This window comes from Clostridium sp. USBA 49, assembly GCF_900167505.1.
Lineage (GTDB): Bacteria > Bacillota > Clostridia > Clostridiales > Clostridiaceae > Clostridium_AT > Clostridium_AT prolinivorans.
In genome coordinates this window covers 1-57,671 of record NZ_FUYD01000008.1, presented here as the reverse complement: position 1 = coordinate 57,671, position 57,671 = coordinate 1, and the positions used below count along the sequence as shown (strand labels likewise).

At 27.2% G+C, this 57,671-nt stretch carries 53 protein-coding genes, 3 tRNA genes and 1 rRNA gene; 45 read left to right on the top strand and 12 right to left on the bottom strand.

Translation table 11 applies throughout. The features are described 5' to 3' along the window. Positions 1-10: 10 nt before the first annotated feature. From aroC to B5D11_RS08730, 3 genes are all read left to right on the top strand, one after another. Positions 11-1,090, top strand: coding sequence for a chorismate synthase (aroC, locus tag B5D11_RS08740; protein ID WP_078682658.1), 1,080 nt, complete (start codon positions 11-13; stop codon positions 1,088-1,090). A gap of 21 nt (positions 1,091-1,111) precedes the next feature. After that, on the top strand, positions 1,112-2,221 hold the full coding sequence (gene pheA, locus B5D11_RS08735) for a prephenate dehydratase (protein WP_078682657.1): 1,110 nt from the start codon (positions 1,112-1,114) through the stop codon (positions 2,219-2,221). Positions 2,222-2,359: 138 nt separating this feature from the next. Further along, complete coding sequence (locus B5D11_RS08730; RefSeq protein WP_078682656.1) at positions 2,360-3,001, top strand: hypothetical protein; 642 nt, start codon at positions 2,360-2,362, stop codon at positions 2,999-3,001. 162 nt (positions 3,002-3,163) lie between these two features. Here B5D11_RS08730 and B5D11_RS08725 read toward each other — a convergent pair whose 3' ends face one another. Continuing rightward, on the bottom strand, positions 3,164-3,550 hold the full coding sequence (locus B5D11_RS08725) for a hypothetical protein (protein WP_078682655.1): 387 nt from the start codon (positions 3,548-3,550) through the stop codon (positions 3,164-3,166). A 450-nt stretch (positions 3,551-4,000) separates the two neighbouring features. Between B5D11_RS08725 and B5D11_RS08720 the strand changes: the two genes are divergently transcribed. From B5D11_RS08720 to B5D11_RS08710, 3 genes are all read left to right on the top strand, one after another. Beyond that, positions 4,001-4,915: a phosphodiester glycosidase family protein gene (locus tag B5D11_RS08720; RefSeq protein ID WP_078682654.1), complete on the top strand. Its 915-nt coding sequence runs from the start codon at positions 4,001-4,003 to the stop codon at positions 4,913-4,915. A gap of 1 nt (position 4,916) precedes the next feature. Next, a complete protein-coding gene (locus tag B5D11_RS08715) occupies positions 4,917-5,330 on the top strand; it encodes a hypothetical protein (RefSeq protein ID WP_143327692.1) in 414 nt (137 codons plus the stop codon). Positions 5,331-5,549: 219 nt separating this feature from the next. Beyond that, on the top strand, positions 5,550-7,565 hold the full coding sequence (locus B5D11_RS08710; protein ID WP_078682652.1) for a carbohydrate-binding domain-containing protein: 2,016 nt from the start codon (positions 5,550-5,552) through the stop codon (positions 7,563-7,565). A gap of 146 nt (positions 7,566-7,711) precedes the next feature. Here B5D11_RS08710 and B5D11_RS08705 read toward each other — a convergent pair whose 3' ends face one another. Both B5D11_RS08705 and B5D11_RS08700 read right to left on the bottom strand, forming a co-directional pair. Further along, positions 7,712-8,980, bottom strand: coding sequence for a sensor histidine kinase (locus B5D11_RS08705; protein WP_078682651.1), 1,269 nt, complete (start codon positions 8,978-8,980; stop codon positions 7,712-7,714). Between the two features lie 27 nt (positions 8,981-9,007). After that, entirely contained in the window at positions 9,008-9,682 is a 675-nt protein-coding gene (locus B5D11_RS08700) for a response regulator transcription factor (RefSeq protein ID WP_078682650.1), read from the bottom strand. A 260-nt stretch (positions 9,683-9,942) separates the two neighbouring features. Here B5D11_RS08700 and B5D11_RS08695 point away from each other — a divergent pair, with 260 nt between their 5' ends. Genes B5D11_RS08695 through B5D11_RS08685 form a run of 3 tightly spaced genes read left to right on the top strand, consistent with a single transcriptional unit; the run spans position 9,943 to position 12,420 of the window. After that, complete coding sequence (locus tag B5D11_RS08695) at positions 9,943-10,740, top strand: polyphosphate polymerase domain-containing protein (RefSeq protein ID WP_078682649.1); 798 nt, start codon at positions 9,943-9,945, stop codon at positions 10,738-10,740. Then, positions 10,680-11,375: a DUF4956 domain-containing protein gene (locus B5D11_RS08690; RefSeq protein WP_078682648.1), complete on the top strand. Its 696-nt coding sequence runs from the start codon at positions 10,680-10,682 to the stop codon at positions 11,373-11,375. Before B5D11_RS08695 ends, B5D11_RS08690 begins: the two co-directional genes overlap by 61 nt. A gap of 28 nt (positions 11,376-11,403) precedes the next feature. Beyond that, the gene (locus tag B5D11_RS08685) at positions 11,404-12,420 is read left to right on the top strand and encodes a bifunctional glycosyltransferase family 2/GtrA family protein (RefSeq protein ID WP_078682647.1); all 1,017 of its coding nucleotides are present in this window, start codon (positions 11,404-11,406) and stop codon (positions 12,418-12,420) included. A 118-nt stretch (positions 12,421-12,538) separates the two neighbouring features. Here B5D11_RS08685 and B5D11_RS12970 read toward each other — a convergent pair whose 3' ends face one another. Further along, positions 12,539-13,468, bottom strand: coding sequence for a ubiquitin-like domain-containing protein (locus B5D11_RS12970; RefSeq protein WP_078682646.1), 930 nt, complete (start codon positions 13,466-13,468; stop codon positions 12,539-12,541). 282 nt (positions 13,469-13,750) lie between these two features. Here B5D11_RS12970 and menA point away from each other — a divergent pair, with 282 nt between their 5' ends. The 10 genes from menA to rpsA all read left to right on the top strand — a co-directional run bounded on the left by menA (position 13,751) and on the right by rpsA (position 26,783). After that, on the top strand, positions 13,751-14,698 hold the full coding sequence (menA, locus tag B5D11_RS08675; protein ID WP_078682645.1) for a 1,4-dihydroxy-2-naphthoate polyprenyltransferase: 948 nt from the start codon (positions 13,751-13,753) through the stop codon (positions 14,696-14,698). 74 nt (positions 14,699-14,772) lie between these two features. Next, positions 14,773-16,353: a DEAD/DEAH box helicase gene (locus B5D11_RS08670; RefSeq protein ID WP_078682644.1), complete on the top strand. Its 1,581-nt coding sequence runs from the start codon at positions 14,773-14,775 to the stop codon at positions 16,351-16,353. A 91-nt stretch (positions 16,354-16,444) separates the two neighbouring features. After that, a complete protein-coding gene (locus B5D11_RS08665) occupies positions 16,445-17,503 on the top strand; it encodes a CdaR family transcriptional regulator (protein WP_078682643.1) in 1,059 nt (352 codons plus the stop codon). Positions 17,504-17,644: 141 nt separating this feature from the next. Next, positions 17,645-18,901: a GntP family permease gene (locus B5D11_RS08660; protein ID WP_078682642.1), complete on the top strand. Its 1,257-nt coding sequence runs from the start codon at positions 17,645-17,647 to the stop codon at positions 18,899-18,901. Positions 18,902-18,947: 46 nt separating this feature from the next. Further along, positions 18,948-20,096, top strand: coding sequence for a glycerate kinase (locus B5D11_RS08655; protein WP_078682641.1), 1,149 nt, complete (start codon positions 18,948-18,950; stop codon positions 20,094-20,096). A gap of 341 nt (positions 20,097-20,437) precedes the next feature. Continuing rightward, entirely contained in the window at positions 20,438-21,451 is a 1,014-nt protein-coding gene (gene asnA / locus B5D11_RS08650; protein ID WP_078682640.1) for an aspartate--ammonia ligase, read from the top strand. Positions 21,452-22,458: 1,007 nt separating this feature from the next. Then, positions 22,459-24,732, top strand: a complete 2,274-nt coding sequence (locus tag B5D11_RS08645) for an ATP-dependent Clp protease ATP-binding subunit (protein ID WP_078682639.1) — start codon at positions 22,459-22,461, stop codon at positions 24,730-24,732. A 110-nt stretch (positions 24,733-24,842) separates the two neighbouring features. Next, a complete protein-coding gene (locus B5D11_RS12690) occupies positions 24,843-25,154 on the top strand; it encodes a nucleotidyltransferase domain-containing protein (protein WP_164850178.1) in 312 nt (103 codons plus the stop codon). Further along, a complete protein-coding gene (locus B5D11_RS12685) occupies positions 25,144-25,527 on the top strand; it encodes a HEPN domain-containing protein (RefSeq protein WP_164850179.1) in 384 nt (127 codons plus the stop codon). Before B5D11_RS12690 ends, B5D11_RS12685 begins: the two co-directional genes overlap by 11 nt. Positions 25,528-25,610: 83 nt before the next feature. Continuing rightward, a complete protein-coding gene (rpsA, locus tag B5D11_RS08635; RefSeq protein WP_180376991.1) occupies positions 25,611-26,783 on the top strand; it encodes a 30S ribosomal protein S1 in 1,173 nt (390 codons plus the stop codon). Between the two features lie 66 nt (positions 26,784-26,849). Here rpsA and B5D11_RS08630 read toward each other — a convergent pair whose 3' ends face one another. The 3 genes from B5D11_RS08630 to B5D11_RS08620 all read right to left on the bottom strand — a co-directional run bounded on the left by B5D11_RS08630 (position 26,850) and on the right by B5D11_RS08620 (position 28,480). Beyond that, entirely contained in the window at positions 26,850-27,530 is a 681-nt protein-coding gene (locus B5D11_RS08630) for a Crp/Fnr family transcriptional regulator (RefSeq protein WP_078682638.1), read from the bottom strand. Between the two features lie 5 nt (positions 27,531-27,535). Continuing rightward, positions 27,536-27,673, bottom strand: coding sequence for a hypothetical protein (locus tag B5D11_RS12680; RefSeq protein WP_180376990.1), 138 nt, complete (start codon positions 27,671-27,673; stop codon positions 27,536-27,538). Between the two features lie 153 nt (positions 27,674-27,826). After that, complete coding sequence (locus tag B5D11_RS08620; protein WP_078682636.1) at positions 27,827-28,480, bottom strand: HAD family hydrolase; 654 nt, start codon at positions 28,478-28,480, stop codon at positions 27,827-27,829. Positions 28,481-28,811: 331 nt separating this feature from the next. Here B5D11_RS08620 and B5D11_RS12560 point away from each other — a divergent pair, with 331 nt between their 5' ends. Beyond that, positions 28,812-28,934: a DUF3789 domain-containing protein gene (locus B5D11_RS12560; RefSeq protein ID WP_127836985.1), complete on the top strand. Its 123-nt coding sequence runs from the start codon at positions 28,812-28,814 to the stop codon at positions 28,932-28,934. A gap of 559 nt (positions 28,935-29,493) precedes the next feature. Next, positions 29,494-29,958 carry a hypothetical protein gene (locus B5D11_RS08615; RefSeq protein WP_078682635.1) on the top strand — a complete coding sequence of 155 codons (465 nt, stop codon included), beginning with the start codon at positions 29,494-29,496 and terminating at the stop codon, positions 29,956-29,958. Here the strand turns inward: B5D11_RS08615 and B5D11_RS08610 are convergent. The 3 genes from B5D11_RS08610 to B5D11_RS08600 all read right to left on the bottom strand — a co-directional run bounded on the left by B5D11_RS08610 (position 29,959) and on the right by B5D11_RS08600 (position 30,791). Continuing rightward, positions 29,959-30,034 (bottom strand) — tRNA-Pro (locus B5D11_RS08610). 234 nt (positions 30,035-30,268) lie between these two features. Then, a tRNA-Pro gene (locus B5D11_RS08605) sits at positions 30,269-30,344 on the bottom strand. Between the two features lie 123 nt (positions 30,345-30,467). Further along, positions 30,468-30,791: a hypothetical protein gene (locus tag B5D11_RS08600; RefSeq protein WP_078682634.1), complete on the bottom strand. Its 324-nt coding sequence runs from the start codon at positions 30,789-30,791 to the stop codon at positions 30,468-30,470. A 469-nt stretch (positions 30,792-31,260) separates the two neighbouring features. Here B5D11_RS08600 and B5D11_RS08595 point away from each other — a divergent pair, with 469 nt between their 5' ends. The 18 genes from B5D11_RS08595 (at position 31,261) to B5D11_RS08510 (ending at position 49,737) form a co-directional block, all read left to right on the top strand. Then, the gene (locus B5D11_RS08595; RefSeq protein ID WP_078682633.1) at positions 31,261-32,109 is read left to right on the top strand and encodes a transporter substrate-binding domain-containing protein; all 849 of its coding nucleotides are present in this window, start codon (positions 31,261-31,263) and stop codon (positions 32,107-32,109) included. Positions 32,110-32,331: 222 nt separating this feature from the next. Continuing rightward, on the top strand, positions 32,332-32,985 hold the full coding sequence (locus tag B5D11_RS08590; RefSeq protein ID WP_078682632.1) for an amino acid ABC transporter permease: 654 nt from the start codon (positions 32,332-32,334) through the stop codon (positions 32,983-32,985). Then, the gene (locus tag B5D11_RS08585; protein WP_078682631.1) at positions 32,978-33,700 is read left to right on the top strand and encodes an amino acid ABC transporter ATP-binding protein; all 723 of its coding nucleotides are present in this window, start codon (positions 32,978-32,980) and stop codon (positions 33,698-33,700) included. The genes B5D11_RS08590 and B5D11_RS08585 overlap by 8 nt, the downstream gene beginning before the upstream one ends. 282 nt (positions 33,701-33,982) lie before the next feature. Beyond that, positions 33,983-35,383: a PTS mannitol transporter subunit IICB gene (locus tag B5D11_RS08580; protein ID WP_078682630.1), complete on the top strand. Its 1,401-nt coding sequence runs from the start codon at positions 33,983-33,985 to the stop codon at positions 35,381-35,383. A gap of 72 nt (positions 35,384-35,455) precedes the next feature. After that, the gene (locus tag B5D11_RS08575; protein ID WP_078682629.1) at positions 35,456-37,528 is read left to right on the top strand and encodes a BglG family transcription antiterminator; all 2,073 of its coding nucleotides are present in this window, start codon (positions 35,456-35,458) and stop codon (positions 37,526-37,528) included. 34 nt (positions 37,529-37,562) lie between these two features. Beyond that, positions 37,563-38,084 (top strand): PTS sugar transporter subunit IIA, encoded by a 522-nt coding sequence (locus tag B5D11_RS08570; RefSeq protein WP_078682628.1) that lies wholly within the window; start codon positions 37,563-37,565, stop codon positions 38,082-38,084. Beyond that, on the top strand, positions 38,062-39,042 hold the full coding sequence (pfkB, locus tag B5D11_RS08565) for a 1-phosphofructokinase (protein WP_078682627.1): 981 nt from the start codon (positions 38,062-38,064) through the stop codon (positions 39,040-39,042). Before B5D11_RS08570 ends, pfkB begins: the two co-directional genes overlap by 23 nt. Then, positions 39,032-40,288: a zinc-binding dehydrogenase gene (locus B5D11_RS08560; RefSeq protein ID WP_078682626.1), complete on the top strand. Its 1,257-nt coding sequence runs from the start codon at positions 39,032-39,034 to the stop codon at positions 40,286-40,288. The genes pfkB and B5D11_RS08560 overlap by 11 nt, the downstream gene beginning before the upstream one ends. 286 nt (positions 40,289-40,574) lie before the next feature. Further along, complete coding sequence (locus tag B5D11_RS08555) at positions 40,575-42,065, top strand: acyl-CoA carboxylase subunit beta (RefSeq protein WP_078682625.1); 1,491 nt, start codon at positions 40,575-40,577, stop codon at positions 42,063-42,065. Positions 42,066-42,175: 110 nt separating this feature from the next. Continuing rightward, a complete protein-coding gene (locus B5D11_RS08550; protein WP_078682624.1) occupies positions 42,176-42,508 on the top strand; it encodes a hypothetical protein in 333 nt (110 codons plus the stop codon). Between the two features lie 22 nt (positions 42,509-42,530). Beyond that, on the top strand, positions 42,531-42,938 hold the full coding sequence (locus tag B5D11_RS12965) for a biotin/lipoyl-containing protein (protein ID WP_078682623.1): 408 nt from the start codon (positions 42,531-42,533) through the stop codon (positions 42,936-42,938). A 77-nt stretch (positions 42,939-43,015) separates the two neighbouring features. Further along, on the top strand, positions 43,016-43,804 hold the full coding sequence (locus tag B5D11_RS08540; protein ID WP_078682622.1) for a type III pantothenate kinase: 789 nt from the start codon (positions 43,016-43,018) through the stop codon (positions 43,802-43,804). After that, a complete protein-coding gene (gene dusB, locus B5D11_RS08535) occupies positions 43,804-44,769 on the top strand; it encodes a tRNA dihydrouridine synthase DusB (protein ID WP_078682621.1) in 966 nt (321 codons plus the stop codon). Before B5D11_RS08540 ends, dusB begins: the two co-directional genes overlap by 1 nt. A 75-nt stretch (positions 44,770-44,844) precedes the next feature. After that, complete coding sequence (locus tag B5D11_RS08530) at positions 44,845-45,663, top strand: hypothetical protein (protein WP_078682620.1); 819 nt, start codon at positions 44,845-44,847, stop codon at positions 45,661-45,663. A gap of 159 nt (positions 45,664-45,822) precedes the next feature. Beyond that, positions 45,823-46,305, top strand: a complete 483-nt coding sequence (greA, locus tag B5D11_RS08525; RefSeq protein WP_078682619.1) for a transcription elongation factor GreA — start codon at positions 45,823-45,825, stop codon at positions 46,303-46,305. Positions 46,306-46,376: 71 nt separating this feature from the next. Further along, entirely contained in the window at positions 46,377-47,885 is a 1,509-nt protein-coding gene (lysS, locus tag B5D11_RS08520) for a lysine--tRNA ligase (RefSeq protein ID WP_078682618.1), read from the top strand. An 85-nt stretch (positions 47,886-47,970) separates the two neighbouring features. After that, positions 47,971-49,200, top strand: coding sequence for an NAD(P)-dependent malic enzyme (locus B5D11_RS08515; RefSeq protein WP_078682617.1), 1,230 nt, complete (start codon positions 47,971-47,973; stop codon positions 49,198-49,200). Between the two features lie 78 nt (positions 49,201-49,278). Further along, positions 49,279-49,737, top strand: coding sequence for an S-ribosylhomocysteine lyase (locus tag B5D11_RS08510; RefSeq protein WP_078682616.1), 459 nt, complete (start codon positions 49,279-49,281; stop codon positions 49,735-49,737). A gap of 92 nt (positions 49,738-49,829) precedes the next feature. Here the strand turns inward: B5D11_RS08510 and B5D11_RS08505 are convergent, their stop codons facing one another. After that, the gene (locus B5D11_RS08505; protein ID WP_078682615.1) at positions 49,830-50,513 is read right to left on the bottom strand and encodes a YkgJ family cysteine cluster protein; all 684 of its coding nucleotides are present in this window, start codon (positions 50,511-50,513) and stop codon (positions 49,830-49,832) included. A gap of 372 nt (positions 50,514-50,885) precedes the next feature. Here B5D11_RS08505 and B5D11_RS08500 point away from each other — a divergent pair. The 4 genes from B5D11_RS08500 to B5D11_RS08485 all read left to right on the top strand — a co-directional run bounded on the left by B5D11_RS08500 (position 50,886) and on the right by B5D11_RS08485 (position 54,528). Then, positions 50,886-50,960, top strand: a tRNA-Asn gene (locus B5D11_RS08500). Between the two features lie 302 nt (positions 50,961-51,262). Next, positions 51,263-51,685, top strand: a complete 423-nt coding sequence (locus tag B5D11_RS08495; protein WP_078682614.1) for a PPC domain-containing DNA-binding protein — start codon at positions 51,263-51,265, stop codon at positions 51,683-51,685. A gap of 290 nt (positions 51,686-51,975) precedes the next feature. Continuing rightward, a complete protein-coding gene (locus B5D11_RS08490; RefSeq protein WP_078682613.1) occupies positions 51,976-53,367 on the top strand; it encodes a glycine--tRNA ligase in 1,392 nt (463 codons plus the stop codon). 201 nt (positions 53,368-53,568) lie between these two features. Beyond that, the gene (locus B5D11_RS08485; RefSeq protein ID WP_078682612.1) at positions 53,569-54,528 is read left to right on the top strand and encodes an aminoimidazole riboside kinase; all 960 of its coding nucleotides are present in this window, start codon (positions 53,569-53,571) and stop codon (positions 54,526-54,528) included. A gap of 202 nt (positions 54,529-54,730) precedes the next feature. On the opposite strand, the gene B5D11_RS08480 is transcribed toward B5D11_RS08485, so the two are convergent. Further along, the gene (locus tag B5D11_RS08480; RefSeq protein WP_078682611.1) at positions 54,731-55,015 is read right to left on the bottom strand and encodes a hypothetical protein; all 285 of its coding nucleotides are present in this window, start codon (positions 55,013-55,015) and stop codon (positions 54,731-54,733) included. A 408-nt stretch (positions 55,016-55,423) separates the two neighbouring features. Between B5D11_RS08480 and murD the strand changes: the two genes are divergently transcribed. Continuing rightward, positions 55,424-56,800: a UDP-N-acetylmuramoyl-L-alanine--D-glutamate ligase gene (murD, locus tag B5D11_RS08475; protein ID WP_078682610.1), complete on the top strand. Its 1,377-nt coding sequence runs from the start codon at positions 55,424-55,426 to the stop codon at positions 56,798-56,800. Positions 56,801-57,448: 648 nt separating this feature from the next. Continuing rightward, positions 57,449-57,671, top strand: a 16S ribosomal RNA gene (locus B5D11_RS08470); the annotation flags it as partial.

Here is a 57,671-nt window from a genome sequence, read left to right as displayed (position 1 = left end):
GGAATAGTAGATGAGTGGAGTATGGGGACGGAAAGTTAAATTTTCAATTTTTGGTGAATCCCACGGAAAAGGAATAGGAATTACAATCGATGGACTTCCTTCAGGATTTAAGCTTGATTTATCACAAATTGAGTTTGAAATGAAAAGGAGAGCTCCTGGAAGGAACACTTTTTCAACTCAAAGAAATGAAAAAGATAGTTTTGAAATAATAAGCGGATATTTTAATGAATTTACTACAGGTACTCCTCTTTGTGCTGTGATATGGAATAATGATCAACACTCTAAAGATTATGATAAATTGAAAAATGTTTTCCGTCCAGGGCATGCAGATTATACTGGCTATGTTAAATATAAAGGTTTTAACGACTATAGAGGAGGAGGACATTTTTCTGGAAGATTAACTGCAGCTTTAGTGTTTGCTGGAGCCGTTGCAAAACAAATTTTAGAAAAAGATAATATAATTATTGGAAGTCATTTATATCAAATAGGTAACATATATGATGACCCTTTTGATAAGGTAAATATATCACCTGAAGTTTTAAAAGAACTTAGAAATAATGATTTCCCTGTTCTTAATATACAAAAAGGTGAAGATATGAAAAATTTAATAATAGAAGCAAAAAAAGATTTAGATTCAGTAGGAGGAGTTATAGAGGCTGCAGCAATAAACTTACCTGCAGGGCTAGGTTCGCCTTTCTTTGATTCTGTAGAAAGCACTTTAGCTCATCTTTTATTTTCTATTCCTGCAGTTAAAGGAGTAGAATTTGGTGAAGGTTTTAATATTTCAAAGTTAAAAGGGTCTAAAGCAAATGATGAACCTTATATAGAAGAAGGGAAAGTAAAAACACGTACAAATAATAATGGTGGTATATTAGGTGGAATTACTAATGGAATGCCTTTAATTTTTAGAGCTGCCTTTAAACCTACTTCTTCTATATCAAAAAAACAAAAAACAATAGATATATCTAAGATGGAAAATACAGAATTAGAGGTTAAAGGACGACATGATCCTTGCATTGTACAAAGAGCGGTACCTGTTGTAGAAGCAGTAACAGCCATGGCTGTTTTAGATTTATTATATTGTCAATAAAATTTTAGGTGGTGATGGGAAATGGATGATTTATTAAAAATTAGAGAAGAAATTGATAAGATAGATAGTGAACTTGTAAAATTATTTGAACAGCGTATGAAATATGTATTAGAAGTTGCTGAATATAAGAAGAAAAATAATTTAGAAGTATTTCATAAATCCAGAGAAGAAGAAGTTATTAAAAATGGTATTAAACATTTAAATGATAAAAGATTTTCAGATTCAGTTGAAAAATTTTTAAATTCCATTATGAAAATAAGTAGAGAGATGCAAAACGAAATTATATTATCTTATGAAAAAAATAATATAATAGTTGGATTTCAAGGTGTTTCGGGATCTTTTAGCGAGCAGGCTCTTTTAGAGTATTTTGGATATGATGTTTCAACAAAACCCGTAGAACAATTTGAGGATATATTTATAGAGCTTAAAAATAATAAAATTGATTATGGAGTTCTTCCTATAGAAAATTCTTCAACAGGAGCTATAGCTGAAGTATATGATTTATTAAACAAATATGATTGTTATATTACAGGAGAAATTTGTTTAAAAGTAGATCAAAATTTATTAGGAATAAAAGGAGCTTCTATAGAAGATATTGAGGAAGTATATTCCCATCCCCAAGCTTTTAGTCAATCTACTGAATTTCTAAAAAATTACCCTAGATGGAAACTTATCCCATATAAAAACACTGCTAAAAGTGCTGAATATGTAAAAAATCAAAATAATAAAAAATTAGCAGCAATAGGAAGTAAAAAAGCAGCAGAACTTTATGGGTTAGATGTACTCAAAAGTAATATAAATTTTAATAGTACTAATAGCACTAGATTTGTAATAATATCTAGAGAATTAAAAGAAGATATTCATAATAATAAAGTAAGTGTTGTATTTTCCACTTCTCATAAAGTAGGATGTCTTTATAATGTTTTAAAATGTTTCTCTGAAAATTACTTAAATTTACTTAAAATTGAATCAAGACCATTACCCAATAAACCATGGGAATATCTTTTTTATGTAGATTTTGAAGGAAACCTTAAGGATGAAACTGTACAATTAGCTATTGAAGCTGTAAAAAACAATAGCAGATATTTTAAAATTTTAGGGAATTATAAAAAACATGATGATAATTTTTAAAAATTAAAATATTAATATATTCATTTTTGCAACATTAATCAATGTAAAAATTTTTGAAGATTTAATATAATTTATTTCTAAAAGAGAAGATATACTATGGCAAAATTTAAAAAATAATTGATTAAGGGGGCAGTTACCGTGAGTAAAACATTTAATGGTATAGTAATTTTTGGAGGAATGGGTTCGGGAAAAGATGAACTTGCAAGGCAGATATGTACTTTAAGAAAAAATGCAAAAATTTACAAAATGAGTGTATTATGCAGAGAAATGATGAAAGTATCTAAGGTAAACCCTAAATGGGCAGGAAAAGAAAGATACATAGGTCAAGCTATTGCAGATAAAATAAGAGAGCTTGATATTAACATAATGTGCGACTATATATTAGCCCTTATATATGAAAGATGGCAGGAGAAATATGGGTGGGATAATACTAAGCTAAACGATGAAGAATATAAAAAAGAACTTCTTAATCAGTTAGCTATTATAAGAAATGAGGAACTTTCAATAATTGTTGGAGGACGTACTATTACGGATTTTAATTATTGGAAAGAAAAAGGATATTTGATTGTAGGTATTAAAGTAAATGAAGAAGTTAAAAAGCAAAGACTTATAGATAGAGATGGAGAAATTACAGTAAAAAACAGTAATAGTGAACATAATACAGAATCAGATATCCCTTATATAATAAATAATTTATGTGATGAAGTTATAATAAATGATGGAACTATAGAAGATTTAAGAAATGCTGCTAAAAATATGTTAATTAAATATAATTTTTAAATAAATATTTAGGGAGCGTAATTAGCTTTGTGTAAAATCAAATCTAACTACGCTACTTATTTTTAAACTATATTTTATTTCAATATTAAATATTTATATTTTAAGACTAAGCACTAATTTTGCTTAGTCATTTTTGATTAAATTAATATGTAAATTATGTTTTTATGATTTCCCCTTAAACTCGATGCCACATTTTTTACAAGTAATTATAATTTTACCTTTTTTTCTAGGAACTCTAAGTTTTTGAGAGCAGTTAGGACATTTAAATATTTTGTATTTACGAGAATCTTTAATATAAGACTTAAACCTATAATATCGTTGCTTTAATATTAATAGGTAATTTTCAAATACTGAAAGTTCTTGATGTCTTTTATATTTGTTTTTTGAAAATGTTCTAAAAAGTCCATAAAATATTAAAACAACTCCTGCTATTGAAGTATATTTTGAAAAAGAAAGCAGCAGCCCTAAAATAAAAAGATATTTTGTAAGTTTATCCAATCCATATGAATCTTTAAAATAATAAGAAAGTTTATCTAATATATTTTTCATTTTAAAATTCCTCCTATTAATGTAAAAAAACTAATTAATCTTTTAATGTAATATTAAAATTTATAATTTTAAGTTAACACATATAGTAAATATCTACAATAAATATTATATGAACTTTTTATAAATTGATTAATAAAAAACTGTAGTAAAAAGCTTTTAAACTTCACTCAATATTTATCACAAATAGTTTATTTATTTTTAATAATGATATTTATAATTTTATTTTATACTAATTTTAAATTGTTTTGGAAAAATTATCCACATTTTGTGGATAATTCCAAAGAAAATGTGGATAATTTTTTAAAATAAAATTTGTTTTTGCTAGATTTTTTTTAAATTTCTAATAAATTAATATTTTTTAAGCTTTATTTAAGGTTTTAAGTATACCATAAATTTATAAGATTGTTCTTTAACAACATATAAATTTTTAAAGAAAGGATGCAGTAATAAATGAAAAACTTTTTAGCAAAACCTTATAGATGGGCAGCTATTTTTTCTATTTTATTGTTAGCAGCATTTACTTTTACTTTGTTAGATACTTTTGTGTTAGAAAAATCAGTATCTAAGGTTTCAACATCGCTTTCATCAGCAGACCAAAAAATAATACAAATTAAACAATCAGAGGATAAATCAAAGGCTTTAATTACAGATAATTCATATCAGGATGAAAATATTAAAATTACCATTGAAAAAGTTCGTAAATATGACACAAATATGTATGTGGCAGATATTCAGCTTTCTGATGCTTCTTATTTAAAAACAGCTTTTGCAAATAACACTTATGGACGCAATATTAAGTCTGAAACTTCAACTATGGCAAAAGAAAAAAATGCTATTTTTGCTATAAATGGAGATTATTATGGATTTAGGAATACAGGTTATGTATTGCGTAACGGAATTGTATACAGAAGCACTGGAGGAAACAATGAAGCACTTGTTATAGATAAAGAAGGAAATTTATCTATAGTTTCGGAAAGTGAAGTAAGTATGCAATCTTTAAGTGATAAAGGTACATGGCAGGTATTGTCATTTGGGCCTGGACTAGTTGAAGATGGAGAAATTACTGTAGATACCTCAAGTGAAGTAGGAAAATCTATGAATAGTAATCCAAGGACTGCCATTGGTCAGATTTCAAAGTTACATTATATTGTAATTGTTTCTGATGGGCGTACTAGCGATAATGAAGGACTTTCTTTATTAAAGCTTGCTCAGGAATTTAAGGATAGAGGCTGCACTACAGCATATAACTTAGATGGAGGAGGATCCTCTACAATGTATTTTAATGGTAAAATCATAAATAATCCTACAGATGGTAGAAAAAATGGAGAAAGGCAGGTTAGCGATATTGTCTATTTTGGATATTAATATGAAAAAACAAAGCAAACATATTAGAAAAACAGTATTAATCTATTTAATATTATCAATAATTGCCATAGTTATAAATAAAATTTACGCTATTTTTGCTCACGGAGTATCTTCAGAAGCTATGACTTGGATGTTTTTATATCCATTGATTGGAGGTTCTCTCTTTTATTCTTTGATTTTAGTGTTTGCAAATTGTATAGTTAGATTTAATGCTTATAGAATGTTTTTTAATATTTATAATTCTGGAATTGCAATATTAACTTTTGGAAGTTTTTTAAAGGGCATTATAGATATTGCAGGTGCTGATTCAAAGCATTTAATATTTTACTATGTGATTGGAATTTTATTTGTTGTTATAGGGTTGATTTTAATATTTATAATGCTCATTAACAAAGATAAAGCTAAACAGTTTTAATTTATTTAAGGTTTGTTTAAGCCTTAGTACATACAATTAATATGTAAAAAACATATTATAGATATCCAAAATCTAAATATAGCCTATTAAAATTATAATACGAGTAATAATATGTTCTATATTATTAGTAGAGAGTATTAGTTATTTTGTTAGATGGCTCTATTAAACTTTAAATATTTACAATTAAATAGAAACAAACATGAAAAGGAGACTAAAAATATGAATAAAAAATCTATAAATCTTATTATAGCTACAGTTCTTACATGTACTACATTGTTATATGGCTGCTCATCAAAGAGTAAAACAGAAAGTAATTCTGATACAAAAGGATCTGCAGCTTCACAAGTTAAAGCAAGTATTATCGGGAATAAAACTGTAAAAAGTGTTATAAGCGGATTGATTACTTATGATAAAGAAGACACATATGTTGAATGGAAAAATGAGAACCCAAATTATATTGAGTTAAATGGATCAACTGCCGATTTAAAGGGCTCAGGAGCAGAAATTAATAAGGGTAAAGTTACTATAAATAAAGCAGGGATTTATGTAATAAGCGGGAAATTAGATAATGGTCAAATTATTGTAGATGTTCAGGATAAAGGGACTGTTAGACTTGTCTTAAATGGGGTAGAAATAAATAGTCCTGATAATGCAGCTATTTATATAAAAAATTCAGAAAAGACAGTTATTTCCTTAGAGGAAGGAACAACAAATTCAATATATGATGGAACAAAATATGTTTTAGAAGATTCCTCTACAGATGAACCTAGTGCAGCAATATTTAGTAAAGATAATCTTGTTATAAATGGGACAGGTAAGTTAATTGTTAAAGGAAACTATAAAGATGGAATTACAAGTAAAGATGATCTGAAAATTACAGGAGGGAATATTCAAATTACATCAGTTGATGATGGCTTAGTTGGTCGCGATATAATAGGAGTAAAAGAAGGTAATATAACTATTGAAGCTGGTGGAGATGCAGTAAAGTCTAATAATGATACAGAAAATACTAAAGGGATTGTAGCTATCGAAAATGGAACGTTTAATTTAAAAGCTAAAAATGATGGAATACAAGCAGAAACAGCAGTACTTATTTCAGATGGTAATTTTAGTATTACTTCAGGTGGAGGCAGTGTAAATGGTACTAAAAAAGCTGAAGATAGTATGGATGGACCAGGTGGAAAGGATAATAAAAATTTTAATACAACAACTGAAGCTGAGTTAGAAACTGAAAGTGCAAAGGCAATAAAAGCTGTTGCAGATATAGGAATTTCAGGAGGTACATTTAATATAGATTCTTCTGATGATGCTTTGCATAGTAATAATAATGCAATTATAGAAGGAGGTAACTTTACAATAACTTCTGGTGATGATGGATTGCATGCAGATACAATTTTAGGGATAAAGGGTGGAAAAATAAATATTAAAAAGAGTTATGAAGGTATAGAAAGTTCTTTAATAACAATTTCAGATGGTGAAATACATGTTACTTCAGATGATGACGGTATAAATGTTGCTGGAGGTGTTGATGGATCTTCAACAATTGGGAATTCAGCACCAAATAATTTAGAATCGTCAGGAAACAATATGCTTAATATAAATGGTGGATATGTTGTTGTTAATGCTGTTGGTGATGGTTTAGATTCAAATGGATCAATAAAAATAACTAAAGGGACAGTGGTTGTATATGGTCCAACGGCTAATATGAATGGAGCTTTAGATTACAATGGTACATTTGAAATGACAGGAGGATTTTTGATAGCTGCTGGAAGCTTAGGGATGATGCAAGCACCTTCAGATACATCAACTCAGTATTCAATAGCAATGACTTATCCACAGACTCAGAAGGCAGGAACTATTGTAAACTTACAAGATAGTAAAGGAAATTCTATAGCAACCTTTGCACCTTTAAAAGAGTATCAATCTGTACTTATTAGTTCACCTGAACTTAAAAAAGGAGAGAGCTATACACTTTATTCTGGAGGAAGTTCAACAGGTACATTAACAGACGGATTTTATAAAGATGGCAAATATGAAAATGGTACTAAAATAGTAAGTTTTACAATTTCAGATTCAGTAACTTGGCTTAATGAATCAGGGATAACAACTCCAAGAAGCTCTATGCCAGGTGGTGGTCATGGAGGGGAAAAAGGACAACGTCCACCAAGAACACAAGATCAAAATTTACCTGAAACTGAAAATCAATCAACTTCTGGGGACATAAATAACAAATAAAGGTGTTAAAAATATAAAAAAGATATTATAAAATAGAAATCTTTATAGTAAAGAAATTAAAAACAATCCAGTAGAAAGCATTTTGATATGCTTACTACTGGATTGTTTTTTATCTATCTTGCTAACATAGGAAGATAGATTTTTTTTTACTTGCTTTTTATACGGGGAAGCTCAACTGTAAATGTAGTTATATCATTTATAATGCTTTTAACAGATATTTTACCTTTGTGCTGTTCAACTATAGACTTTGCTATAGAAAGTCCTAATCCATAACCTCCGCTTTTTTTAGAACGAGATTTATCCAGGCGATAAAATCGATCGAATATATTGTTTAGATATTCTTCAGGAATTCCTTTTCCAGTATTGGATATAGTAAGTATAGCTTTATTATTATACTTTTTTAGTGAAAGTGAAATTTTACCATTAGGATTTGTATATTTTAAAGCATTATCTAATAAAATCATTACAACTTGCTTAATCTGTTCACTATTTCCATAACATATGATGTTAGGTTCAATATTATAATCTAAGAACATATTGTTTTCAAAAATAATAGCTTCCATTGTTAAAATAACATTTTCTATAGTTTCGCTTAAATTAAAATCAGTGGAAATTAGCTTTATATCTGAGTGATCTGTTTGAGCAAGATAGAGTAAATCATTAGTTAATTTAATCATCCTCTCAACCTCAGATTTTATATAGTAAACCCATTTAGACTGATTTTTTATAGTGTCTTCACTGTTTGCTAAAAGTAATTCTGCATTAGTATTTATAACAGTGAGGGGTGTCTTTAACTCATGAGAAGCATCTGCAATAAATTGTTTTTGTTTATCAAAGGTTTCTTTAATAGGTTTTATAGCTTTATTTGCAAAGAATTTGCTTATAAAGAAAATTGCAATAAGCATTAGCAATGCAACAGCTGAAAAAGTATAAATAAGATTTGTTAAATAATTGTATTTATCAGTTACATCTAAAAAAACTATTTTATAACCCGAATTATCTAAAGAAGGTCTAAACATAAATTCCCAATAAGTATCGTCAAGCTTAAATCTGCTTTTGTCAGTATTTGATGATAAAGCCTTTTCTTTTGCTTCTTCATAAAAACTATCATCCATATCAAATACAGATTGACTACTTATAATATTATTTTTATTATCAATTATCAATGTAAAGGATAATGAACGTTTAGGATGAGGATCTTCCATATTATTAGGACCTTTGTAATTTAATTTAGGTTCTTTTTGTATATTATTTACCTTTCCATTAATATCTGATAATCTATTTAACTCCATATTTATATCATTACGAACATTTTTATATGTAATTAAATATATACTTGAAAAAGATATTATCATCATAATAGAAATAATAATTAAATTTAATATTAAAAATTTATTTCTAAGCTCTTTGAACATAATTAGCTCCTTTTAATTTTATTAAAATCAGTTTAATTCTAATATATATCCAACACCTCTTACAGTATTTATAGTAACTTTAGAATTTAGATAAGCTAATTTTTTTCTTAAAAAAGAGATATAAACTTCTACATGGTTATGTTCAACTTCCGAGTCAAACCCCCATAGTTTTTCAATTATAAGTTCTTTTGAAGTAGCTAAGTTCTTTCTTGTAATAAGAAGTTCTAAAAGTTCTGCTTCTTTAAGTATTAGCTTAATCTCTTTATCATCTTTAGCTAGTTTTAATGTAGAAGGATTTAACTGCAAATCTCCAAATTTTAAAGAATTATCTTGAAGTACCTCACCTTTTCGTCTAGATATAGCTCTTATTCTAGCAAGTAATTCTTCGCTTGCAAATGGTTTTGCTAAATAATCATCAGCTCCACTGTCAAGTCCTGTCACTTTATCTGAAATTTCTCCTCTTGCAGTTAAAAGTATTACAGGAGTAGATATTCCTTCCTTTCTTAAAGTCTTAAGAATGCTTATACCATCCATTTTAGGAAGCATAATGTCTAAAATTATTAAATCATATATATCGCTTAAAGCATTATCAAGACCACTTTCCCCATCATTAACAGCATCAACAGTATAATTATTTTTTTTTAATATTTGTGTTAAAGCTTCAGCTAAAGGAAGCTCATCTTCTACTATTAAAATTCTCATAGTATCTTCTCCTAATGTTTAAGATAGATTTTTGTAAATTTATTATAGCATAGAAACCTTTAATGAAACTTAAATGAAGTTTTATATTTAAATTAAATTTAATCAATTAAAAATATTTAAGGTTTGTTTAAGCTTATTTTTGTAAGATAAATTCATAAGGAAATTTTACAGAAAAGTAAAATTGTTTAAGCTTTATTTAAGGTTAAGGTTTTAAAATAAGCTTAAATAAAAAAATTAAAGCAAGGAGGGGGATAAATTAAATGGCTATAGAGGTTTTTAATAGAAATGAATGTAAGTTTTTACTTAATGATGATGTATATAAATCATTGAGCGTAAAACTTCAAGAGTATATGGATAAGGATGATTATAGCAAAGATGACAATTTTTATACAATAAGCAATATTTACTATGATAGTGAAGATAATTATTTAATAAGAAACTCTTTAATGAAGCCTACATATAAAGAAAAGCTTCGACTTAGAGCTTATGGTGTTCCAAGTGAAAATGACAAAGTATATTTGGAAATTAAGAAAAAATTCAATGGAGTAGTTAATAAAAGAAGGACTTCTATAAAATTAAAAGAAGCTTATACTTTTTTAAGCACAAGTAAAAAGCCAGAAATTCAAACTTACATGAATAAACAGGTTATAAATGAAATTGAATATATTCTAAAACTTTATAATGTAAGGCCAAAGCTTTACCTAGCTTATGATAGAAGGGCTATGTTTGGAAAGGATAATAAAGAATTAAGAATAACTTTTGATACAAATATACGAACTAGAAGATATGATTTAAAACTTGAAGCAGGAGATTATGGAGAGCAGCTTTTAGAAAAGGGCAAATGGCTTATGGAAATTAAAGCTGAAAAAAATATCCCTATTTGGCTTGCACAACTTCTATCAAAATATAAGGTTTATAAAACTAATTTTTCAAAGTATGGCAAGGAATATGAAAAAATGCTTATAAATAATAAAAAATTGAAAGGAGAAACAAATAAATGTTTGGATCAATATTTAGCTCAGTATCTAACTCATCAATTAGCGCATCAATTCCTTTAATGGATTCAGTTTTAACTATACTTATATCATTTATATTAGGTATTGCAATAAGCATAACTTACATGAAAACTTCAAATAAAGGAGCATATTCACAAAATTTTTCTTTAACACTTGTGATAATACCAACAGTTATAGCTATTATAGTCCTTTTAATAGGAAGTAATATTGCAAGAGCATTTAGTTTAGCAGGAGCCTTTTCTATAATTAGATTTAGAAGTGCTCCTGGAGATCCTAAAGATATAGCATTTGTTTTATTTACTATGGCAGCAGGCTTTGCCTGTGGAGCAGGGGCTTATGGGTATGCAGTATTATTTACAGTTTTTCTTTGTACATTAATGTATATACTTAACTTAACAAACTTTGGAGCAAGAAAGTTTTCGCATAAGCTTTTAAAGATTACTATACCAGAAGATTTGGATTATGAAGGAGCTTTTGATGATATATTTGCAGAATATACAACAGGGCATGAACTTATAAAAGTAAAAACAACAGATTTGGGAAGTTTATTTCAGCTTGTATTTACTGTAACAATGGACAGTAGTAAGAGCCAAAAAGAATTTTTAGATGCATTAAGATGCAGAAATGGGAATTTAAATATTACTTTATCTATGAATGAAGATACAGCACAGTACTAAAAGATAGAAATCTAAGGAGGTGTAATTTATGACAATTTTAATTCCAGCTTATGAACCTAGCAAAAAATTTATTGATTTGATATATAATTTAAGAGATATTTGTGATTATGATATTGTAGTTGTAGATGACGGAAGTGGAGAAAAATATAAATATATTTTTGATACTGTTTCAAATCTTGGTTGTATTGTACTAACTCATGAGCAAAATAAAGGTAAAGGAGCAGCATTAAAAACTGGTTTTAAATATATAAAAGAAACAAATGAATGTACTGGAATTGTTACTGCTGACTGCGATGGACAGCATTTACCAAAAGATATTGTAAAAATTGCAGAATCTATAAAAGATTATAATAACTCTATAATACTTGGAAGCAGAAAATTTGCAGGTAAAGTTCCAATTAAAAGCCGCTTTGGAAATAGCTTGACTAGAATTATATTTTCCTTTGCAAGCGGCTCAAAGGTTTATGATACTCAGACTGGTCTTAGAGGATTTTCTGTAAGCATGCTAAATTGGCTTTGTGAGATTTCAGGAGACAGGTTTGAATATGAAATGAATATGCTTTTGGAGGCTGTACCAGAGGGTTATAGCTTTCATGAAATTGATATAGATACAGTATATTTGGAACAAAATAAATCTTCACATTTTCATCCTTTAAAAGATTCTCTTAGAGTATATCTTCCTATTATTAAATTTAGTACATCTTCTCTTATGGCTGGAGTTATTGATTTCTTTCTTTTAGGTATAATACAACTTTTCACTTCAAATTTATTTTTGGCAGTAGCAGGAGCAAGAATATGTAGTGCAATATTTAATTATACAGTAAACAAATTTTTTGTATTTTCAAAGTTTAAGGGAGTTTCAGTAAAAACCTCTTTACCAAGATATTTTATACTTGCAGCATTTATAATGTTTGCAAATTATGGAGTGATTAATATATATTACAGTATAATAGGCTTATCTTTATTTTTAGCTAAGATTTTTACTGAAATAACAATATTTCTATTTAGCTACTGGTCTCAGAGAAAATTTGTTTTTGTTAAATAATGAAAGTGCTGCTGAAGCTAGCTATTTAACTAGATTTAGCAGCACTTTTTCTCATAATATAAAACAAGTTTTTGATTAATAATATTTAATATTTTTATCTTTAGACAATTATAAAATTTTATTTAAGAACATAAACTTTAACATATTTTACAGCCCATTTTAAAGCTTCAGATTTAGTATTAAAAAATACATCTATTTTATTTCCTTTAATGGCAGAACCACAATCTGCAGCAATAGCAAAGCCATAATTTTCAACATAAAGTTTTGTTCCATATGGTATAATATTTGGATCCACTGCAATAGTACTATATCCATTAGGATTTCTTACAGCCTTTCTGCCAGATGCTGTGTAGGCAGAAATAGCACCGCCTGTAGGAGAATAAGCAGTAGCTTTTGCGGTGAAAACATTTGTATAAGGGATGGCATTTCCACCTCTTGATATAGTAAGTGCTGGAAGAGCTCCTGCAACTATAATTTTATCTTGTGGTTTTTTTACTATAATTTCTTCTAAAATTTTTCTTGAAACTTCTTTGCCATTTTCATATGTAACTTCAATATTCACCTTTTTTTCTCCAGGTTTACCTTCCTGAACAGTTTTTCTTACAGTATTAACTAAATTATTATCGGTTTTGATTACAGTATTGAAATCTATATTTTTAGATTCAGATAAAGTTTTTACATCTACTCTTATTATTTCAATTTTCATATTTTTTTCAATTTTTGTATCTATTGGTGGAGTTATTTTATCTTTTTCTCTTAAAGCAATTCCTTCAGCTTTAAGCATAGAAGCTACATTTTCTTCAGCAGTTAAAATATTTAAATTTTTACCATCTGCCAAAAGATTAACATTAAAGGCGCGTTTTATATTGATTGTACTATTTTTAGATATTTTTGAATTTAAACTTGGCTTAACTTTATCTTTAGGGCCTAATACTATGTTTTCTTCTTGTAAAACTTTATTAACAGTATTTTTAAAAGTTTTATATTGAGTCGATTTACCATCTATAACAATTGTAACTGTTTTAAAATTGCTATATATTACTGCCAAAAGTATAGCTATTACTAAGAGTGAAGCAGTAAACTTTTTTATATTAGCTTTAGTAAAATTAAAATTAAAACTAATAATGTTCTCCTCCTTCCATTTTATAGGTTCAAAATTAAATTCAAACTTATATTATGAGATAATTATAGTTATGCCTTCAGTAGTAAATATATGTAAATAATATAGTTTTTTTTTAAGTTTGTCAAATTTGAGGCTTAAATATGCTGCTTTTACAAAAAATATTATATAATATATAATAAGTATTAATTAAAACAAAGGGGGATAAAAATGTCAATAAAAAGTTTTTTAAAATACGTAGAAATTCAAACAAAAGTAGCTAGTGTTATACCTTTTATATTAGGAAGTGTATTTGCTTTTTATAGATATGAAAGTTTTAACATTTTAAATTGTATTATAATGTTTATATCTCTTATAACTTTTGATATGACTACAACAGCTATAAATAATTATATAGATTTTAAAAAAGCATATAAAAAAGAAGGATATGGATATGAATTCCATAATGCTATTGTTAGAGATGGAATAAAAGAAAAAACAGCATCAGCAATAATATATATACTTTTATCCATTGCTGTTATTTTTGGAATTTTACTTACAATAAAAACAAATGTTATTGTACTTTTAATAGGAATTATATCTTTTGCAGTAGGAATTTTTTATACATTTGGACCGCTTCCAATATCAAGAATGCCGCTAGGAGAAGCATTTTCAGGCTTTTTTATGGGATTTATAATAATGTTTTTATCAATATTTATTCACATAGCAGATAAAAATTTAGTGTCATTAACTTATATAAATAATATATTAAGTCTTAATATAAATATAAAAGAAGTATTTTTTTTATTTTTACTTGCAATACCTGAAATGGGTGGAATTGCTAACATAATGCTTGCTAATAATATTTGTGATATAGAAGATGATGTATTAAATAAAAGATTTACACTACCTTACTACATAGGCAAAAAGAGTGCACTTAAATTGTTTGAAATATTTTACTATATAGGTTTTATAGATATAATAATTTTAGTTTTATTAGAAATTGATCCTATTTGGTCTTTAATTACTTTATTTGCTTTTATTCCAGTTTTTAAAAATATAAAAATATTTAAAGCAAATCCTTCTAAAAAAGATACTTTTGCCTTGGCAGTTAAAAATTTTGTTATTATGAACACATTACATATTTTAACAATAGTATTGGGTTTAATCTTTAAATAAATAATATTCTCTTGTATATATTGAAATACTATATTATAATAAAATAATTGATATTGAAAGAGGGATTATAATTCATGGAAAATAAACAAAATGTTAAATTTAGTGATTTAGGTTTAAATGAAAAAGTTATAAAAGCAATAGATGATATGGGGTTTGAAGAACCTTCAAGAATACAAGCTGAAATTATACCAGTTTTGCTTCAGGGCTTTGATGCTATAGGTCAAGCGCAAACTGGTACAGGGAAAACTCTTGCTTTTGGAGCTCCTATACTAAGTAAGTTCGAAAAAAAAGAAAATAATATTTATGCTATTATACTTGCTCCAACAAGAGAATTAGCAATACAAGTTAATGATGAACTTGTGCGTTTAGCTAAATATATAAAAGTAAAGACACTTCCTGTATATGGAGGTCAACCAATAGAAAGACAGATAAGAGCTTTAAAAAATGGCATAGATATCATAGTAGGTACTCCAGGAAGAGTTTTAGACTTAATAAGAAGGAATATAATAGATTTAAGCTCAATAAAATTTCTGGTACTTGATGAAGCTGATGAAATGCTTGATATGGGCTTTATAGATGATATAGAAGAAATAATAAAAAATGCAAATAAAGATAGACAGACTATGCTTTTTTCAGCCACTATGCCTGATGAAATAAAAAAACTTTCAAAAAGATATATGAAAGACGATAGAAAACATATATCTATAGTTAAAAATACTATGACAGTGTCTACTGTAAGTCAATATTACTATGAAGTTAAGCAAAATAATAGATTTGAATCTTTTTGCAGAATACTTGATGTAGAAGAACCATCTTCAGCTATAATATTTTGTAAAACTAAAAAAGGCGTAGATGAATTAGTTGAAGCTATGCAAACTAGAGGTTATAGTGTAGAAGGAATGCATGGAGATATGAGTCAAAATCAAAGGCTTAATACGTTGAAAAAATTTAAAGAAGGAAACCTTGAATTTTTAGTTGCCACAGATGTTGCGGCAAGAGGTATAGATGTTGAAAATGTAACTCATGTAATAAATTATGATTTACCTCAAGATATTGAATCTTACGTTCATAGAATAGGAAGAACAGGGAGAGCCAAAAAGGAAGGAATAGCATATTCATTAGTTACCCCAAGAGAATATATGACTTTAAAGCAAATAGAAAAAGTTACAAAGAGTAAGATAAAGAGGAAAGAAATACCAACAATTGATGATATATTTCAAGCTAAATTTAGAAATATTTTAGATAGAATTAAAGAAACTTTAGAAGAAGATGAATATAAAAGATTTGTACCTTTAGCAACAGAACTTGATGATGACTATAATCTTGTAGATGTAGCAGCAGCACTTATGAATATACTTTATAATAAAGAAATTTCTTATGAATATACAGAAAATAACATAAGTGTTGAAACAGGTTTTATAAGGCTGTTTTTAACAGTAGGAAGAATTGATAAAATTAATCCTAAATCAATTTTACAGTTTTTTAATGAAAATGCTGGAATTAACAAAGAAGATATAGGAAATATAGATATTTTTGAAAAATTTACTTTTGTTGATGTTAACGAGAGGGCTGTAGATATTATAATTAAAAAATGTAATGGTAAAAAAATTTCAGGAAGAAAAGTTAATGTTGAAATTTCAAGACCTAAAAAGTAAAATAAATATAATATATAAAGAGGGAATTCTAAAAAATAGATATCCCTCTTTTGCATTATATTAAAAAATATCATATATTTTGGAGGCAGATATGATAAAACTTACAGAACAAATAGCTCAAGATATAGTGGATAAAATGATGGATGTTATACCATATAATGTAAATATAATGAACAGTGAGGGAAGAATAATAGGAAGTGGGGATAAAAGCAGAATAGGAGAAATTCATGAAGGAGCAATAGAAGCTATTGATAAAGATAAACTTATAGCTGTATATGAAGCTAAAGGAGGAGCTAAACCAGGAGTAAATATGCCTATACATTTTAATAATAAAGTAATGGGGGTTATAGGTATAAGTGGAGATCCTGCCTTGGTTGAAGCTTTTGCATCTATAGTTAAAGTTACTGCTGAACTTTTAATAAACCAAGCTTATGTATTAAACGAGCAAAAAGCAAGAGAGCAGGTTAAGGAAGGATTCTTATATCAGTGGGCATATTTAAGAGAAGACTATGATGATGATTTTTTACATAAAGCTCTTACATTAAATATTGATTTAAAAATAGAACGTATAGCTGTGGTTATAAAAGACAGCAGTGAAAAAAATATTTTAGATAAAATATCTAGATACCTTCAAGAAGGAGAATATACAATAAAGTTAAATCGTGAAAATATATTAATTTTTATGAAAGTTGATTACAAAATAAATAAAAGAATTAATACTATATTTGATGAACTAAAAAAGCCTGTAAAAATTGGAGTAGGATATGATAGAAAAATAATGGCAAAATCTATGCAAGAAGCTATAACTGCTATGGAAATTATGGAAAAACTTAGAATAAATAAAGATATATGCTATTACAAAGAAATTTCTTTTATAGATATATTGTCTAAAAGTATAGAGAAAAATAAATTAGAATACATAGTAGAAAAATTAGAAAAAGAATCTAAAGGATTAGATTTAATAGAAACACTTACTACATATGTTATTCTTAATGGAGAAGTAAATCATGTTTCAGAAGTACTTCATATACATAGGAATAGTTTAAACTATAGATTAAAGAAAATAGAAGATATAACAGGTAAAAATCCTAGAAATTTAACTGAACTTTTAGAACTCTTTACAGCCTGCATACTCCATAAATTAAAATAAATTGTGCAAAGGAACAAAAAACATACCAAAAATATTAAACCTTTGGATGATGAAATAGGTTACAAAAATATCTATAATTTAAATCGTAATCGTAATCATACTGTTTTATTACAGATGAAATAAAGAGGAGGTAAGTTTTATATGCAGGTTACAGTTACAGCTTTAGGAGCAATAATAGGATTAATAGTAGCAATTGTGTTAATTATTAAAAAGGTTCATCCAGTATATGGATTAATACTTGGAGCAATTATTGGAGGAATAGTTGGAGGAGCTGGAGTTTCAGGAACTGTTACTTTGATGTTAGATGGTGCCAAAGGAATTATTACAGCAGTACTTAGAATATTAACTGCTGGTGTGCTTGCTGGAGTTCTTATTGAATCAGGTGCTGCAGGAAAAATTGCTGAAACGATAGTAAACAAACTTGGAGAATCTAATTCACTTATAGCATTAGCTATAGCAACTATGGTTTTAACAACAGTAGGAGTATTTATAGATGTAGCAGTTATAACAGTTGCACCAATAGCAATGGCTATTGCTAAAAAAGCTAATTTAACTAAAACTGGAATACTTATTGCTATGATAGGAGGAGGTAAGGCAGGAAACATAATGTCTCCAAATCCCAATGCTATAGCAGCATCAGATAGTTTTAAAATTCCATTAACTTCAGTTATGGCAGCAGGAATTATACCTGGAATTGCAGGAATTATAGTGACTTGTATAATAGCTAAAAAACTAGCTAGAAAAGGTTCAAAAGTAGAAATTAGTGAAGTTGAAATAAATATTGAAGAAAAACCAGGATTTTTAGGAGCCATAGTGGGGCCATTAGTAGCAATTTTATTATTAGCATTAAGACCATTATTTAATATAAGTATAGATCCTCTTATAGCACTTCCGGTAGGTGGAATAATTGGAGCTTTAGCTATGGGTAAAATAAAAAACATAAACAAATATGCAACTGCAGGTTTAGCTAGAATGAGTGGGGTAGCTATATTACTTCTTGGTACTGGAGCAATTGCAGGAATAATATCAAATTCAGGATTAAAGGATGTTATTATAAATGGATTAAATACTTTAGGACTTCCAGCTTTTGCATTAGCACCAATAGCAGGTATATTAATGTCAGGAGCTACAGCATCAACAACCTCAGGTACAGCGGTTGGAAGTCAAGTATTTGGACCAACATTACTTGATTTAGGAGTTAAGCCATTATCAGCTGCAGCGATGATTCATTCAGGAGCTACAGTACTTGACCATTTACCACATGGAAGTTTTTTTCATGCAACTGGTGGGAGCGTATTTATGGATATGAAAGAAAGATTAAAGCTTATACCTTATGAATCTTTAATAGGATTATCCATGACAATAATTTCAACAATAATATATGGATTATTAAAATAAATATATAAGCTTATTTTTTACAGGCATATTGAAAGGAGACAGAATTATGAAATTTGTTTTGGCCCCAGATTCGTTTAAAGAAAGTATGAGTGCTAAAGAAGCAGCAGAAGCTATGAAAAAAGGAATAAAAAAAGTAATACCTGATGCTGAATGCGTATTAGTTCCAATGGCTGATGGCGGAGAAGGAACTGTTCAATCTTTAGTTGATGCTACAAATGGCGAAATAATAGAAACAATAGTTACAGGACCTTTAGGTAATAAAGTTAAAGCTATGTTTGGAATTTTAGGGGATAGAGAAACTGCTGTAATAGAAATGGCAAGCGCAAGTGGAATTCATCTGTTAAAAAAAGAAGAAAGAAATCCTCTTTTAACTACAACATACGGCACAGGAGAACTTATAAAAGCAGCACTTGATAAAAATGTAAAAAGAATTCTTATAGGAATAGGTGGGAGTTCTACAAATGATGGCGGAGCAGGAATGATACAAGCTCTTGGAGCAAAGCTTTTAGATAAAGAAGGAAATGAAATTGAATTTGGAGGAGGAGCATTAGAAAAACTTTACAAAATAGATTTATCTGGATTAGATAAAAGACTTGAAAATGTTATTATAGAAGCAGCTTGTGATGTAACTAATCCTCTAACTGGTAAAGAAGGAGCTTCATATGTTTTTGGTCCTCAAAAAGGAGCAACTCCTGAAATGATAGAAAAGCTTGATAAAAATCTTGCTCACTATGCAGAAATAATAAGAAAAGATTTAGGTAAAGATATAGAAAACATTCCTGGAGCTGGTGCTGCAGGAGGTTTAGGAGCAGGACTTATGGCATTTTTAAATGCAGAGCTTAAAAGAGGTGTAGAACTTGTTATAAAATATACAAATCTTGAAGAAAAAATAAAAGAAGCAAATTATGTATTTACAGGAGAAGGAAGTATAGACCACCAAACTATATTTGGTAAGACTCCTTACGGTGTATCAATGACAGCGCAAAAATTAGGAATTCCAGTAATAGCTTTTGCAGGCAGAATTGGAGATGGAATAGAAGTGCTTTATGATAAAGGCATAAATTCAATAATAGGTATAATGCCCGGAGCTTCCTCTATAGAAGATGCTTTAAAGCAAGGCAGTGAAAACTTAGAAAGAGCTGCTGAAAATATAGCTAGAATACTAATTATAAATAATAAAAATTGTATAAATTAAAGATTTTAAAAATTAAAAGTATTAAAAAGCTTAAAATATATTAAAAATAAATAAATAAATGTTCATATATAAATTATAAAGGACGGTTTAAATTTAAAAATATTGCCGTTCTTTTTATTTTAAATAAATATACAATAATTTTTTATAAAATCTATTGTATAATGCAAGTATAATATATTTTTTACAATATATGATTTTTAAATATTTATTAAATATTATTGAAATAATTATTTATTTAATACTGCAATTTAAAATATAAATACATTTATAAAAATATATGTATTTATTATAAAAAGTATATTATAATTAAAAGATATAAAGTTTAAGGGAGTGCAGAAATAATGGCAGGGAAAACAATTATACCAAAAGAATATAATAGGCATTTAGATCTACTTGAAACAGAGATAGCTATAAAAGCTATAAAAGATTTTTTTGAAAAAAGACTTTCTGAAAAATTAAATTTAACAAGAGTATCAGCACCAATTTTTGTTAAAAGCGGGAAGGGTATAAATGATAATTTAAATGGCGTAGAAAGAGCTGTGTCTTTTGATGCTAAATCTATAGAAGATAATAATTTAGAAATAGTACAATCTCTTGCAAAATGGAAGCGTATGGCTCTTTACAGGTATAAATTTAATGTTGGAGAAGGTTTATATACAGATATGAATGCTATAAGAAGAGATGAAGACCTTGATAACCTTCATTCAATATATGTAGATCAATGGGATTGGGAAAAAGTTATATCAAAATCCGATAGAACAGAAAATATGCTTAAACATGTTGTTAGACAGATTTATAAGGTTTTTAAAGAAACTGAAAATTATGTTTATTCTATTTATCCTATTTTTGGCAAAATATTACCAGAAGATATTTATTTTATAACAACACAGGAATTAGAAGATAGATATCCAGAATTAACTCCAAAAGAAAGAGAAGATGCTATAGCTAAAGAAAAAGGTGCTGTATTTATAATGAAAATAGGGGATATATTAAAATCAGGGGAAAAACATGATGGACGTTCACCAGATTATGATGATTGGTCCCTTAATGGAGATATAATATTTTGGTATCCTATTTTAGAAAGAGCTTTTGAAGTTTCTTCTATGGGAATTAGAGTTGATAAAGATGCACTTTTAAGGCAATTAAAAATTTCAAATTGTGAAGATAGATTAAATTTAGAATATCATAAACTTATTATAAATGAAAAACTTCCTTTTACTATAGGAGGGGGAATAGGTCAGTCAAGAATATGCATGTTCTTTTTAAGAAAGGCACACATTGGAGAAGTACAAGCGTCTGTATGGACAGATGATATAATTGCTGAATGCGAAAAAAACAATATATTTTTGTTATAAATAAATATATTATGATTATTTAATAAAAAGTTTTTTTATTAAATGGTTACTATTATAAATGTTTACTATTATATTAGATATAATAGAAATTTAGAAATACTATAAATATTAGTGGGAATTAATTTACAGTTTATTGTGGGTTAATTATATTATAAAATTTAATAACATTTATGTTAAAAATATAATTGATGGATAATTATTAAAAATAGAGAAAAAATATAATATTATTGTTAGTTTTTATTTTTATAATTAAGTCTGTAAAACTTCATATATTTGTAGTTGAGGACGAAAAACTTTAAGTTAAGGGAGTTTGATACTCCCTTAACTTAATATTATACCAATTTATGATTTTAAATTGTTTATTATGATAGAAAATTTACTAAAAATTAGTAATTAAGCTATATTTTTAATTATTCACTTATAAGTACTTTGTTTCTATTTGTTGCACCAATGTTGAGAGTAAAAACTACTTCAAAATTCTAATGCAATAGGTATTGATGTAGGTATAAAGAAAGTCATTTTGTGCTATGTCCTAAATGTGGAATTAAAACGATAGGGACATAAATGCAAGTAAGAGCATTCTTAAACAAGGTCTAAAGGAACTAAAATAGAAGTGGCGTAAGCCTGTAGATAAATACGGTAGGGACTATCGGAATTAAGCCTATGGAGATAGTAGGCTGCGAGACCTAAGAAGCAGGAAGCCCCATACCCTTGTGGGTGGGGTAAGTTCACAAGCTAAAATTAACAAAAAAATAAAAAACTAAATATAATAAATAAAAATTTTTTGTTGGATAATTTATTGAAAATTATTATAATATAAGATAGTATACTATTTATTATAGATATTTAAAATGAAAAATTAAATTTAATAAAATAATAATAATAAAATGAATATATTTTATTATTGTGAAAAATATGAGATTATTATTATTATTTTATTATAAAAATACATTGAAAAATTTGGATATCATAATAAAGTATTAAATGAAAATATAGAGAGGTAAACTATGAAATTATGTTCAATTTGCAATAAAAATATAGCTACAATATTTACAACAAGAACACTAAATGGAAAAACTGAAACCATTGGGGTATGTCTTCCATGTGCTAAAAAAATGGGACTTCCAATAATAGATCAGCTTATGGCGCAAACAGGGATGAGCCCAGAGGAAGTTGAAAATTTATCTGAACAAATGAATGAAATGTTAAAAGATATGAATATAGATGAACTGGCAGATAACGATATATTTAATGGACTTATAAATGGAGCTTTTCCAGAACCTATGGGAATTGAAAAAAAGGAAGAAAATAAAAAAGATCCTTTCTTTGGTTCTTTAAAAAGAGATAAAGATGATGAAAAAGTTAAAAAACCAAAAGGAAAGAGAAAGTTTTTAGATACTTATGGTATAAATCTTACAACAAAGGCATTAGAAAATAAGGTAGATAAAGTTATAGGAAGAAATCGTGAAATAGATAGAGTAATACAGATTTTAAATAGAAGAACTAAAAACAATCCTATATTAATAGGTGAGCCTGGTGTAGGTAAAACAGCTATAGCAGAAGGGCTGGCTGTAAGAATTGCTTTTAAAGAAGTTCCAGAAAAACTTTTTAATTCAGAAGTTTATTTGTTAGATTTAACTGCTGTAGTTGCTGGAACACAGTTTAGAGGCCAGTTTGAAGGTAGAATGAAATCTATAATTGAAGAAGCTAAAGAAAATGGTAATATAATATTAGTGATAGATGAAGTCCATAATATATTAGGTGCTGGAGAAGCTCAAGGTGGAGCTATGAATGCAGCAAACATTTTAAAACCAGCTTTAGCCCGTGGAGAAATTCAAGTAATAGGAGCTACAACTTTAGAGGAATATAGAAAATATATTGAAAAAGATTCTGCTTTAGAGAGAAGATTTCAGCCTGTAATTGTAGAAGAACCTACGGTAGAAGAAACAATAGAGATTTTAAAAGGTATAAAGCATTATTATGAAGATTACCATAAGGTTCATATAACAGATGAAGTTATCAAAGCTGCAGCAAATCTTTCTGAAAGATATATTACAGATAGATTTCTTCCAGATAAGGCTATAGATGTTATAGATGAAGCAAGTTCTAGAGCAAATCTAAAAAATAAAGGATTAGTTGAATTAAAAGCACTTAAAGAAGAATTAAAAGATATTGAAGATAAAATAGAAGAAGCTTCTAAGAAAACTGATTATGAAAAAGCAGCAGAATATAGAGTAGAAAAGTATAGACTTCAAGATAAGATAGCAAGTCTTGAAAAAGAATGTGATAATGTTTATTTGACTGTTGAAGATATAGCTTATGTTATAGAGGCTTGGACAAAAATTCCTGTAAAGAGTATAACTGAAGAAGAAGCAGAAAAACTTCTAAATTTAGAAGATAGGCTTCATAAGCGTGTAATAGGTCAACATGAAGCTATAGTAAGTTTATCAAGAGCTATAAGAAGAAATAGATTAGGATTTAAGAAAAAGAAAAAACCATCTTCATTTATATTTGTAGGGCCTACTGGAGTGGGTAAAACTGAGCTTGCAAAAGCAGTTGCAGTAGAGCTTTTTGGAAATGAAGAAGCTCTTATAAGGATGGATATGACAGAGTATATGGAAAAGCATACTGTATCAAAACTTATAGGAGCACCTCCTGGATATGTAGGATACGATGAAGGAGGTCAGCTTACTGAAAAAGTAAGAAGAAGACCATATTCAGTTATACTTTTAGATGAAATTGAAAAAGCACATCCAGACGTATTTAATATGCTTCTTCAAATACTTGAAGATGGAAGACTTACAGACAGTCAAGGAAGAACTGTTTATTTTGAAAATACAATTATAATAATGACTTCTAATGCAGGGACTAATTTTAAAAATAATGGTATTGGTTTTGCACAAGATAACTATAATGCACTTGAGAATAAAGTTAAAGAAGCATTAAAAGAATATTTTAGACCAGAATTTTTAAATAGAGTTGATGAAACAATTGTATTTAAATCTCTTACAAAGGAAGAACTTTATAAAATTATGGATTTAATGATTAATGAAGTTGTAGAAGAGTTAAGAGAAAGAAATATAACTATAAATGTTTCTGAAGAAGTAAAAGACTTTTTAATAAAAGAAGGATATGACGAAAAATATGGGGCAAGACCTTTAAGAAGAACTATACAAAAATATATTGAAGATGAAATTTCTGAATGTTATCTTCGTGGCAAGTTTAAAGAAGGTTCTCATATAAATATAGTTTTAAAAGAAGGTAAAGTTGTATTGGAATAAAAGAAAATTGGATTTTATTTTACTAATAATGTAGTTGTTAATTTATGTTTATCAATTAATAAATTTGATATAATAATTATAAACATAAATATTAAAAGGATCTGATAAATATGGTACCATTTAAAGAAGAAATAGATAATGTTAAAAATCAAATAATTAATATTTGCAATCCATTTAAAATAATTCTTTTTGGATCTTGTGCTACTGGTAGTGCTAGAGATGATAGTGATATTGATTTATGCATAATTTGTGATTATGAAGATAAACAAAAGCTATTAACAGAACTATTAATTAATGTAGATTATGAAAGAGATGTAGATTTTATATTATATAGACCAGAAGAGTGGGAAGTTTATAAAGAAGATACGACTACATTTGCCAATTTGATATACAGGAAGGGAATTATTATATATGGTCGATAGTTTAAAATATAAAGAATGGTTTAATACGGCACAAAAGGATTTAAAAGCGGCTAAAATACTTTATGAAAACAATGCAGACAATGGATTAGTATTATTTCACCTTCAGCAGGCTGTAGAAAAATATTTAAAAGGATATTTAATTTATAAAACAGGAATTTTTCAAGAAGGGCATAGTTTGATTAAATTATGTAAAAAAGCAGCTTTTTATAATAAGGAATTTAGAAAATTTATTAAGGACTGTGCAATTTTAAATGGATACTATATAGAAACAAGATATCCATCAGAAGATCCATTAATAGCTGAAGATGATGATGTGAGGGAAGGACTAAAATTTACTAAAAATATAATATCTTTCATAGAAAGTATATTATAAGATAATAATTTTAAAAAATTTAAATTAAGTTTAAATATTTATAATAAATAAATTTTTAAACGAATTTAAGGAGTGAAAAAGCTGTGAGTGAGGAATCAATGAAAGATTTTATGGAAGATTTAAATAATTCCATGAAAAAAATAAAAAAAGGTGATGTAGTAAAAGGAACTGTAATTTCAGTTTCTAATGATGAAGTTTTTGTAAATATAGGCTATATGGCCGATGGAATTATATCAAAAGAAGAGTTTAGTTATGAAGAGGATATAAATTTAAAAGAATCTGTAAAACCTGGTGATGAGATTTATGTTTATATACTAGAAGTTAATGATGGAGAAGGAAATGTAACTTTATCTAAAGTTAAGGCTGAAGAAATTAAGGTTTGGGATGAGCTTAAAGAAGCTTTAGAAAAAGGTAAAACTTTAAATGTTAAAGTTAATGAAGTTGTTAAAGGTGGAGTTATTGCAAATATAAAAGGAGTAAGAGCTTTCATACCTGCTTCACAGCTTTCTTTAAAGTATGTTGAAGACTTAAAAAAATTTTTAGGAAAAACATTAGAGGTAAAGGTTATAGAGATAGATAAAGATAAGAAAAAGGTTGTACTTTCAAGAAAAGAAGTAGAAAAGCTTAAAATAGAGGCACAAAAAGAAAAGCTTTGGGCTTCTCTTGAAAAGGGACAAAAAAGAACAGGAACTGTTACAAGGCTTGCAAAATTTGGTGCTTTTGTTGATTTAGGGGGAGTAGATGGACTAATTCATAATCAAGATCTTTCTTGGAAAAGAGTTATAAATCCTTCTGAAGTGGTAAAAGTAGGAGATAAAGTAGAAGTTTATGTAATTGATTTTGATAAAGAAAAAGGCAGAATTTCATTAGGACTTAAGGAAGTTTCAGAAAATCCTTGGAACAATGTGTCAGATAAATTTAAAGTAAATGATATAGTTGAAGGAACTGTAGTAAGACTTACTGATTTTGGAGCTTTTATTGAAATTTCTGAAGGAATTGAAGGCCTTGTACATATATCAGAAATATCAGAAGAAAGAATTACTAAACCATCATCTGTACTTTCAGTAGGACAAAAGGTAAAAGTTAAAATATTATCTATAGATAAAAAAGCTCAAAAAATAAGCTTAAGTATCAAAGAAGCAGCAAACAATGAGGAAAGAGAAGAAATTAAAGAATTTCTCGAAGATAAATCAGAAGAAGTAACTTTGGGAGACTTATTTAAGGACAAATTAAAAAATTTTAAATTTGAAGAATAAATAAAAAGCTGAAACTTTTAAAATAATATAAAGTTTCAGCTTTTTATTTGTAAGTTTGCTATAAAATTATACAAAGCTTTTTAGCAATTCTAAGTCTTTTATTTTTATAATATCTTTATCATAATCTATAATTCCATCATATTTCATTTTTATAAGCTCCCTAGAAAGAGAAGGTCTTTGAACACCTATCTTATCGGCCCAATCTTTTTTTGTCATATTAATTTTTATTTCAAAAGAATTTTGTTTTTCATATTGAGCTAAAATATATTCACAAATTTTTTGTCTTATAGTTTTAAGTGTTACTTCTTTTAATTTTAAATTTAGTATCATAGCTTTATTAGATAAAATTCTTAAAAATTCTAAAAGAAATTCAGAATTGCTTTGACAAAGTTTTATAACTGAAATTTTATTTATATGTAAAACTATTGTATTATTTTTGGCTATAACATTTATGGGAGAAGTATTTTTGTCTGAAAAAATTAGCATTTCTCCAAATATATCTCCCTTTTTAAATTCTGCTATAGATAATACTTTACCACTTGAATCTATCTTTTGTATTTCTATAATTCCATCAAGGATTAAATTTAAAGTATCACAAGAATCATCTTCGCTAAGTATAATATCTCCTTTGTGATATTTTTTTATTTCATAAGGTATTTTACTAAAAAGGTTAATTAAATCATCTTTAGTGAAACTTTTAAATAAAGATGAAATTTTTATATTATCAATATAATTTATAATTTCCATAATTACTACTCCTGATTAGAATCTATGTCATAGATATCTTTATCTTCATCATTTGAAAAAGTTTTGGATTCTGAAATTTTTCTAAGTTTGGTTTTTAATTTATCATTCTCATAAGTAAGAAGTATAATTTGTTTTTTATACATTATTATTTTATTAGAAAAATACTGATAAATTATAAAGCAAAAGGCACATAAAATTAATATTAAAATAAATGTAAACAATAAAATCTATCTCCTTATTTAGCTTTTATTATAGTATATTCAATAGATTTTTATTGGTTGCTCAAATTATTAAAATTATACTACTTTAGTTAATTCTTCATATTTATAAATAAAATGATCTGCAAGATTAATAATTTCATCAATTTGATGCTCTGAATGAATGTCATGAACTCCTATAACCTTCATACCAGCAGCTTTAGCTCCTTTAATAGCTGATGCTATATCTTCAAATACTACACATTCATTTGGACTAACATTTAATTTATTTGCAGAAAGAAGATAAATGTCTGGAAAATTTTTACCCCTTTTAACTTCTAGTGTAGTACTAATAGCATCAAAATAATCATATATTTTATTATTATTTAAAACTACCTCAAGAAGTTTTGGATGATTGCTGGTTGCAATTGCCAATTTTATACCTTTACTTTTTAATAAATTTAGATATTCTTTTGCATAAGGTTTAAGTTTAATATTATGTGCATATTCATTATAGGCCATTTCATTCCATTCATTCATTATTTTTTCAACATCATCTTTTAAATTAAATCTGTTTTTAAAATATTTTGCTGTATCTAAAAAATTTAAATGTGCTATATTATCAAATAAATCGGAGGGTACTTGCAATCCCCTAAGCTTTAAAAAATCATAGTCTATTTTTTCCCAAAGCCACATGGAATCAATCAAAGTTCCATCTAAATCAAAAATAGCAGCTTTTATATTATCAAACATATATACCTCCTATATTTATATAAAGATCTAAAAATAAAGTTATTATATAATTTTATTTTTAGTATAGCAATAGCATGATTATATCACAAAAAGTCTTTTTATTAAATGTTGACTACTATATATTGATGTAATAGAAAAATAACTCACCTACTTATATTATTTATTTTATTAGACTATATTTAACTTTTATAGTTAATATATATAAATATATATATAAGTTTATTAGTATGTTATATATTCATATAAAAAAGTTGATAATCTAAATAAATGTATAAAAAAATAAAAAATAATAAATAATAATTATTATAAATTTAAAATTGGAGTGAGTTTTATGAGAACTGTATTGTTAATTATGGTTGGCGGAATAATTGGTTTTTTTGCAGCTGCTCTTTGTAAAGCTGCAGGAAAGGCAGATGAAGAAATAGAAAAAATAGAAAGAAAAATAGAAAAATAATAATACAATAAATAATTTAATATTTGTAATTATATTTAAAATAAATGATAGCCATTCTCCCTATTATTTCATAGATTATATTAAGACATATTTTATTAAATAAAATAACAATTGTAATTTCTAGGGGGAAATATGGTATTTATAATAGCTCTAGTAATTTTTATTGTAGTTGTTACTGTTATGGCAGGCTGCTATAAAGCTATGAGTTTTTATATAGAAGCAAAAAATTATCAAAATAATAAAAACAAATAATATTAAAATAATATTTGTTTTTATAAAAAAATTAATTAATAATTATTATTTATGTGATATAAAAATAAAAGCTATGCATAAAAGATTTTATTTAATTTATGTATGGCTTTTATTTTTATATGAAATATTTTTATATTTTTTAAAATAATTATTTAAATTATATGAAAAATATTTATTAAAATTATAAATATGATTTGAGTACATTAATTTGATTTAATTTGGATACATTAAATTAATAAGAAGTAATAAAATTTATATATTAAAAATTTTATATACTAAGATTATATAAAATAGGAGGATTACTAACATGAAAAGAAAATATAAAAATTTGTGTGATGATATAGTTGCAGGAACATTTGCTGTTATAGGAATAAGCGCTGCTGCTTGTGCCATTTATAAATTTATGAAATGTAAAGAAGAAAAAAATCAGTATTATCAAGAAGATAAAAATGAGTGTTTTCAAGAAGAAAATCCATGTAATTATGAAAATGAAGAACTTAAAATAACAAAAAGTGCAAAAAAGGTTTTATTAAATAAAATAGGAGCTACTTATTCTGAAATAGAAGAAGCACAAAAGAACAATAAAACAGCTTTTGATTTAGCAAAAGAAAAGGGATTTAGTGAAGAACAGCTTAAAATGTTTATAAATCAAGATAGATTTTTATCTATTGATGAATTAGTTTTAAATAGAAAAATAAGCAAAGAAATAGGGGAACACGTAAAAGAAAAAATTAAAGAACATACTGATAGATGGGATGGAAAAATTTTATAATGGTCGGAGTGACAGGATTTGAACCTGCGGCCTCATGCTCCCGAAGCACGCGCGCTACCAACTGCGCTACACCCCGATAAGATTTATATAATAATTATATTTAAAAATAAAAAAAAGTTCAACAAAGATTTAAAAAAGGTAAAAACATAAGAATAAACTATATGTTTATTTATGATTATAACTCATTAATAAAATATATAGGCAATTATCCAATTGATTTATGAATTTATGAGATAGTTTCTGTAAATTATTTAGAAATATAGAAGATATAAAAAAATAAATGAGTTATCGTATGATAACTCATTTATTTTGGTCGGGGTGACAGGGATTGAACCTGCGACCTCATGGTCCCAAACCACGCGCGCTCCCATCTGCGCCACACCCCGAAGTACAATAAGTATTATATTATGAAAATGAGAAAAAATCAAGAGATTTTTATAAAAAATACAATATAAGGTCTATGAAAAAAATACCATAGACCTTATTAAAAATTAAAGGGGGAATCTAATTTATTTTTGTTTTTCTACTTTATCTTTATCTCCTGCACCTTTTGTAGGGACTGTAGAAACTACAAATCCCACTAAAATTGATACAAGAGCAGGTGCTATAATGTTTATATATTGAATGTATCTAGTACGATACATTATAAATGCTGCAATGCCAGTTATAGCCAATGATGCTAAAAAAATAATAATAACAAATTTTGCAAAGGAACTAAGAAATTTTTCATAAATTTTATGTCTTGTTGGACCACTTATTATATTTTTAAACAAAAAGTATGAAGCCATAATAATTATTATATCTACAGCGGCTGCTATTAAAAAATTTTTCATAACTAAGACCTCACTTTTAATTAAGGTAATATTAAATAAAATTTATTATAAAATAGGTAAATATAAAAATATATCAAGTTAGTTTTAAAAGTATAAGTAATATAATCAAAGTAATTTAATAATAAAGTTATACAAAATACTCTTATGTATAGTTTTAACCAATTTTTATTTTTTTAGACATAAATAAAAAAATAAAAATTTAATATCAGTAATTTTAAAATCAATAAAATGTTCTAAAATTTTTATACTATTGCCAGTAGCTTTACTGGTGCTTTTTTTATATTTTTGTTCAGCTATTAATGGAAATAGTTGTATATTAGGGCATTATCATAAAGCAATTATAGACATTAATAAAAAAATAAAAATTTAATTGCATAATTATAAAAAAACGTGTATAATGTTTCGTGAAATATGAAAAATACAAAATAAATATATAAATCTAACACTAAATACAGGGGGTCAAATTTAAATGAAAAAGAGATATTTTAAATTGGCAGCATTTGCTCTTACAGCAATTTTAACAGTAGGATTATCAGGATGTGGAAGTAATAAATCTGCTGGTGATAATACAAACTCAGATAAACAAGTAAAATCAGAAAGTAAATTAGATGAAATAAAGAAAAAAGGAAAGATAGTTTTAGGTACTAGTCCAGATTATCCTCCTTATGAATTTATTAAAGAAGAAAATGGCAAACAAACAGTTGTAGGTTTTGACATAGAAATTGCAAAGCTTATTGCAAAAGATTTAGGAGTTGAGCTTGAAATAAAAGAAATGGATTTTAAAGGGCTTTTAAGTGCTCTTCAAGCTGGAAGTATAGACATGGTATTAGCTGGTATGACTCCAAATGAAGATAGAAAAAAGAGTGTTGATTTTTCTAATGTATATTATACTGCAGTTCAAAAGGTTGTAGTAAGAGCTGAAGATAAAGATAAAATTAAATCTATAGATGATCTAAAAGGAAAGAAAGTTGGCGTTCAAAAGGGTGCTATACAAGAAGAAATTGCAGCTAAACAGATGCCAAATTCTGAAGCTAAAGCTCTTTCAAAAATTTCAGATATAACTTTAGCACTTAAAACTAAGAAAATAGATGCAGCAATTATAGAAGAGCCAGTTGCTAAATCTAATGTTTCTGCAAATAGCGATTTAGCAATATCAGATATAAATTTAAAAACTGAAGAAGCAGGTTCAGCAGTTGCATTTAAAAAAGGAAATAAAGAACTTGTAGATGAGGTTAACAAAACAATAGAAAAACTTATACAAGATAAAACTATAGATAAATTAGTTACTGAAGCAACAAACTTATTTGAATCAAAATAGAATATAGAATATTAAATTAATATTAGAAAAGTTAGGCAGCAATGCCTAACCTACTTTTATGTTTATTTATATTTAACATAAGAATTAAATATGGTTAATTAAAGTAGTTTTTAAATAAATATTATAATATGATTAAAGCATAATAATCTAAAGCATAATAATCTGTAGATTAAATTTTAATTATATTTAAATAAATAAATAAAAAAGATAGGAGGAACTTATTTGGATTTTTCGTTTTTGCCTAAATATTATATGTTTTTTATAGATGGTGCAAAATTTACAATAATGCTTGCCTTTTTTACTGTTTTAATTGGGAGCATATTAGGTCTTTTCCTTGCACTTCTTAGAATATCGAAAATTAAAATATTTAATTTTATAGCAGCAGCTTATGTTGAGTTTATAAGAGGGACTCCTCTTATGGTCCAAATTTTTATTATATATTATGCATTACCAGATATTATAGGAGTAAATTTACCAGAGATACCTTCAGCAATTATTGCATTAGCAGTAAATAGTGCAGCTTATGTTTCTGAAATAATAAGAGCTGGTATCCAAGCAGTTGACAAAGGTCAGATGGAAGCAGCACGTTCACTTGGAATGCCTTATGGTATGGCTATGAGATATGTAATAGTACCACAGGCAATTAAGAATATACTTCCTGCACTTGGTAACGAATTTGTTACTGTTATAAAAGAATCCTCAGTTGTTTCAGTTATAGGAATTAAAGAACTTATGTATAATACTGACACAGTAAGGGGTAATACTTTTAGAGCTTTTGAGCCTTTAATAATAGGTGCATTTGTATATTTTGTTATGACTTTTTCTCTTTCAAAGCTTATGGGCTGGATTGAAAGGAGGATGAAAACTAGTGATTAAAGTAACTAATTTAAATAAATATTTTGGTAAACTTCATGTACTTAAAGATATAAATATTGAAATAAATAAAGGTGAAGTAGTTGTTATTATAGGTCCAAGTGGTTCTGGCAAAAGTACTTTTTTAAGATGTTTAAATCGTCTTGAAGAACCAACTGAAGGAGAAATTATATTTGAAGGTACATCTATTACAGATAAAAATACTAATATAAATATATTAAGGCAAAAAATGGGTATGGTTTTTCAACAATTTAATCTTTTCCCTAATATGACAGTTTTAGATAATATAACTATTTCTCCAAGAAAGTTAAAAAAAGTTTCTAAAGAAGAAGCTGATAAAATAGCTTATGGTTTATTGAAAAGAATTGGACTTTCTGATAAGGCTCAAAGTTATCCAACACAACTTTCAGGAGGACAAAAACAGAGAATTGCTATAGCAAGAGCTTTGGCTATGTCTCCAGATGTTATGCTTTTTGATGAACCAACTTCAGCTCTTGATCCAGAGATGGTAGGGGAAGTTTTAGATGTTATGAAAGAATTAGCTTCAGAGGGAATGACAATGGTTGTTGTAACTCACGAAATGGGTTTTGCAAAAGAAGTAGGAGATAGAGTTATTTTTATGGATGAAGGGAAAATACTTGAGCAGGGAACCCCTGATGAAATATTTAAAAGTCCTAAGGAAGATAGAACAAAAGATTTTTTAAGAAAAGTTTTGTAAAATAAAAAAACTGAGATATCTCAGTTTTTTATTTTTTTAATATTTAATTTTGTCACTAATAGATGTGGACTAATGTCGTGTATGTTTAAATTGAATGAAAACGATTTGTAATATATAATAAAATCAAGATAAAGAAAAGGAGTTCTGCAGAAAGCCTTATTCATTTATATTAATAACAATCATAATATTTTATTTACGAAAAATCTAATTAGCAAACATTTGTTAAGACGTAATAATAATTATACTAAATAATTTATAATTTTAAAATAGGAGGGAAGTAAGATGGCAAATCTACAAACTAATGCAGCAGTTAAAAAGGGAAAGACTCAAGAACAAATTCAAAGATTTGGACGTTTTTTAAGCGGTATGGTTATGCCAAATATTGGTGCATTTATAGCTTGGGGACTTATAACGGCATTATTTATTCCTACTGGATGGATACCAAATGAAAATTTAGCAAAATTAGTTGGACCTATGATAACTTATCTTCTCCCACTTTTAATAGGTTATACTGGTGGTAAGATTGTCAGCGGAGTTAGAGGTGGAGTACTTGGAGCTATAGCTACAATGGGAGTTATAGTTGGAGCTAGTGTACCAATGTTTTTAGGTGCAATGATTGTGGGACCTTTAGCAGGTTTTATTATAAAGAAGTTTGATGAGGCAATAGATGGAAAAATACCTGCAGGCTTTGAAATGTTAGTAAATAATTTTTCAGCAGGAATTATTGGAGCTTTACTTACATTGATTGCTTATTTAGGAATAGGACCAGTAGTTCAAGGATTAAATAATATTTTAAAATCTGGAGTTGAGGCAATAGTAAATGCAGGGTTACTCCCACTAGCTTCTATATTTGTTGAACCAGGTAAAATTCTTTTCTTAAACAATGCTATTAATCACGGAGTATTAGGACCTATAGGAATTCAAGAAGCTAAGGATTTTGGTAAATCTATATTTTTCTTAATTGAAACTAACCCAGGTCCAGGGCTTGGAATACTTTTAGCATATTGGATGTTTGCAAAGGGTATGATAAAACAGTCAGCACCAGGTGCTATTATAATTCACTTTTTAGGTGGAATACATGAAATATATTTTCCATATGTTCTTATGAATCCAGCATTATTATTAGCAGTAATAGCAGGTGGAGCAAGTGGAGTATTAACCTTTAGCATTTTAGGAGCTGGGCTTGTTGCGACACCATCACCAGGAAGTATTATTGCTCTATTAACAATGACACCTAAAGGAAGTTATTTTGGAGTAATAGCTGGAGTTACTGTATCAACAGTAGTATCTTTCTTAGTAGCATCTTACTTTGTTAAGAAAAATGCAGATAAGATGGATGATTCAGAACTAACTGATGCTAAAGATAAAGTTAAAGAATTAAAGAATGTGTCAAATGTGTCAGCAAAGAAAAATGTCAGCAGAATAATATTTGCCTGTGATGCTGGAATGGGTTCTAGTGCTATGGGAGCTACTACATTAAGAAATAAACTTAAAAAAGCTGGACTTAATATAGAAGTAGTTCACTGTGCGGTAGATGAAGTACCATCTGATGCAGAAATAGTTATAACTCATGAAAGTTTAACTGACAGGGCAAGAAGAAAAGCTCCAAATGCAGAGCATATATCTATAAAGAATTTTATGAACAGCCCAGAATATGATGAATTAGTAAAAAGATTGTTATAATACTTAAAAATAAATAGGCAGGCGGCGGAGTAATATCCGCTGCTACCCCTTTTAATAATAAGGTGGTTAAGCATGAATAAAATAAAAATTACACTAAGACAAAAGGAAATATTAAAAATAATATGCAGTGAATATAGATATATAACTGTATCTAGTATAGCTGAAAAATTAGGAATAAGCTCTAGAACAGTATTAAGGGAACTTGAAGATATAGAAGGTTTTCTTAAAGCTTATAATTGCAGTTTGGATAAAAAATCAGGCATGGGTATAAAGCTAAAGGGAAAAGATGAAGATAGAAAAAATGTTTTAAATAGTTTAGAACAAAACAAAGAGATAAAAAATTATTCTTCAAAAGAAAGGCAAATTATTATTTTATCAGAACTTCTTAATGAAAAGGAACCTATAAAGCTTTTTAATTTTACTAAATCTTTAAATGTTAGCGAAGGAACAGTAAGTCATGATTTGGATAAAATTGAAAAGTGGCTTAAAGATTATAAATTAAAATTAATAAGAAAACCAGGGGTTGGAGTATATATTGAAGGTAAAGAAGAAGAATTTAGAAAAGCTATAGTTAATTTAATTTATGAAAATATGAATGAAGTGGAACTTTTAGATTTGATTAGAGAAAATTTATCTGTATATGTAAATACAAGAGAAAAATTATTAAATTTTATAGATAAAGATATAATTAGGAAATTAGAAACCTTGATATTTGAAGTAGAAAATACATTTAATTATAAATTAGCAGATAATGCATGTGTTGCTCTTATTGTTCATTTAGCTCTTGCTATAGAAAGAATAAAAAAAGATGAAAAAATAAGAATGGATAAAGTTTTTTTACAAGGACTTAAAAAATATGATGAGTTTAAAATAGCTAAATATTTATCTATAAAAATATCAAAGGAATTTAATATAGAAATACCAGAAGATGAAGTAGGCTATATAACTATGCATTTAAGAGGTTCAAAAAGTTTTGAAGGTAAAAATTCAGATAATGAACTTGAAAGTTTAGCTAAAGAAATGATTAAAATAGCAGAAATTGAAACTGGAAGCTTTTTAGAATACAATGAGCAGTCTATATTATGGCTTACTAATCATTTAGGACCAGCAATAAATAGATTAAAGATGAAAATGAATATTAGAAATCCTCTGCTTAAGGAAATTAAAGAACATTATCCAGAGATTTTTAAATTAGCTAAAAAATGTGTTGAACCAGTTGAAAAAAAATATAATATCAATATGCCTGAATCAGAAATAGCTTATATTGCTATGCATTTAGGAGCAGTGTTAGAAAAAGGGAAATCCGTAAAAAGAACTTATAAAATTGTGATTTCTTGTACCACAGGCATAGGGACATCAAGACTTCTTGCAGCAAGAATTGAAAAGGAATATGACAATATTAAAGTTATTGATATTATATCTTCAATTAATATAGATGAAGATTTTCTTATAAATAAAGGTATAGATTTTATTATTTCTACTGTACCTATTGAAACAACAAAACTTCCAGTAGCAATAGTAAATCCATTGTTTTTTGAAAAAGATAAAGAATTAGTAGATAATTTGATGAAACAGATTAAAAATACTCCAATTAATAAAAATAAAATACAAGAAGATTCAACGAATTTAAAGGATAAGTTATCAAAGATTAACATTTACACAGAAGGCATTTTGCAAATTTTAGATAATGTTTTTGTATATGATTATAATAATTTTAATAATATAGATGAAATTATAAAAGAAGTTAGCTTTAAACTTGGGGATTCCCCAAATAATAAAGATTATATTGAAAAAGATTTAATGGCAAGAGAAAAAATAGGAAGTACAATTCTAACAGGATTTGAAACTATGCTGCTTCATTGTAAAACATCAGGAGTAAAACAATTAATTTTTGGTGCAGTTAGGCTAAAAGAACATTTATCTGTAATAAATACAGAAGGTGAATATGAAAATATAAATCTTGCCATTATTATGTTAGTACCAAAAGATTGTAATAAAATGCATCTAGATATTATGGGATTTTTAAGTACAAAACTAATTGAAGAACCTGACTTTATTGATTGTTTAAAAAAAGCTGATAAAGAGGATATATATTTAAAATTAAATAATTTTCTTGATGAGTTTTATAAAACAAAATTTAATTAACCATAAAAATCAGACTATATAGGAGGAATTCAACGTGGGGTTTAAATTTTTTTCAAGTTTAAATAACAAAAAGGAAAGTTCATGCGAAAAAAAAGTACAGTTAGAAACTAATTATGAAAATAAAGAGAATGAAATATTATTAAAAAGCAATATTAAGCTTAATTTACCTTCAGTAGATAAATATGAGGCTATAAAAATGGCAGGTAAACTTTTAGTAGAAAGTGGATATGTTGATGAAAATTACATTCAAGCAATGATTGAAAGAGAAAATGATTTGAGTACTTATATGGGTAATGGTGTAGCTATACCTCATGGGGTAGGAAAAGCTAAACAATTTATTAAAAAATCCGGCATTGTAGTACTTCAATTTCCAGAAGGCGTAGATTTTGGTGAAGAGAAAGCTTATCTTGTTATTGGAATAGCAGGTGTTGGAGATGAGCATATTAATATACTTTCAAATATTGCCACTATAATAGGCGAAGATGAAAACAAAATTCAAGAATTAAAAACGACAAAGGATGTGAATTATATTTATGAAACCTTTACAGCAAATTAAATTAGTAACAGTAACATTAAATCCAGCAGTAGATAAAACTGTAGAAATTAATGATTTTAAAGCTGGAGATGTTAATAGAATATCATCTATAAGATTAGATGCAGGCGGAAAAGGAATAAATGTTTCAAAAGTTATTAAAAGCCTTAATGGAGAAAGCATAGCACTTGGAATTCTTTCAGGGAAAAATGGAGAATTTATAAGAGATTATTTAAATTCTTTAAATATTGAAAATAATTTTGTGTTTACTAAAGGAGAAACAAGAACAAATCTTAAAATTATAGATAGTATCAATAAAAAAAATACAGATATAAATGAACCTGGGAATATTGTATCTATAGAAGATTTAAATAGGCTTGAAGAAAGCATTTTTAAAGTAGTAAATAAAGATAGCATATTAATTTTATCAGGCAGTGTACCAGAAGGCGTTCCTAAAGATATTTATGCAGTTTGGATAAAAAAGGCTAAAGAGCAGGGAGCAAAAACTATATTGGATGCAGATGGAGAATTATTAAAAGAAGGAGTAAAAGCAGGTCCATATTTAGTTAAACCTAATATTCATGAACTTGAAAAATTCTGTAATAAAAAACTTGAGAGCATGAAAGATATAGTTAAAGCTTCTGAAGAATTCTTTAAATATGGAGTTGAAAGAGTTGTTGTATCTTTAGGCAAAGATGGAGGATTATTTATAGATAAAGATAATGTAATTCATGCTGAAGGTATTAAAGTACCTGTTAAAAGTACTGTAGGTGCAGGAGATTCTATGGTAGCAGCTTTAGCACTAAGCATTGAAAGAAACTATTCTTTAGAAAAAGCTGTAGTATTATCAACAGCTGTTAGTGCTGCAAATGTTATGACATCTGGAACAGAACCTGCAGAACTTAAAGATATTTTAGAATTAGAAAAAAAAGTAAAATTTAAATATATAATAAGAAAAGGTGGTAGAGATTATGAAGACTAAGGCTGTAAGATTATATGGAGCAAATGATTTAAGATTAGAGGAATTTGAACTTCCTGAAATAAAAGATGATGAAATATTAGTAGAAATTATATCCGATAGTATTTGTATGTCAACTTACAAATGTGCAATACTTGGAGAAAATCATAAAAGAGTTCCAAAAGATGTTCATGAAAATCCAATAATAATTGGGCATGAATTTGCAGGTAATATAGTAAAGGTTGGAAAGAAATGGCAGAATCAGTTTAAACCTGGTACAAAATTTGCACAGCAACCAGCCCTAAATTATAAAGGGAGTATGGCATCACCTGGATATTCTTATATGTACTTTGGAGGAGATGCAACTTATGCTATAATTCCTCAAGAAGTAATGGAACTTGGATGCCTTCTAAATTATAAAGGAGATGCATATTATGAGGCTTCACTTGCTGAACCAATGTCTTGTATAATTGGAGCCTTCCATGCAAATTATCATACTGAAATGGGAAAATATGTTCATCATATGGGCATAAAAGAAGGTGGAAAATTAGCAATACTTGCAGGAGCAGGTCCAATGGGACTTGGTGCAATAGATTATGCACTTCACTGTGATAGAAGACCTGGACTTTTGGTTGTAACTGATGTAGATGATAACAGGTTAAAAAGAGCAGAAGAAATATTTACAAAAGAAGAGGCTAAAGAATGTGGAGTAGATTTAATATTTGTTAATACTAAAAATTTAGAAAATCCTGAAAAATATTTAATCGAGGTTAGCGGAGGGACAGGATTTGATGATGTATTTGCTTTTGCACCAGTAAAATCTGTTGTTGAACAAGCAGATAAAATTTTAGGAAGAGATGGATGTTTAAACTTCTTTGCAGGACCAACAGATACTAAATTTTCTGGTGAAATAAATTATTATAATGTTCATTATGCTTCAACTCACATAATGGGAACAACAGGTGGAAATACTGATGATTTAATAGAATCATTAAAGCTTACAGAACAAAGAAGGATTAATCCAGCAGTTATGGTAACTCATATAGGAGGACTTAATTGTGTTGCTGAGACTACACTTAATTTACCTAAAATTCCTGGAGGTAAAAAACTTATCTACACTCATATAGATATGGAGCTTACTGCTATTGAAGATTTTGAGGAAAAGGGGAAAACAGATAAACGTTTTGCAAAATTATTTGAAATAGTAAGCAAAAACAAAGGATTATGGTGCCCTGAAGCAGAGAAATACCTTTTAGAAAACTTTAAATAAATATATTTTATATTTTAAATTAAAAATAACAGCAATAGGATGTATTATAACCTATTGCTGTTATTTTTGTAGAATATATTTTATATTTAATAAATTATATTTAAAGAATATTATTAATATACAGAGTATGAAATTGTATAAATTGTATAAATTAAATAAAATGGTAATGTTTATACTAGTTAGAATTTTATAAATGATAACATTTATGATATTATTTATTTGTTGATACTATTTTTTAGAAATATTTAATTATAATATTTTATAATAATTAAAGGAGGAATTATGGTTGGATAATATAGAAAATTTAATAAATTTTAAAAAGCAAAATGAAAAAGGAGGAGGAGATGAAAATATAGAAATACAGCATAATTTAAATAAACTTACGGCAAGAGAAAGAATAGAAAATCTTTTAGATGAAGGTACATTTATAGAGATAGGATCTTTTGTTGAAAATAATGGAGGGGGAGTAGTAACAGGATATGGAACAATAGATGGAAGACTTGTATACGTATTTAGTCAAGATTATACTGTAGATGGTGGAAGTATAAGTATTGCAGGCAGTAATAAAATTTGCAGAATAATAGATATGGCTATTAAAATGGGGGCGCCTATAATACAAATTTTTGATTCTATAGGGGCTAAAATAGAAAATGGAATTGAGGTATTAGGAGCTTATGGAAATATAATAAGAAAAAATACTGAAGCTTCTGGTGTTGTACCTCAAATAGCAGTAATAGCAGGGCCTTGTACGGGAGCAGCATCAGTTAGTGCAGCTATGAGTGATTTCACAATAATAGTTAAAAAAAATGGAGAATTATATATAAACTCTCCAGAAAAAATAATTTCAAAGGAATTAAGATACATAGATATAAATGAATATGCTACTGATTTTAATATAAGTAAAAATGGAACGGCTCAATTTACTGCAGAAAATGAACAGGAAGCTTTAAGTACAGTTAGAAAGATTTTAACTTATCTACCATCTAATAATTTAGAAACTCCACCTTTAGGCATTAGTGAAGAATTAAGCAGTGTAGAAAATAGACTTAATGAAATATCAAAAGAGGAAAACTATGATATATATGAAGTTATAAATTTAATTTTTGATAAGGATAGTTTTCTTGAGGTAAATTCAAATTTTCAAAAAGAAGTCTTAACAGGATTTGCAAGATTAAATGGAGTTACAGTAGGTATTATGGCTATAGATAAAATAGAAAAGAATAACGGTTTAGGAAGGGAAAGCTTTGAAAAACTTATAAGATTTGTAAAATTATGCAGTTGCTTTAATATACCAATTTTAAGTTTTGTTGATATAAAAGAATTAAAAACAGATTTAGATGAAGAAAAAAATGGATTAGCTCTTACTTTATCAAGATTTATATACACTCTTTCTGATGCCAAAATTCCTAAAATTGCTCTAATAATAGGAGAAGCTTATGGAAGTAATTTTTTAGCCTTTGCAAGTAAAGAGGTATCTTTTGATATTACATATGCTTGGCCTAATGCTAAAATTTGTATAGGAGAACCTGAAAATATAATAAAAATTTTATATAAAGAAGAAATAATAGCTTCTGATAATCCAAAAGAAAAAGAAAAAGAAATTATAAAAAAGTATAAAGAAGAAATTACAAATCCTTATAAAGCAGCAGAAAAAGGATATATAGATGATATTATTTTACCTTCTGAATCTAGGATAAGATTGTTTGCAATTTTAGATATGCTTCAAAGTAAGAGAGAAATTAGTTATCCTAAAAAGTATGGAAGTGTACTAATTTAACAACTACAAAATATTTATAATTATGTTTGTAGTTAACTGTGAAATATAAACACAAAAGAATGGGGAACTTTAAAATTTAAAAACGAGATAAATATAAGGAGAGAAAATTTATGCCTGATTTAAATGGTTCTTTGGTGATAAGTGCTTTAATAATTATTTTAATGGTTATTATTTATTTTTTATATCCTAAAATAAAATCTGATAAAAAATACGATACATTAAATGAAAAAGAAGAATTATCTTCTGATATAATTTTATCTGATAATAAGATTAATGAAGATGAAAAACAGTTAGAATTGGTTGCCGCTATAATGGGAGCTTTATCAGCTTATATGGATATTCAGGATTCAAATCTTAAAATAAAAAGTATAAAAAGAGTTGATGGAACTAAATCGACTTGGAGAAAAGAAGGAATTGTAGAACTTTTAGAAGAAGTGAGATAATTTAAAAGGAGGTTTTTATATTATGAAGAAATATTATGTAACTGTAAATGGAAATAGATATGAGGTTGAGGTTGAAGAGGCTAAGGAAGATTTTAATGGGCCATCTAAAGTATTGAATTCATCAAGTAATAGAGAGGGAAATTACAAACCATCACCAATGCAAGTTCCAAAACCAGTAATTTCTAAAGAAAAAATTTTAAATAATGATATAAAAGAAGGAGAAAAAATAAATTGTCCAATGCCAGGTACTATATTAAATATAAATGTTAAAGAAGGAGATAATATTAAAAAAGGAGATTTGCTTTTTATACTTGAAGCTATGAAAATGGAAAATGAAATTGTTTCTCCAATTTCGGGTACGGTAATTTCTATATCAGTTTCAAAAGGTCAGTCAGTAAATACTGGAGATATACTAGCTATTATTAAATAAAAAATTATTTATTTTTATATTTACAAATAATTTTACGAGTATACAATATAATATGTATCATTAAGGGGGTGCTTATTTTGATTTTAGTTTTAGATGTTGGAAATACTAATATAGTTCTAGGAGTATATAAAGGGAAAACTTTAATTGCAGATTGGAGACTTGCAACAGATTTTAAAAGAACTGCAGATGAATACGGGATACAAGTTACTGAATTATTTATGAAAAAAAGTTTAGATTATACTAAAGTTAATGGAGTTATTATATCTTCTGTTGTACCAAATATTATGTATACTGTAGAACATATGATAAGAAAATACTTCAATTTAACTCCACTTATTGTAGGACCTGGTATAAAAACAGGTATAAATATAAAATATGATAATCCTAAAGAGGTTGGAGCAGATAGAATTGTAAATGCAGTAGCTGCACATGAGATTTATAAAAGACCTATTATAATAATTGACTTTGGCACTGCAACTACATTTTGTGCTGTAACTAAAAATGGAGATTATTTAGGAGGAACTATAAGTCCGGGTTTAAAAATTTCTGCAGATGCTCTTTTTGAAAAGGCGGCAAAACTTCCTAGAGTTGAACTTTCTAAACCATCTAGCGTAATATGTAAAAATACAGTTACAAGTATGCAGTCTGGAATAATATATGGATATACTGGATTGGTTGACTATATAGTTGAAAAAATGAAAAATGAAATGGAAGCTTTAGGAGAAATTAATCCTTTAGTTATTGCAACAGGAGGATTGGCTAATTTAATAAGTGAAGATTCCAAATATATAGAAAAGGTTGAACCATATTTAACTTTAGAAGGACTTAGGATTATATATGAAAAAAATAAAGAAATGGTGATGTAATGAAAATAGCTAATCTAGAGTTTGAAAATAATGTTTTTTTAGCACCTATGGCTGGAGTTACAGATATAGCATTTAGAGGCCTTTGTATAGAAATGGGATGCGGATTTGTATATACAGAAATGATAAGTGCAAAAGGATTATATTATAAAAGTGAAAATACAATAGATATGCTTAAAGTTTCAGAAAAAGAAAAACCTATAGGAGTTCAGATTTTTGGTAATGATCCTTATATAATGGCAAAAGCTTGTGATTATTTTAATGATAATGAAGATATATCTCTTATTGATATAAATATGGGATGTCCTGCTCCAAAAGTAGTAAAAAATGGAGAAGGATCTGCACTTATGAGAAATCCAAGTTTAGCTTCAGATATTGTAAAAGAAGTAAAAAAGGCAAGTATTAAACCTGTTACAGTTAAATTTAGGAAAGGATTTAACGATAGAGAAATAAATGCTGTAGAATTTGCTAAAGTTATGGAAGATTCAGGGGCAGATGCTATAACTGTTCATGGCAGAACTCGTGAACAGATGTATGAAGGTAAGGCTGATTGGGATATAATAAGGAAGGTTAAAGAAAGTGTTAAAATCCCTGTTATAGGAAATGGGGATATTTTTTCAGCCGAAGATGCTTTAAAAATAATTGAATTTACAAACTGTGATGGAATTATGATAGCAAGAGGAGCTATGGGAAATCCATGGATATTTACACAGATAAACCAGGCGCTTAATGGAGAAAATATAATTTATCCAACTCCAAGTGAAAAAATAAATTTAGCTATAAGGCATTTTGAACTTGCTCTTTATTATTTTGGTGAAAATAAAGCAATAAGAGAAATGAGAAAACATATTTCTTGGTATATAAAAGGTCTTTTAAATTGTACAGAGATTAAAAATATAATAAATACAGAAAAAAGTGCAGAGAATGTGGTTAAAATATTGAAAGAATATAGCAAATCTTTTACATAAAAATTAAAAATAAAGTAATTTTTTTAAATATAGTTAAATATAATATCATTATAAATAAGTCCATCGAGGTTAAAAATGAATCCCATTGTGTATGTAAATACAGATATAAAAAAAGCTTATTACGATGAAAGCTTTTTAGGAAAGGTAAAAGATAGGCTTCACACAAGTTTTGAGGGGGAGAGTTTTATAAAAGAGCTTGATTTAAAAATAGCTTGTGTAAAACTTCCTCCTAATTTTAATCCTAAAGCTTATAGACGCAACATACAAATAGCTAAAAAATATATAAAAAAAAGACAACCATATTTAGCATTAAAAACTTATAGGTATCTTGACTTTCAATTTTTAAATGATTTTCAGAAAAAGCTTTTTGCATATGGAGTTGTAAACAGCATAAAACTTATACTTAGATTGAAAAATAAAAGCATAAAATCATCTTGTATAGTAGTATATGATGCTGCAGAAGATATAAACCAACATATAATTTATGAATTATCAAAAGAATGTAAATACTGTATACTGCTATCTAACAATATAACCTTTACAAGTAATCTAAGAGAGTATATTATCGCAAATTATGGTATATCTCCTATAGTAACTAATGATGTAGAATATGCTTTAAAAAAATCAGACTTTGTAATAAGTTCAAAAAATTTAGAAATAGATAATTTAGTATGGTACATAGATAATTTATTTCTGCCAAGCACAAATAAAGACTTAGCAATAAATGATATAAGTTTTTCAGTACCTTGGGATATAAAAGATATAAATTTGGGATTTGAACTTGTGGGAGCTATTTTAAGTCAAATGAATGAAAATGATATAGAAGCTTCATTAAAATATAATGGGATATATTTAGACAAAATAAAATTTAATGAAGAAATAAAAAATTTCTAGCTGTTGACATTATATAAAGGCTGATTTATAATATTAACTTAAATGATTGGCTTGTTTATATTAAAACATAGTAATAATGTTTCTATGTGTCAATATACTTTATTTAAATTAGGCACATTTAAAGGGAATTATTAGTAAAATCATGAAGGGGAGAAAAAAATGGCAGATTCAAAAAAATTTATAATGACTTATGAAGGAGTTAAAAAATTAGAAGAAGAATTAGAATATCTTAAAACAATAAAAAGAGTTGAAATAAAAGAAAAAATTAAAGTTGCCCGTGGGTATGGGGATTTAAGTGAAAATGCAGAATATGATGAAGCTAAAAATGAACAAGCCTTTGTTGAGGGCAGAATTGCTCAATTAGAAAATATGTTAAAAAACGCCCAAGTTGTTGATGAAGGTGATTTATCTACAGACAAGGTAAGCGTTGGTTCCATAGTTAAAGTTAAAGATTACGAATTTGATGAAGAAATTGAACTATCAATTGTTGGTTCAGCAGAAGCTAATCCTATGGAATATAAAATATCTAACGAATCTCCAGTAGGAAAAGCTTTGATTGGTAAAAAAGTTGGAGATATAGTAGAAATTCCAGTTCCAGATGGAGTAACTAAATATGAAATTCTTGAAATAAGAGTGGTATAATAATATTAAGGGCAGAATAACCTATATTTAAGTTGCTCTGCCCTAAGGCACTATAAAAGGAGGAAAAATAGATGGCAAATGATGAATTAAGCTTTCAGCAGCAGGAGGCTAAATTTAATGAACAGGTATTGCTTAGAAGACAAAAACTTGCAGATCTTAAGTCTCAAGGGAAAGATCCATTTGATGTTTATAAAGTGAATAGAACGCATACATCAAAAGAAGTAAAAGATGATTTTGATACTTTAGAAAATCAAACTGTTACAGTTGCAGGAAGACTTATGTCTAAAAGAGTTCAAGGCAAAGCTGGATTTTCACATATTCAAGATAGATATGGAAGGCTTCAAATTTACATAAAAATAGATGATGTTGGAGAAGTAAGATTAAAGGAATTTAAAAGTCTTGACTTAGGAGACTGGATAAGTGTTACTGGTTTTGTATTCAAAACAAAGACAGGAGAAATTTCTGTACATGTTAAGGACTTCCAGCTTATTTCTAAGTCTTTAAAACCACTACCAGATAAGTGGCATGGACTTAAAGATCCGGATTTAAGATATAGACAAAGAGAACTTGATCTTATAATGAATGAAAATGTAAGAGATACTTTTATAAAAAGAACTCAAATTATAAAAAGTGTAAGAGAATTTTTAGATAATAGAGGATACTTAGAAGTTGAAACACCTATACTTTCACCAATAGCAGGAGGAGCTGCCGCAAGACCATTTATAACTCACCATAATGCTTTAGATATAGATATGTATTTAAGAATAGCTACAGAACTATATTTAAAAAGACTTATTGTTGGTGGATTTGAGAAAGTATATGATATGGGTAAAAATTTTAGAAATGAAGGTATAGACATAAGACATAATCCAGAGTTTACTATGATAGAATTATACGAAGCTTATGCTGATTATAATGACATGATGGAACTTATGGAAAATTTAACAGCGTATGTTTGTAAAAAAGTTAATGGAACTACAAAGATAACATATCAAGGAACTGAAATAGACTTAACTCCTCCATGGAGAAGGCTTACTATGGTAGATGCAGTTAAGGAATATGCAGGAGTAGATTTTAATCAAATTAAAACAGATGAAGAGGCTCAAGCTATAGCTCGTGAAAAAAATCTTGAATTTAAGAAGGAATTAAAGGATTGTACAAAGGCAGATGTTTTAAATGCATTATTTGAAGAGTATGCGGAAGAACATTTAATTCAACCTACTTTCCTTATGGATTATCCTGTTGAAATTTCACCTTTAACTAAGAAAAAAAGAGGAAATGAAAATTTTACAGAAAGATTTGAAGGCTTTATTTTTGGAAGAGAAATATGTAATGCTTATTCAGAACTTAATGATCCTATAGTTCAAAGAGAAAGATTTGAGCAGCAAGCTAAAGAAAGAGAGCTTGGAGATGATGAAGCTTACGTAATAGATGAAGAATTTATGAGTGCTTTAGAAACAGGAATGCCTCCAACAGGCGGACTTGGAATAGGTATAGATAGATTAGTTATGCTTTTAACTGATTCTTATTCAATTAGAGATGTTATATTATTTCCAACTATGAAACCAAATCAACAATAATATTTACTATAGAGCAACTGGTTTAAACTAGTTGCTTTTTATAAAATTTAAAATAAAAACTTTACGCGAAGGGAATGATATTTAAATGGATTTAAAAGAAAGAGCTTTAAAAATGCATAAGGATAATCAAGGAAAGATAGCTCTTCATTGCAAAGTTCCAGTAAAAACTAGAGATGATATGACTCTTGCATACACACCAGGAGTTGCAGAACCATGCCTAGAAATAGAGAAAGATTATAATAAAATATATGATTATACATCAAAGGGAAATTTAGTAGCGGTTGTAACTAATGGGACAGCAGTATTGGGATTAGGTGATATTGGAGCAGGGGCAGGAATGCCAGTAATGGAAGGGAAAGCTATACTATTTAAATCTTTTGCAGGTATAGATGCTTTCCCTATATGTTTAAATACAAAAGACGTAGATAAAATAGTTGAAGCAGTAAAACTTATGGAACCAACCTTTGGAGGAATAAACCTTGAAGATATTAAAGCTCCAGAGTGTTTTGAAATTGAAGACAAATTAAAAAAAATATGTGATATTCCAGTATTTCATGATGATCAACATGGAACTGCAGTAGTTACTGCTGCAGCTATAATAAATGCACTTAAACTTACTGATAGAAAACTTTGCGATTTAAAGGTTGTTATAAATGGAGCTGGTGCAGCTGGTACTGCAATAGCAAAACTTCTTTTATCTATGGGAGTTAAAGATATAGTTGTATGTGATAGAAAAGGTGCTATATCAAAGGATAACGAAAATTTAGATAGTGCAAAGAAAAAGCTTGCTGATATAACTAATCCATATAATATAAAGGGTTCTTTATCTGATGTTATAAAAGGAAGAGATGTGTTTATTGGAGTATCTGCTGCAGGAGCATTAACTAAAGAAATGATTAAAACAATGAATAAAGATCCTATGATTTTTGCTATGGCAAATCCAATACCAGAAATTTATCCTAAAGAAGCAAAAGAAGCTGGAGCTAAAATTATAGGAACTGGACGTTCAGATTTTCCAAATCAAATTAATAATGTTCTTGCATTTCCAGGAATATTTAGAGGTGCTTTAGATGTTTTGGCAAGAGAGATAAATGAAGAAATGAAAATAGCAGCAGCTAAAGCTATAGCTAGCGTTATAAGTGATGATGAAATTAAAGAAGACTATATATTACCAGATGCATTTGATTTAAGAGTTGCACCTAAAGTTGCTGAGGCTGTAGCTAAAGCTGCTATAAAAACAGGAGTAGCAAGGAAAAAAGAAATTACACCTGAATGGGTTTTTAATCATACAAAAGAATTAATTAATAATAGATAATATAAAACGCAGTACTTTTATATTTAAAAATAATAACGTGTAATTATAGAAGCATTTGAAGAAGGGTAGGTAATTGTTTTGGTAAAGGTAGAAAGCTTTCAATTAGACCATACAAAATTAGTTGCGCCATATGTAAGAAAATGTTCTACAATGATAGGGGAAAATGGAGATAAAGTAACAAAATATGATTTAAGATTTACACAACCTACTAAAGAGGCTATGGGTACAGCAGCAATTCATGCTTTAGAGCACTTATTAGCAGGATTTATAAGAGAAGAATTAGATGGAGTTATAGATTTATCTCCAATGGGTTGTAGAACAGGTTTTTATTTAATAATGTGGGGAGATAAAGAAACTTCAGAAATAAAGACAGGATTAGAAAATGCATTAAAAAAAGTTTTAGATGCTAAAGAAGTGCCAGCAAGAAGTGAAGTAGAATGTGGAAACTATAAAGATTTATCTTTATTTGGAGCAAAAGAATATGCAAAGCAGGTTTTAAATAAAGGAATTAGTTTAAACATTTATGGAGATAAATAAAAATATTATATAAAAAATACATAAAAGACAGAAATAGCAAAATGTTTTTGATATTTCTGTCTTTTTAAAATAATTATTTTAAAATTGATTTACTAAATAAACCATGATTGTAAATGCTTATATTCATAATCAGTACCATATGTTAATTGATTAAGTTTTATTATAGCGTCTTTAACAGTTGTTTGAAAAGTAGAATAATATTGAGTAGTATCTTTAGTTAAAGCAGAACAAACTTCAGGAGAATCAAAAACTAAATATTTTCTGCATATAAATGGTCTAACTTCATAAATACTGCAATTTTCATTTTCATCTAAAAAAGCACATGGAATTTTACAAGATAGATATTCATTTTTTATATCTTTATTAAAGCTTCCATCTCTATATACAATTATTTTAGATAAAAGCTCTTTATGTTTTTTAATTTTTTCTTTAAATTTATTTATTTCTTCCTCAGAGTAATGAGAAGATAAATATTCATCTATATATTCTTTTTCAAGCTTACTTGTTAAAACCAAAAGTTTACAACAATGACCACAACCTTGTCTACATGATGCTACCTCAGCAGCAGGTGATGAAGCAATATCAAGTTTTTCATATAGTTTTTTAAGCTTTCTAAAAGCCTCTTCTTTAGTTATTTTCGTATTAACTGATTTTATTCTACTGTCAACAAAATTATTTAAATTATCAACTGCCTTTACGAACTTAGAATGGTTATAAACAATTTCATTACCATTTTTATCTATATATAATGTTTTATATACATCATTATTTCCCAATTATATATCCTCCCTTGTATAATGTAGTTGTAACATTTCATAGAAAACATATAGATTTTCAATCGAACAATAACAACTCATTTCTTTAAAATATTCTTAATTTATAACCTATCTTGTATAAGTTATAATAATAATTATAATAATAAATATTATTATTAACAATACAATAAAAACATTAAAAAAATATTCCAAAATTTTTATAATATTAGCACTAAGTTGATGATGCCTTTTTAATTATTTTTGTACAGTTATTAATAAAAATAGTTGCATATTAGGACATTATCATAAATTAATCATAAAATGCAATAAAAATATTTAAAAATATATTGTGTTTTTTTTATTTTATGATATAATTACACATGTAATAGATATTCCGTGGTAGCTCAATGGCGGAGCATTCGGCTGTTAACCGAAGGGTTGGAGGTTCGAGTCCTCTCCACGGAGCCATTTTTATTTTTTGATGAATAAATTAAAAACTCTAGGCTAAAAACCTAGAGTTTTTGTTTAATTATTTAACTATATTTCAGTTTATTTAACTATATTTCAGTTTATTTAACTATATTTCAGTTTTTTTGTTTTAAAACGTTTAAAATTTTTAGAATCATTTTTGCGAATACATAAATTAAAAGTATTGGAATTATTATTATACTTAGGATATAATAATAAATAAAAATAAGTAACTTATATAGTTATAAAAATAAAATTATATTTTTATTATTACGCATTTTGTTTAGGAAGGTGAAAATATTATGGAATTTAGGAAATTTGGGAATAAATACATAGTAAGACTTAACAAAGGTGAAGAAATTATTGAAACTTTAAAGAAACTTTGCCAAGATGAAAACATAACACTAGGTTCAATACAAGGAATTGGAGCCGTAAGTAATGTAAAGGTTGGATTATTTAAGCCATCTCTTAAAGAATATCATTCAATAGAACTAAAAGGTGATTATGAAATGACATGCCTTTTAGGAAATGTTTCTACTATGAATGGAGAGGTGTATTTACATCTACATATTGATGTTGCTGATGAAGAAAATAAAATTTATGGAGGACATTTAAACTCAGCTGTAATAAGTGCTACTGGAGAAATTATAATAGATACTATTGATGGAAAAGTAGATAGAGAATTTAGTGATGAAATTGGCTTAAATTTATATAAATTTAATTAGTTAAATAATTAAATGAGTTAAAAATATATCAAAATTATATATTGATTAAACTACAATAAGTTTTAAATAAATTTCCATTAAACAATGAAGTAGTATATTCATTATTGACTTACTTTAAAATATAGTGGTCAATTTTAAGAAAAATACTTTTGCGGCATAATTTATATATTTAATTAATTATTTAAAATTCAATGTATATATAATGTAAAGTAATAGATTACTTTGGTTAAATTAAAAATATTCAATTATATATTATTATAAACATATAAGCAAATAGGAGGTACTAATAAATGGCAGTAGAGAAAACCATGGATAAAATAGTAGCACTTGCTAAAAATAGAGGTTTTGTATTTGCAGGATCAGAAATTTATGGAGGACTTGCAAATTCATGGGATTATGGCCCTCTTGGAGTTGAATTTAAAAATAATGTTAAAAAAGCATGGTGGAAAAAATTTGTACAAGAAAGTCCTTATAATGTTGGAATAGATTCTGCAATACTTATGAATAGAGAAGTATGGGTAGCATCAGGACATGTTGGAGGATTTTCTGATCCACTTATGGATTGTAAAGAATGTAAATCTAGATTTAGAGCTGATAAATTAATTGAAGACTATATGACTGAAAATGGAATAGAAGTAGCAAGTGCTGATGGATGGACTAATGAACAATTAAAAAATTATATTGATGAACATAATATAGTTTGTCCTAAATGTGGCAAGAAAAATTTTACTGATATAAGAAAGTTTAATCTTATGTTTAAAACTTTTATGGGAATAACAGAAGATGCAAAATCAGAAGTATACCTAAGACCAGAGACTGCACAAGGTATATTTGTAAATTTTAAAAATGTTCAAAGAACTTCAAGAAAAAAAGTACCTTTTGGTATAGCTCAAATAGGTAAATCATTTAGGAATGAAATAACTCCTGGAAATTTTATATTTAGAACAAGGGAATTTGAGCAGATGGAACTTGAATTTTTCTGTAAACCTGATACAGATTTAGAATGGTTTAAATATTGGAAAGATTATTGCTGGAATTTCCTTTTAAACTTAGGAATGAAAAAAGAAAATTTAAGAATGAGAGATCATGCTAAAGAAGAATTATCTTTTTACAGTAAAGCAACATCAGATATAGAATTTCTATTTCCATTTGGATGGGGCGAGCTTTGGGGAATAGCTGATAGAACAGACTATGACCTTAAAAAACATGCTGAACATTCAGGAGTGGATATGAGTTATTTAGATCCAACAACTAATGAAAAATATATTCCATATTGCGTAGAACCATCACTTGGTGCAGATAGAGTTACATTAGCATTTTTATGTGATGCTTATGATGAAGAAACTCTTGAAGACGGAGATGTAAGAACTGTACTTCATCTTCATCCAGCATTAGCACCATTTAAAGCAGCAATACTACCTCTTTCAAAGAAACTTTCAGAAAAATCTTTAGAGGTTTATGACAAACTTAGAAAGAAATTTAATGTAGATTACGATGAAGCAGGAAGTATAGGTAAAAGATACAGAAGACAAGATGAAATAGGAACTCCATATTGTATAACTATAGATTTTGATACACTTAATGACAACACAGTAACAGTAAGAGATAGAGATACAATGGATCAAATCAGAATAAATATAGATGAAATTGAAAAATTTATTGAAGAAAAATTAGAATTTTAATTGAAATCTCATAATAATAGATATAAAGAAATTTAAAATTTAGTAATTTAGTAAAATAATAATCCTATCTGTTCTAAGAATAAAATATATATTTAATGATTGGGTTATTATTTTACTGTTCTATATTTACCTATTATATATTTAGTTTAAATGCATGATATATATAATAAATATAAAATAAAAAGTTAGGAAGGTTTTAAAATGGGAAGAGTTTTTACTATTGGTGAGGCACTTATTGATTTTATTCCAGAACAAAAGGGAGTAGCATTAAAATCTGTATCTTCATTTGAAAGAGCTCCAGGAGGTGCACCAGCTAATGTTTCTGCTGCAGTTTCTAAACTTGGAGGTGAAAGCGTTTTTATAGGGAAACTAGGACTTGATGCTTTTGGAGATTTTCTTATTGAAACTTTAAAAGATACAGGAGTAGAAACAAAATACATATATAGGACTAATAAAGCTAATACTGCTCTTGCTTTTGTTTCATTAAAAGAAGATGGAGACAGAGATTTTTCTTTTTATAGAAATCCTAGTGCAGACATGCTTTTAGAGGAAAACGAAATAGATAAAAATTGGTTTAATAAAGAAGATATTTTACATTTTTGCTCTGTAAGTCTTATAGATGCACCTGTTAAAAAAGCACATATAGCAGCAATTAAAGCAGTGAAAGAAATAGGCGGACTAATATCTTTTGATCCTAATATAAGACTTCCTTTATGGGAAAATCATGAAGAATATAAAAAAGTTATTAATGAATTTTTAAAATATGCTGACATTGTAAAAATAAGTGAAGATGAACTTGAATTTATTACGAGTATTAAAGAAAAAGAAAAGGCTATTAACTACCTTTTATCTTATAAAAATATTAAAATCCTTATAATTACAAAAGGCAAAAATGGAGCTTCAGCTTATTTTAATAATAGTAAAGTAAATGTAGAAGGATATAATGTTAAAGTTATAGATACTACTGGAGCTGGAGATTCATTTATAGGAGCATTTTTATATAAACTTTCAAAATATAATATAGACATAAATAATATAAGCAAATCTGAAATGGAAGAAATGCTTAAATTTGCAAATGCAGTAGCTGCCTTAACTACTACTAATAAAGGAGCTATAAGTTCATTACCTTCTATAAAAGCTGTGGAAGACTTTATAAAATAAAAAAAATACCGAGCATGGGGTCGCTCGGCACTAAATGGGGTTTATCATGGGGATATATTATATGTTATTAAATTATGGGGAATTATATTAATGTTTTCCTTACGGCACGTTAATAGTATAGCATATATATTGCTAAATTTACAATACCTAACATAAAAGTTTTTATTTTTAGTATTTTCTCATAATTTCGACAAATTTCAACTTAATTTGAGAATATTAAATAAACTATAGAACTAATAAATAAACTCATTATTCCTAAAATTAAAGCAATAAACTTAGATGTTTTATTAAATTTTGTTTTATAAACAACTAATAATGCTAGTATTATACCAAATGGAAATCTAAAACTGTTATTAAAAGTTATGTATAATTGGCATAAAAACCAAATACCTAAAAGTTTATAGTTATAATATTCTTCATTTTCTTGCTTTTTAAATTTAGAAATAAAAACTAAAGGACAAGTTAAAATTAATGTTAAAAATGCCATTTTTCTAACTCCATATAATTAATTCTATATATAAATATACAATATAAAAATTAAATATAACCTAGTAAAATAATATAAAAAGTAAGTATTTTTACTCGTTTTTATATTTGATTTTGAATAAATTGAATATATAAATAAATAATCTAAGGAATAGGCATTTTTAATAGATAACATTATATCTTAAAGCATCATACTTCTATTATTTTACCTCTCATATATTTTACTTCTCATAGGATCCATTTTACAGGCTATTGCTGAAGAACCAATTTGATTTACTTCCAATGGTTCTTCTATCTTTTTCATAAATATTTATATAATCATACTATTAACTTAGAGTATGTAATTTGATAAGAAAATGGTATAATTAAAAAAGAATTATTTTTATTATTATGGAAGTGAGGAAATTTGGTGAAAAAAGATTTTAAAGAATTTAAAGAATTTATAAAAGGGAAAAATACTGCTGTTGTAGGAATAGGAGTTAGTAATATTCCGCTTATAAGATTTTTATTAAATTTAGATGCAAAGGTTAGTGCTTTTGATAAAAAAAATGAAAATCAGCTTGGTGAAATAGGAAAAGAATTTAAAGAAAAAGGAGTTAAGTTAATTCTTGGTGATAATTATTTAGATAATTTAACAGGTTATGATGTTATTTTTAAAACACCTTCTATGAGAATTGACAGTCCTTCATTGATAAAAGCTAAAGAAGAAGGAGCATATATAACTTCTGAAATGGAGGAATTTATAAAATATTGTCCTGCAAAGATATTTGGCGTAACAGGTAGTGATGGGAAAACAACCACTACAAGTTTAATTTATAATATATTAAAAGAAGAAGGATATAAAACTTGGGTAGGAGGTAATATTGGTACTCCGCTTTTTGATAAAATTGAAGAAATTAAAGAAACTGATAAAGTTGTACTTGAACTTTCTAGTTTTCAGCTTATGACTATGACTGTATCACCACAAGTTTCTGTTATAACAAATTTAAGTCCTAATCATTTAGATATTCATAAGGACATGGAAGAATATGTAGATGCTAAGAAAAATATTTTTAAATATCAAGATAAAAATGATATATTGGTTCTAAATAGAGATAATGAAATTACAAATTCTATGGAAAATGAAGCTAAGGGCAGAGTTTTAAAATTTAGTACTAAAGAAGAAATTAAAGAAGGTGCTTATTATAAAGATGGAATACTTTATTTAATGGGTAATAAAGTATGTAAAGCAGATAAAATTATTATAAAAGGTATGCACAATATAGAAAACTATCTTGCTGCATTTTGTGCTTTAAGCGAAGATGTATCAATAGAAAGTATGAAAAAAGTAGCTTATACTTTTAAAGGGGTTGAACATAGAATTGAATTTGTAAGAGAAATAAATGGAGTGAAATATTATAATAGTTCTATTGCTTCAAGTCCATCTAGAACTCTTGCAGATATTAAAGTTTTTGGGAAACCTATAATATTAATTGCAGGTGGATATGATAAAAAAATTCCTTTTGAGCCTCTTGCACAAGAGGGGTATCCTTATATTAAAAAGTTAATACTTTTAGGGGCTACAAAATATAAAATAAAATCTGCTTTTGAAAAAATAATTTCTAAAAAGAATTTAAATTTACCTATTATTATGGCAGACTCTTTTGAAGATGCTGTATATAAGGCAAAGGATGAATCAGAAAATGGAGATATAGTTTTATTGGCTCCAGCTTGTGCAAGTTTTGATATGTTTGAAAACTTTGAAGTTAGGGGAAATAAATTTAAAGAGATAGTAAATAATTTATAAAAACTTTTATAATTATATTACAAAAGTTTTTTATTAAATATTTGAGCACTATATATAGCTGTAATGAAAATTTAGAAACACTATAAATAAATATACAGTGAGAATTAATTTACAACTTAATAACTTTTTAATATAACATCATTAATTAAAATTATATTAAAATCTTTTTTTCTCTTTAATACTAATTATTTTATATGGAGATACACCTGGTATAATTTGAATTATGTAACAATTTATAAGTTAGTCATATTTTATTTATAAAAAATATTTACGTATTTTTTGATAGTATCTTTTTTATATAATCTCCAGTGCCGGGTGTATCAATTGTAAAATTAATTAGAATAATGAAGAAATATGAAGAATAATGAATTTATTTTAATATAATAAATATTTTTTCTTATGAATTCTAATTTATCTCATGATATCATAAAAAACGTCGTTGAGAGCGACAACAATGTTTAGTCAATAACTTTATAGAGTATATAAAATTACCAATAAAAAAGTTGTTGACAAAACAAATAAATCTTGATAAACTATAAAAGCTGTCAGATGACAGCGAAATGATTGGTCTTTGAAAATTAAACAGAGAATAAGGTAATAACCAGCAATTCTTTTGATAAATAAAGCATGAGCTTAAAATCAGACTTTTAAATTGAGAGTTTGATCCTGGCTCAGGACGAACGCTGGCGGCGTGCCTAACACATGCAAGTCGAGCGAGAAACTTTTGTTTCTAGCGGCGGACGGGTGAGTAACACGTGGATAACCTGCCTCATAGTGGGGGATAGCCTCCCGAAAGGGAGATTAATACCGCATATTATTAAATCTTCGCATGAAGATTTAATGAAAGGAGCAATCCGCTATGAGATGGGTC

Coding starts and splice junctions, on each gene's coding strand:
- B5D11_RS08575 (WP_078682629.1), top strand. CDS start 35,456: ATGAATAAAATAAAAATTACACTAAGACAAAAGGAAATATTAAAAATA.
- aroC (WP_078682658.1), top strand. CDS start 11: ATGAGTGGAGTATGGGGACGGAAAGTTAAATTTTCAATTTTTGGTGAA.
- B5D11_RS12690 (WP_164850178.1), top strand. CDS start 24,843: ATGGTACCATTTAAAGAAGAAATAGATAATGTTAAAAATCAAATAATT.
- B5D11_RS12680 (WP_180376990.1), bottom strand. CDS start 27,673: ATGTATAAAAAACAAATTATACTTCTTACTTATGAGAATGATAAATTA.
- B5D11_RS08720 (WP_078682654.1), top strand. CDS start 4,001: ATGAAAAACTTTTTAGCAAAACCTTATAGATGGGCAGCTATTTTTTCT.
- B5D11_RS08715 (WP_143327692.1), top strand. CDS start 4,917: ATGAAAAAACAAAGCAAACATATTAGAAAAACAGTATTAATCTATTTA.
- asnA (WP_078682640.1), top strand. CDS start 20,438: ATGGCAGGGAAAACAATTATACCAAAAGAATATAATAGGCATTTAGAT.
- B5D11_RS08665 (WP_078682643.1), top strand. CDS start 16,445: ATGATAAAACTTACAGAACAAATAGCTCAAGATATAGTGGATAAAATG.
- B5D11_RS08630 (WP_078682638.1), bottom strand. CDS start 27,530: ATGGAAATTATAAATTATATTGATAATATAAAAATTTCATCTTTATTT.
- B5D11_RS08515 (WP_078682617.1), top strand. CDS start 47,971: ATGGATTTAAAAGAAAGAGCTTTAAAAATGCATAAGGATAATCAAGGA.
- B5D11_RS12965 (WP_078682623.1), top strand. CDS start 42,531: ATGAAGAAATATTATGTAACTGTAAATGGAAATAGATATGAGGTTGAG.
- B5D11_RS08600 (WP_078682634.1), bottom strand. CDS start 30,791: ATGAAAAATTTTTTAATAGCAGCCGCTGTAGATATAATAATTATTATG.
- B5D11_RS08530 (WP_078682620.1), top strand. CDS start 44,845: ATGAATCCCATTGTGTATGTAAATACAGATATAAAAAAAGCTTATTAC.
- B5D11_RS08690 (WP_078682648.1), top strand. CDS start 10,680: ATGTTTGGATCAATATTTAGCTCAGTATCTAACTCATCAATTAGCGCA.
- greA (WP_078682619.1), top strand. CDS start 45,823: ATGGCAGATTCAAAAAAATTTATAATGACTTATGAAGGAGTTAAAAAA.
- B5D11_RS08595 (WP_078682633.1), top strand. CDS start 31,261: ATGAAAAAGAGATATTTTAAATTGGCAGCATTTGCTCTTACAGCAATT.
- lysS (WP_078682618.1), top strand. CDS start 46,377: ATGGCAAATGATGAATTAAGCTTTCAGCAGCAGGAGGCTAAATTTAAT.
- B5D11_RS08685 (WP_078682647.1), top strand. CDS start 11,404: ATGACAATTTTAATTCCAGCTTATGAACCTAGCAAAAAATTTATTGAT.
- B5D11_RS08620 (WP_078682636.1), bottom strand. CDS start 28,480: ATGTTTGATAATATAAAAGCTGCTATTTTTGATTTAGATGGAACTTTG.
- B5D11_RS08490 (WP_078682613.1), top strand. CDS start 51,976: ATGGCAGTAGAGAAAACCATGGATAAAATAGTAGCACTTGCTAAAAAT.
- B5D11_RS08695 (WP_078682649.1), top strand. CDS start 9,943: ATGGCTATAGAGGTTTTTAATAGAAATGAATGTAAGTTTTTACTTAAT.
- B5D11_RS08550 (WP_078682624.1), top strand. CDS start 42,176: ATGCCTGATTTAAATGGTTCTTTGGTGATAAGTGCTTTAATAATTATT.
- B5D11_RS08670 (WP_078682644.1), top strand. CDS start 14,773: ATGGAAAATAAACAAAATGTTAAATTTAGTGATTTAGGTTTAAATGAA.
- B5D11_RS08705 (WP_078682651.1), bottom strand. CDS start 8,980: ATGTTCAAAGAGCTTAGAAATAAATTTTTAATATTAAATTTAATTATT.
- B5D11_RS08580 (WP_078682630.1), top strand. CDS start 33,983: ATGGCAAATCTACAAACTAATGCAGCAGTTAAAAAGGGAAAGACTCAA.
- B5D11_RS12560 (WP_127836985.1), top strand. CDS start 28,812: ATGAGAACTGTATTGTTAATTATGGTTGGCGGAATAATTGGTTTTTTT.
- menA (WP_078682645.1), top strand. CDS start 13,751: ATGTCAATAAAAAGTTTTTTAAAATACGTAGAAATTCAAACAAAAGTA.
- B5D11_RS08485 (WP_078682612.1), top strand. CDS start 53,569: ATGGGAAGAGTTTTTACTATTGGTGAGGCACTTATTGATTTTATTCCA.
- B5D11_RS08655 (WP_078682641.1), top strand. CDS start 18,948: ATGAAATTTGTTTTGGCCCCAGATTCGTTTAAAGAAAGTATGAGTGCT.
- B5D11_RS08560 (WP_078682626.1), top strand. CDS start 39,032: ATGAAGACTAAGGCTGTAAGATTATATGGAGCAAATGATTTAAGATTA.
- B5D11_RS08615 (WP_078682635.1), top strand. CDS start 29,494: ATGAAAAGAAAATATAAAAATTTGTGTGATGATATAGTTGCAGGAACA.
- dusB (WP_078682621.1), top strand. CDS start 43,804: ATGAAAATAGCTAATCTAGAGTTTGAAAATAATGTTTTTTTAGCACCT.
- B5D11_RS12685 (WP_164850179.1), top strand. CDS start 25,144: ATGGTCGATAGTTTAAAATATAAAGAATGGTTTAATACGGCACAAAAG.
- B5D11_RS08710 (WP_078682652.1), top strand. CDS start 5,550: ATGAATAAAAAATCTATAAATCTTATTATAGCTACAGTTCTTACATGT.
- B5D11_RS08495 (WP_078682614.1), top strand. CDS start 51,263: ATGGAATTTAGGAAATTTGGGAATAAATACATAGTAAGACTTAACAAA.
- B5D11_RS08725 (WP_078682655.1), bottom strand. CDS start 3,550: ATGAAAAATATATTAGATAAACTTTCTTATTATTTTAAAGATTCATAT.
- B5D11_RS08700 (WP_078682650.1), bottom strand. CDS start 9,682: ATGAGAATTTTAATAGTAGAAGATGAGCTTCCTTTAGCTGAAGCTTTA.
- B5D11_RS08645 (WP_078682639.1), top strand. CDS start 22,459: ATGAAATTATGTTCAATTTGCAATAAAAATATAGCTACAATATTTACA.
- pheA (WP_078682657.1), top strand. CDS start 1,112: ATGGATGATTTATTAAAAATTAGAGAAGAAATTGATAAGATAGATAGT.
- B5D11_RS08660 (WP_078682642.1), top strand. CDS start 17,645: ATGCAGGTTACAGTTACAGCTTTAGGAGCAATAATAGGATTAATAGTA.
- pfkB (WP_078682627.1), top strand. CDS start 38,062: ATGAAACCTTTACAGCAAATTAAATTAGTAACAGTAACATTAAATCCA.
- B5D11_RS08480 (WP_078682611.1), bottom strand. CDS start 55,015: ATGGCATTTTTAACATTAATTTTAACTTGTCCTTTAGTTTTTATTTCT.